A 43,102-nucleotide genomic window follows, 5' to 3' on the forward strand; every position below is an offset into this window, starting at 1 on the left:
CCGGGCCGGCGCGGGCGGCGACACGCGGCGCAACGTGGCGCAATGCGTGTCGCCGCGGCGGCATCAGAAGCGGTCGGCGAGCCCCATCGCCGGGTCGCTGATCGAGTGGCGGCCGGTTTCCACGCGGCCGGCGACGCGGCGCGAGAAACCCGGGTCGCTGTCCGCGGTGACGATGAAGTCGTACCAGTGGCCGGTCGAGTCGAGCTTCCAGTCCAGTTCGGCCTGGTCGCCGGCGCGCACCGTGACCGTCCAGGTGGTACCGGTGCCGCGACCCTGGCCGTTGCCGTCCTCGATGCCATGGCCGCGACCGTCGTGTGCGCCGCGGCCCGGGAGCGGCCCGTAGACCTGGTTCGACTTCACGGTGAAGCGCACCGTGCCGCCGCCGTGGTTGCGTAGCCGCAGGTGGAGGTTGCCGCTAGCGCCCGCATAGCCGACGCGGACTTCCGGATGGGGCGCGCGGGCACCGGCCAGGCGGCTCAGGTCGCCGGTGAAGCGGCGGTGATAGCCGTTCGGGCCCAGCACCCACAGGTCATATTTGCCGTCGTCGTCGGCGCGCGCCGCCCAGTCGCCGTGCAGCGTCTTGCCCGGTTCGACGACGTAGCGCCGCGGCAGGCGGTCGAGGTGCAGCTTGTCATAGACGTGGAACACGGCGGCGGCGCGGCCCGTATTCGCGAACTTCAGCGTGAGCGTGCCGTTGCCGGCGTCGGCACGCGCGCTCGCATGCAGTTCGTAAGGCAGCGCGCGCGACGGGCGCACGCCGGTCGCCTGCGCCGGCAGCGACGGCGCGGCCGGCGGCACGATCTTCGGCGCGGCCTGCTGCGCGGCGCTCAGCGCGTCGACCTGGCTTTTCGTCGTATGGCCCGCGAGCGTCGGCAGCGGTTCGTTGTTCGGCGAGCGGAAGTTGAACGCGCTCGTCAGGTCGCCGCACACCGCGCGGCGGTACGCACTGATCTGCGGCTCTGCGACGCCGAAGCGCTTTTCGAGGAAGAGCAACGTCGACGTATGGTCGAACACCTGCGAGTTGACCCAGCCGCCGCGGCTCCACGGCGACACGACCCACATCGGCACGCGCGGGCCCGGGCCGTACGGGCGGCCGTCGATCGCCGGCTGGCTCGACGTCGCCGGCGTGAAGTCGTGGTACTCGACCGCGACGTCGGCGTCCCGCAGCGTATGCCCGCCCGCGAGCGTGCCGTCGGCGTTGCGCGACGGCACGGCCGGCGACGGCATGTGGTCGAAGAAGCCGTCGTTCTCGTCGTAGTTGACCAGCAGCACCGTCTTGCTCCACACCTCCGGGTTCGCCGTCAGCGCATCGAGCACCGCCTGCACGTACCAGCCGCCCTGCGCGGGGCTCGACGGCCCCGGGTGTTCGCTGTAGGCGGACGGCGGGATGATCCACGACACTTCCGGCAGCTTGCCGTTGCGGATGTCGTCGCGGAACGTTTCGAGAAAGCCGTACGGCATCGTGTTGCCGAAGCCCTTCGCGAGCGGGCTCAGCGGATCGTCGATCGCCGGGTCGTAGAACGCGCCGGCCGCCGTCACCGGCTGCGTGATGTCGGTCGACGCGACGTACGCGGGCCGGCGCGCGGCCGGCATCTGCTCGATCGCCGCGCGCCAGTGGCGGAAGCTCATCATCTCGTTGCAGCCGAAGTTGTCGATCAGGCTCTGGTAGACCTTCCAGTTCACGCCGGCCTGTTGCAGCCGGTCGGCATAGGTCGTCCAGGTCCAGCCCTGGCTCGACGGGCCGATGTCGTTGCCGCCGTTGAACTGGTTGTTCAGCGCGGCGAGCTTCACGCGGCTGCCGTCGGCCGGGCTGATGCCGTTCGGGCCGTTGGTGCCGCTCCAGTAGAACAGGCGGTTCGCGATCGTGCCCGTGTGCATCCCGCAGTGATAGTGGTCGCACAGCGTGAACGCATCGGCGAGCGCACGCTGGAACGGGACTTCCGCCGCGTCGTAGTAGCCCATCGACAGCGGCGTCTTCGCGTCGGGCCAGCGGTTCATCCGGCCATGGTCCCAGGCGGCCTGCGCATCGGCCCACGTGTGCGGCGTGCCGCCCGCGCGCTGGGCGTTGCCCTGGCTCGCGTCGAGGTGATACGGCGTGACGGTGGCGGCGGGCGTCGGCTTCGTGTACGTCTGGTAGAACACGTTGCGGCCGTTCGGCGACGGCACCGCAAAGCGGTCGCCGTAGCCGCGCACACCCTTGAACGTGCCGAAGTAGCTGTCGAATGCGCGGTTCTCCATCATCAGCAGCACGACGTGCTTGACGTCCTGGATGGTCCCCGTTTCGTGAAACGCGGGAATCGCGAGCGCGCGGCGGATGCTCGGCGGAAACGCGGCGAGCGCGGCGGCGGCGAGGCCGGAAGTGGCGGTCTGCTGGAGGAATGTGCGGCGTGACGTCATGGCGTTCGGGTCCTGTGATGATGGGAGCGTTCGTGACTTCGTCTGGCGGTGCCCGTGCGTCGCCCGCCGGGGCGATGCGAGCGGCATGGGCGGTCGGGTGCGGCGGCCGCGCGTGGCGGACCTGCGCGCATCGCGCGCGATCCGTGGTGCCGCGCGGATGCCTGGGCCGGTGCCGCGATCCTGCGCGACGCGCGCTCGTGATGCGCGGGGCAGGACGTCGGCACGCACCGGCCCGGTACGTGCCGGATTGGGCGGCGCCCAGTCTAGGGAGCCGACGTGACGTCGACGTGATGAAGGCATGACATCGCGTGTCGCGCGCGTGACGTTGCGTGCGCAACGATCGATCGGGAAGCATCGGGAAGCGATTCGTGACGGAAGCGGGTAAGAAATTACCGGTATCCAGTCGTCGGGCCGGTCAGATTTTCCCTGCGCGTGGAGGCGTGGCTTGAGCGCCGGTCGTTGCGGGTGCAACGGCATCGCATGACGCCGATGTTTCAAATGCGTGAAATCGGATAAGCTCGATCCGTTGCTGCGCATGTGCGCAGCCCGCGCCGCGGGCGCGACTTTTCGGAACCGGCCCACCCATGACCGACATCAAGATCCGGCACAGCGAGACGCACGACGTCGACGCGATCCGGCAGATCGCCGCGCACCCCGCGGTGTACATGTATACGCTGCAGTATCCGTTTCCATCGTTCGAAAAATGGCAGAAACGGCTCGCCAACGCGCACGAGCGCGGCGCGAGCCTCGTCGCCGAAATCGACGGCGCGGTGGTCGGCCATCTCGGCCTCGAGTTCGAACCGAATCCGCGTCGGCGCCATGCGGCAGGGCTCGGCATGATGGTCGACGCGACCCGGCACGGGCGCGGCATCGGCAGCCGGCTGCTCGCGGCCGCGATCGATCTCGCGGAAAACTGGCTGAACCTCACGCGCCTCGAGCTGACCGTGTTCACCGACAACCGCGCGGCGATCGCGCTCTACGAGAAGCACGGCTTCCGGATCGAGGGCGAATCGCCGGGCTACGCGTTGCGCGACGGCGTGCACATGTCCGTGTATCACATGGCGCGGATCAAGGGCCGAGAGTGAACACGCGGCGACGATGCCGCGCGTCATATTCATTCAAGAATTCGTTCGTTTCCCGCCGGCTGCGCGGATCGTATCGTTGAAGGATTTGCCGGCCGCTTCGGGCGGTGTTGGCGGTCGCCGCATCGATGCGCGCGGCTTGCGTCGACGCACGCCGGCTTGCGCCACGCCGCACGCCGGTGCGCTTCATCGCTTCATGAATCTCGCTGCATGGGCGTCGCTTCAGGTCGTCGCTTCCCGTCGTCGCCTGGCGCGCCACTCCTTTCCGCAACCTTCTTTTTCAACGGACCCGCTTCGATGAAAACCGCTCTCCGGAATCTGACTGCCGCCTGCCTGCTCGCTGCCGCCGCGGGTGCGGCGTTTGCCGCCGCCGCGCCCACGGGCACCCCGGTCGCGAGCGCATCGCCCGACGGCGCGCACCTGCCGCCCGGCATCGCGTGGCAGCACGGCGACGTCGACGCCGCTTTCGCGTTGGCGAAGCGCACCGGCAAGCCGCTGCTGCTCTACTGGGGCGCGGTGTGGTGCCCGTCGTGCAACCAGGTGAAATCGACGATCTTCAGCCAGCAGGCATTCAAGACCCGCTCGTCGTTCTTCGTGCCCGTGTATCTCGACGGCGATACCGAAAGCGCGCAGAAGCTCGGCGAGCGCTTCAAGGTGCACGGCTACCCGACGATGATCCTGTTCCGTCCCGACGGCACCGAAGTGACGCGGCTGCCGGGCGAAGCCGATCTCGACCGCTACATGCAGGCGCTGTCGCTCGGGATGACGGCCGCGCATCCGGTGCGGCAGACGCTCGCGACCGCGCTGAAGAACGGTGCGTCGCTGACGCCGGACGAATGGCGCCTGCTGGCCGACTATTCGTGGGATACCGACGGCGCGCTGCCGGTGCCGGCCGATCGCGTGGCCGAGACGCTGCAGTCGCTCGCGCAACGCGCGCGGGCGGCCGGCGCGAAGGCCGAATCGGCGCGCTTTGCGCTGAAGTCGGCCGTGGTCGCCGCGTCCGACGATCCGGCGCAGGCCGGCGCGCTGGACAAGTCGGCGCTGGCCGATTCGCTGCGCGCGGTGCTGCAGGATCCCGCCTTGTCGCGGGCCGATTCGGACGTGCTGGTCGCCGCGCCCGCGCGTGTGGTCGCGTATCTCGGTGGCGGCGACGCGCAGCGCGCGAAATTGCGCGGCGCGTACGACACGGCGCTTGCGCGCCTGTCGACCGACACCACGCTGTCGTCGATCGACCGGCTGATGGCGCTGCACGGCCGCGTGCTGCTCGCGCGCGGCGATGCACGCAAGGGCGCACCGCTCGCTGTGCCGGCGCTGGCCGACACGGCGCGCAAACAGATCCTGGCGTCGGTGCAGGGTGCCGCGAACGCATACGAGCGGCAGGCGCTCGTCAGCGAAGGCGCGGACACGCTGACCGACGCGGGGCTGTACGACGAGTCGGATGCCTTGCTGAAGGCCGAGTTGCCGCGCTCGTCCACGCCGTACTACTTCATGTCCGGGCTGGCCGCGAATGCGAAGGCGCGCGGCGACAAGGCCGCGGCGCTCGACTGGTACCGCAAGGCATACGATGCGGCGAGCGGGCCGGCGACGAAGCTGCGCTGGGGCGCGACCTATTTCGCGAATGCGGTCGAACTGGCGCCGGACGATTCGGCGCGCATCGAAGGGATCGCCGCGAGCGTGCTCGCGCAGGCCGACAAGACGCGGGACGCGTTCTACGGCGCGAACCTGCGCGCGTTGACCAAGGTCGTCACGCAGTTGAACCGCTGGCGCGGCAGCGGTGCGCACGACGCATCGGTCAGGTCGATCGCGAAGCAGTTCGACGGCATCTGTGGGAAACTGCCCGCCGGCGATCCGCAGGCAAGCGCCTGCGAGCGCCTGATCCAGCCGGTCAAGGCATAGATCCGGTAGCACTGCGTGGGCTTTCGGGATGCCGGCCGGCGCATTTCCCGATACCGACGAGGCCACCGACCCCATGCCCCACCTGACGCTCGAATATTCCGCGAACCTCGACGGGTTCGACGCCGGCGCGACACTGCGCGCGCTCAATGTTGCGCTTGCCGCGTCCGGCCATTTCGACGAGCGCGATATCAAGAGCCGCGCGCTGCGGCTCGATACATTTGCGGTCGGCACGTCGCCGGCGCCTCGCGCGTTCGTCCACGCGAAGCTCGCGGTGCTGAGCGGCCGGCCGACTGACGTCAAGCGGGAATTCTCGGAGCGGGTGCTGGCGGAACTGAAGCGGCACGTCGTCGCGCCGCCCGGCATGCACCTGCAGCTGTCCGCGGAAATACTGGAACTGGAACGCGAGTCCTACGCGAAAGCGGGCATCGAGCCGCGCTGACCGTGCAGCGCGGTGCGCGCTGCACGCGCCGGCAACGTGGCGCTGACGCGAGCGCAGCCCGCTGGCTTGAAACCGGACTATTGGCCCGTGGCGGACGCGCCGCGATTGCCGTAGCCGGCGCCCGCGGCCCGCGGCGCACCTTGCTGCCGGGCGATCTTCGCTTCGGCGGCCTGGATGCTGGCAGGGTAGAACCAGTCGCTCGGCTGGAAGCCGGCTTTTCTCAGTGCAACCACTTCGGAATGCACTTCGGCGCGCGTGAGCGGCTGGGTGGCTTGCGCCTGCGCGGCGACGGGAGCGGCGAATGCGGCGGCGAGGGCGAGTGTGCGGAGCAGCGGGTTCATGAGCGGATACCTCCATGTTTTCGACGGCGCCGATCACGTACGGTGACCGTCGAAAGCAGTGTAGGCCTCGCCTGACGCGCGAAAAATGCCGCTGCGCCCAACGTAGTGTTCTCCGGAAGACAACAATGAGCGGCCGGCGCGCGCACCTCGACGGTGCCCGGCAAAAAGGGGAGGAGCGGGGGAGAAGCCGGCCGCAGCGACATGGCCGGCGGCCGGCGGGCAGCGGCCCGGAGACGGGCCGCCGCATGCGGGGGTATTACACGAGGCCCGTCGTGTAGTACACGGCGATCACGAAGAACACCGCGAGCGTCTTGATGATCGTGACCGCGAAGATGTCGCGATACGACTCGCGGTGCGTGAGGCCCGTGACCGCGAGCAGCGTGATCACCGCGCCGTTGTGCGGCAGCGTGTCCATGCCGCCGCTCGCCATCGCGACGACCCGGTGCAGCACGTCCAGCGGGATATTGGCGGCCTGCGCGCCCTTGATGAACAGGTCCGACATCGCGGCGAGCGCGATGCTCATGCCGCCCGACGCCGAGCCCGTGATGCCGGCGAGCGAGCTGACCGACACGGCCGCGTTGACGAGCGGGTTCGGGATGCTCTTCAGCGCATCGCTGACGACGAGGAAGCCCGGCAGCGCCGCGATCACGCCGCCGAAGCCATACTCCGACGCGGTGTTCATCGCGGCGAGCAGTGCACCGGCGACGGCGGCCTTCGAGCCGTCCGCGAAGCGCCCGCTGACGCGTTTGAACGCGGTCAGCACGACCAGCACGATGCCGAGCAGCAGTGCAGCCTCGACCGACCAGATCGCGACGACGGTCTTGATCGACGTCGTGACCGGCGCGTGCACGCCGGGCAGCACTTCCGGCGCGACCGTGTACGACGCGGCGCCGTACCACTGCGGAATCAGCTTCGTGAATGCGAAGTTCGATACGCCGACGAGGATCAGCGGCAGGATCGCGAGCGCGGGATTCGGCAGCGACTTCGCCTCGACGCGCTCCGGTTCGTTGACGAGCGACGTGCCGTAGCCTTCACCCTTTGCCATCGCCGAACGGCGGCGCCATTCGAGATACGTGAGGCCGACGACGATGATGAACAGCGAGCCGATCGTGCCGAGCGCGGGCGCGGCCCAGGCGGTCGTCTTGAAGAACGTGGTCGGGATGATGTTCTGGATCTGCGGCGTGCCGGGCAGCGAATCCATCGTGAACGAGAACGCGCCGAGCGCGATCGCGCCGGGCATCAGCCGTTTCGGGATGTTGCTCTGGCGATAGAGTTCGGCCGCGAACGGATACACCGCGAACACCACGACGAACAGCGACACGCCGCCATAGGTGAGCAGTGCGCACACCGCGACGATCACCGCATTTGCGCGCGAGCGGCCGATGTAGCGGATCGCCGCGTGGACGATCGACTCGGAGAACCCGGAGAGTTCGATCACCTTGCCGAACACCGCGCCGAGCATGAACACCGGGAAATACAGTTTGACGAAACCGACCATCTTCTCCATGAAGATGCCGGAGAAGACCGGTGCGACGGCGGCGGGTTCGGTCAGGAGCACCGCGCCGAGCGCGGCGATCGGCGCGAACAGGATCACGCTGTAGCCGCGATACGCGGCGAACATCAGGAACGCCAGCGCGGCGAGGACGATCACGAAAGACAAGGGAGTCTCCTAAAAGCTTGGAATGGCTTTGGTTGTTGTTCGATCGCGCGATGCGCCGCGGACCAGCTCAGGTTCGTGCAGGTTTCGTGCCATCGGCCGGATAGCGCCGCCGGACATGGGTCCGCCGGGGACCGGCGGGCCCGCGCCGGTCGTTGTCTGACGATTCTACATAAAACGTCTCCATCTGGAGACGTTTTGGCTATCCGGCCAAGCCTCGACATCGTGCAGGGCTTTACCCGACAACGTATTGCAGCGTGTCTCCGGAGTGAGATAATCCGTCTCGTTCCGGAGACAGCCGGTCGACGATACACGGAGACGAAGACACGATGATGAACGACTGGGCCCGCCTGCCCGTCAACTACGGCGACGTGCTGCGGCGCGCCGCCGAGTCGCTGTTCCGGACCTTCGAGGATTCGAGCGCGGGCACGGTGGTCGTCGATCGCGATGCACGCGTCGTGTGGATGAACGAGCGGTATGCGGCGCGCTTCGGTTTCGCCGATCCGCAGCAAGCCGTCGGCCTCGACTGCGAGGCCGTGATCCCGAACAGCCTGATGCGCGAGGTCGTGTCGACCGGCCAGCCGATCCTGCTCGACATCATGGAGACGGGCCGCGAGCCGCTCGTCGTCACGCGCCTGCCGCTGAAGAACGAGGCCGGCGAGACGGTCGGCGCGATCGGCTTCGCGCTGTTCGACCAGTTGAAGACGCTCACGCCGATCTTTTCCCGCTACGCCCAGCTTCAGCAGCAACTGATCGCGACGCAGCGTTCGCTCGCGCAGGCGCGCCGCGCGAAATACACGTTCGCGAGTTTCGTCGGCACGAGTGCGGCGAGTCTCGAAACCAAGCGCCAGGCGCGCCGCGCCGCGCAGGTCGATTCGCCGGTGCTGCTGCTCGGCGAGACGGGCACCGGCAAGGAACTGCTCGCGCATGCGATCCACGCGGCGTCGGCGCGCGCACTCCAGCCGCTCGTGACCGTCAACGTTGCCGCGATTCCCGACACGCTGCTCGAAACCGAATTCTTCGGCGCCGCGCCCGGTGCTTACACGGGCGCCGACCGCAAGGGGCGCGTCGGCAAGTTCGAGCTGGCCGATCGCGGGACGCTGTTTCTCGACGAGATCGGCGACATGCCGCTGCCGCTGCAGGGCAAGCTGCTGCGCGTGCTGCAGGACAAGGAGTTCGAGCCGGTCGGCTCGAACCGGATCGTGCGCGCGGACGTCCGGATCATCGCGGCCACGAGCGCCGACCTGCCGGCGCTGGTCGCGGCCGGGCGTTTTCGCGCGGATCTCTATTACCGCCTGAACGTGCTGACGATCCACGCGCCGCCGCTGCGCGAGCGCGCCTCCGACATCGCGGCGCTCGTCTACGCAACCCTCGAGGAACTGGCCGCGCAACACGGGCGCGCGGCCCATTGCGAGCTGACCGACGATGCGCTGCGGATGCTGTGTGCGTATCCGTGGCCGGGCAACGTGCGCGAGTTGCGCAATACGCTCGAGCGCGCGCTGATGCTGTCGGACCGGTCGGTGATCGATGCGCGTGCGCTCGCGCCGTTCCTTGGGCCGGTGCGTGTATCGACGGACGGTGCAGTACCGGCGCAGCCGGTGGCTGTGCAGACGGTCGAGCGGCGCGCGGGCGAAGTGCGGGCCGCGCCGACAGCGTCGTATGCCGATGCATTGGCGGCGTGGGAGCGCCAGTTCCTGACCGATGCGCTCGCGGCTTGCGACGGCAAGGTGGTGGAAGCGGCCGCGCGCATCGGGATCGGCCGCGCGACACTGTACAAGAAGCTGGCGGCGCTGGGCATCGACCGGTAGGCCGATCGGCAAGGCCGATGCGGCCGGACGTGCGGCATCGAACAGGAGATCACGATGAAACGGATCGGCATCGCAGGATGGCTGACGCTGTTGCTGGCGAGCGCCGCGCTCGCGCAGTCCGGCGACGCCGACGCCCCCGAGGCACGGCGCAACTGGTACAACGATCCGTTCATCGCGCTGTCGCGGGACGTAGCCGAATGCCCGCTGCCGCTCGGCCCGTGGATGACCCGGGCAGAGATGACGGACGACGCGCATTACCGTGCCGAACGCGGCACCACGTGCTGGCTCGCGCACCGCTGCACGAAGCCGAACTCCTACATGTATGACGCACCGATCGCCGACGCCGTGAAGGCACACTTCGCCGGCTCCGATCGACTGCATGGCACGAGCCTGTGGATCACGGTGCAGCGGCGTTTCATCTACGTCGAAGGATGTGCCGATACGGCGTTCGACCGGCAGGCATTGCAACGTGAGCTCGAGGCGATTCCGGACGTCGAGCAGGTGTTCGTTCGCATCACCGACGATCCGCGCAAGCGCTTGCCGTACAAGGCGCGAGGGCAACCCGGGCGCACGCCGGACTGACGGAGAAAGGGCCGCGCATGGCATACTCGCGACATTCAAAAAAAGGTTGACGGGAAGAACAATGAAACACATGCTTGCGTCGGTCTGTCGGTGGCCTCGGGCGGCCGTTGTGCTGGGTCTGGTTGCAGGGCTCGGCGGGTGTGGCGGCAGCGCGCCGCTGTTCACTTCGGACGGGCGTCCGACTACTCAGGTGCAATGCACCGGCAGCGACTGGAGCAATTGCACGGACAACGCCCGGGCGATCTGCAACGGGGATTTCGAAGTGCTTCAGCAATCGAGCGATGACGCCACGCGAAATCTTCTCTTCGCGTGCAAGAAAAAGAGCGGTTATTGACCTCGAAATAACCGGCTGAGGAGACCACGATCGGGCGAAGCGCTTTTCTGTTTGCTGAGAGTCACCTATTTTTCACGAATAACACTCACGGAGTCCCATCCATATGGCGACCTACAGGCAACTGACCGCGCAGCTCGAACGGCTTCAGCAAAAGATCGACAAGGAACGCGAAAAGGCGATTGCCGATGCGATTGCCGATATCCGCGCGAAAATCGAGGAATACGACATTACGCCGGAAGAGCTCGGGTTCCGTGCGGCAGGGACGGCCGCTGCCGCCGCGAAGCCGAAGCGTACGTCGCCGCCGAAGTACCTGAACCCGAAGACGGGTGAAACGTGGAGTGGCCGTGGACGCTCGCCGACGTGGCTCGGCAAGAATCGCGCGCGTTTCCTGATCAAGGACTGACTCCCGAAAATTCTCACCTTTCGCGTGCCGACCGACGGTGCGAACGGCCATGAGGCCGTCGGACCGTTTTGTTTTTGTGCATTCCGGCGCGATTCCCGACGGCGTATTGAACTGCGATGCCGCGCAATTAACGGATCCCGTTTTGCGAATTCGCTGCGATTCGGCTGCATATCGCGGCGATTTTCGGTAAACAGCGCCGCAATTTCACGGTATATCCGCATTGGCCCGCGCCATTCTCGCGGTGCACGCGCGCCGCGAATTCCGATCACCTTTCGCGTGTTTGCGCGTCGCGCCGTGCAATTCCCGAATTCGCTCACCATAGCTCCTGTAAATCCTCACCTCTGACGAAGCGGACACAGCGCTGCGCCGAATGCGAACGCCGCCCGCGTCGAGCGAATGTGGACGCCCGGCGTGCGGCGACGGCTTTCGTGCTCGTGTCACAGGCCCATGGTGCGTGCGTTGACGTCTGTCGAATAGTCGGCCGTCCGGCATATAGGCAGCCGCATGCGCTTCGCCTATGCTTGGGGTTCGCGTCGATCGGTGTACGGCCTGTCCGTGCCGCATGCCGATCGGGTCGTCTTTCGTTACCGCAGGGAGCCGATGTGACCGTTCGCCATCTCGATGCGTTGTTCCAGCCCAAGTCCGTTGCGGTCGTCGGCGCGTCGTCGCGCGCGGGCAGTATCGGCGCGATGGTGTGGTCGCGCGTGCTCGACGGCGCGTTCCAGGGGCCCGTGTGGCCCGTCAATCCGAAGTATCGTGACCTGCACGGGCATGCGGTCGTTGCCGATGTCGACCGGTTGCCCGCACCGCCGTCGGTTGCCGTGATCTGCACGCCGCCCGCGACCTGGGCCGGCATCGTGCGCAAGCTCGGCGAGCTCGGCACGCGCGTGGCGGTGATCGTCGGCGAGGCACGCACGGATGCCGATCGCGCCGCGCTCGATCGCACACTGAAGGCGGCGAAGCCGTTCGTGCTCCGTATCGTCGGGCCGGGCAGCCTCGGCGTGCTGTCGCCCGCACGGCATGCCCATTTTGGCGCGCCGGCCTATACGGCGCGATCGGGCGGTGTCGCGTGGGTGTCGCAATCGAACGCACTGACGAACGCGGTGCTCGGCTGGGCCGACGCACGGGGCCTCGGGTTTTCACATGTCGTCGCGCTCGGCGGCGAGTCCGACGTCGATGCGGGCGACGTGCTCGACTATCTCGCGAGCGACCCCGGCACGCGCGCGATCCTGCTCGAACTCGATACCGTGCGCGCGGCGCGCAAATTCATGTCTGCCGCCCGCGCGGCCGCGCGCAACAAGCCGGTGCTCGCATTGCGCACCGGGCGTGCCGATCCCGGCGACGCGCTCTATACGGCGGCGTTCCAGCGTGCGGGGATGGTGCGGGTCGATGCGCTCGACGATCTGCTCGACGAGATCGAGACGCTCGGCGTCGGCCGCGTCACGGCGCGCGGCGCGGCCACGCTCGTGACGAGCGATGCGGGGGTCGCGAAACTCGCGGTCGACGCGGTGTCCGACGTGCGCGACGTACTGGCCGCCTGGCCGCCCGCCGCCACGTCGGCCGTCTCGGCCGCGCTGCCGCATCTCGCGTCGCCCGGCAATCCGCTGACGCTGGGCGACGATGCGCGGCCCGAGCATTTTGCCGCGGCGGTCAAGGCGCTCGCGCCGTTCCCGCAAACGGGCACGCTGTTCGTCGTCCATTCGACTTCCCACAGCGCGCCGGCCGATGCGGTCGCGCACACGCTGATCGAAGCGCGGCAGCACGCGCATCGCGGCATCCTCGCGTGTTTCTTCGGCGCGGTCGACGCGGCGACGCGCGATGCATTGCATGCGAACGGCATTCCCGTGCACACCACGCCGCAGCGGCTCGCACGCGCGTATGCGCGTCTCGTCGACTACAACCTCGGGCGGCAACTGCTGATGCAAACGCCCGAGGGCACGCCGCTGCAGCCGGCCGAGTGCGTTGCATCGGCACAGGCCGACGCGCGCCGGATGGTCGAAGCCGGCGAGCATGAGCTGACCGGCGAAGCCGCGCTGGGCTGGCTGTCCCGTTTCGGCCTGCAGGGCGAGCAGGCCGCCGAGCCGGCCGGCACGAAAGTCGTCGATGTCACGGTCAACATGTACGACGATGCGAACTTCGGCCCGGTGTTTCGCTATGCCGTGCCGCCCGCGGACGGCGTATCGGCGCCGTTCGTCGTCTATGGCCTGCCGCCGCTGAACACCGTGCTTGCCCGCGCGGTGATGGAGCGCTCGCCGTATGCCCGCAGCACACCCGTCGAGCCGACGCTCGACGCATTGACGGCGCTGTCGCAGGTCGTCTGCGACGTGCGTGAAGTCGTTGCGATGTCGGTCACGCTGCGCGTGCTATCCGACCGTGCGCAAGTGATTGCACCGCGTATCACGCTGGCCACGGGCCGCAGCCGGCTCGCGATCATGCCGTATCCGCGCCACCTCGAACAGACGCTCGAGTGGCGCGGCGAGACGGTGACGATCCGCCCGATCCGTCCGGAAGACGAGGCCGCGCATAACGAGCTGCTCGGCGCGATGACACCGGACGATCTGCGGATGCGATTCTTCGGTGCGGTGCGCAGCTTCGATCATTCGCAGGTGGCGCGCATGACGCAGATCGATTACGACCGTGAGATGGCCTTCATCGTGTCGTTCACCGACGTGTCCGGACGCGACCACACGCTCGCGGTGGCGCGCGCCGTGGCCGATCCCGACAACGAGACGGCGGAGTTCGCGATCGCGGTACGACCCGACCAGAAGGGCAAGGGGCTTGGCCGGCTGATGATGAACCGGATCATCGACTACGCGCGTTCGCGCGGAACCGCATGGATGATCGGCGAGGCGCTGCGCGAGAACTCGGCGATGATCGCGCTTGCGAAGTCGTGCGGTTTCGCCGTGTCGACGACGGAGGAGCCCGGCGTCGTCGGCTTCAGGATGAAGCTGCAGCCGTAGCGTCCGTCGGCGGCTCGGCGCGTACGGACGCCATAAGCCGTCGATGTCCCCGGCTTCCCGGCACGCTGCGGATGTTTCCGGTCACGAATGCCGGGCATTCGAACCGGTCTCGCGAGCGAAACGACGGCGAACGTGTCGCTGTCTGTTCGCGATGGAAACAACGACGCGCATACGGCAGGTATCGCGAGACGCGTTTCGTTTACCGCGATATCGGTCCCGCAGCGCAGTTTTCCGCGAGGTACCCACACGTATTTGCCGCCGTATTTCAGCCTCGAAAATTCGAGCCTGCCCAAAAGGTGAGATTTTTCGGGAGCCGCCGGTGAGCTTCTCCGGGATGGTCGAGGTGAGCCGATACGGGAGCATTCGGTGAGCCTTCCCGGGAGTGGCCGGTGAGTACCTGCGGGAGGTGTCGGTGAGCCTTTCCGGGGCGCATCGGTGAGGGGCTGCGGGACGTGCCGGTGAGCACATCCGGGAGACTTCGGTGAGGGTTTCCGGGAGCCTTGGTGAGCTTTTTCGGGAGGGGTGGGTGAGCGCTTGCGGGACGCCAAGGTGAGGCTTTTCGGGAGTGTCCGGACGCACGGCTAGCGCAAGCGCAACGCCGGCCAAGGTCGGCGTCATGCAGGGCGCGGGCACGCATGAACCGTGCCCGCACTTACATTCAGGCAGCGAGTTTCGCCGCCGCGTCGTTCACCTGGTCACGCGAAATCGCGAGTTCCTCGAGGTGCGGATCGGCATAGACGGCGCCGGTTTCGCGCTCGAGGCGGGCGATCGTCAGCGCGCAGCGCGCGATGTCCTTCGGCATCGCGATGAAGCGCTTGACCGATTCGCCGGACGTGAATGCTTCGAACAGCGCGCCGCGCACGTCGTCCGGAAGCGTCTTGGTCCATTGGTACGGCTTGCCGTTGAACGTGATCGTCGGCGGCAGCGTGCGTTCCTTCTTGGTCGCCGTGATGAGCCCGTAGGTGCGGGCCGCGTCGCCGATCTGCTCGGGCGAGAAGAGCTCGTCGGGCGTGATGTCGAACTGCTCGATGTAGTTCTCGATCGCCTGCATCGCGGCGGCACGATCGTCGCGCTTCTTCTGCGCGCGCGCGACGATATCGCGCAGTTCGTCCGCCTCCTCGGGCGTGATCGTGAAGCTTGCCTGCTTCTGCTGAAGTTCGGAGAAACGCTGGAATTCTTGATCGTTCAGAAGTTTGGCCATGACATCCATCGGACACGACGGCCGCGACAACCGGCCGCCGTAGTTTTTGAGAGGGCCGCTATTCTAGCGTAGCGCCGTGGACGCACGATATGGCACCGTCCGTCGCGCCTCGCGCTTCGCACCGGCGTGATCGCGGGCGGCCGGGATCGGCGCGATCGCGCCGTACCCGGTGCGTTCCGACGAGCCTGCGTGTCGGCAGGGTCGGCTATGTCAGCAGGTTTCGGCGCGGCACATCGACAGATGGGCGGCCGTTTCGCGCAACCCTTCGACGACCGCGTCGACCGATGGCGCCATGTGCGCATCGATCCGGCGCATGTACGGGCAGGTCAGCACCGCGATCGCATGGCCGGACGGCCCGAGGATCGGCGCGGTCAGGTCGGTCACGCCGTACGCCTGGCGGCTGTCCTGGCGCAGGTAGCCGGCCTGCCGGATGGACTGGCACGCGTACGCGAGTTCCTGCTCGTTCAGCGGCGCTTCGCCCTTGACCTTGCGGTGCTCCGCGAGCATGTGCGCGCGCTGCTCGGCGCCCTGGAACGACAGCATGACCCGCCCCGATGCCGTATCGGCGAGCCCGATGCGCGAGCCGAGCCGGACCGACACCCCCCACGGGCCGGGCCCGTCGACTTGCGCGATCACGAGCAGGTTGCCGCGATCGTAGACGGACAGGTGGCACGATTGTTCGGAGGAATCGGCGAAGCGCTGCATCGGCGGCAGCGCCTCGGCGATCAGCCGGCTCATCGGCGGATGCCGGTGCGCGAGCGAGAACAGCTTGAGGCTGAGCGTATAGCGGTCGCCGCCGGTCGAGCGCATCACGTAGCGGCGCGCGACGAGGCGTTCGAGCATCCGGTAGATCTCGCTCGCATTGCGGCCGAGTTCCTTCGTGATTTCGGTGCGGGTGAGGCCTTCTTTCTGCTCCGACAGGAGTTCGAGGATGTCGAGACCCTTGTCGAGCGCGGGTGCGCGATAACGGTCGATTGCGCCCATCGATTCCCGTGCGTCGCAGCCGGGAAGCAGGTCGTTGGTTGTTTGCATTGTCGGTGTGAGGTTGGGGGATGACTGTCGATCGATTGGCGACGCACGCTGACCGATTCTGCACTTCGCCTGTGTCGGGCTCGCGTGTGGCGACGCACGCCATCCGTTCGAGCTTAACAACAAACAATTAGTGTGCAATGCAGCGTCTTTTTACCGATCGTTACCTGACAAGAACGGATCAATTCGTTTTGAGGATGACAGGGAAGCCCCGAATACCCGGTATTCATGACAGGTGGCACCGGTTCAAGGTATTCGAAAGGAACTCGGGCGGCGGCGCCGTCCGCGATGCTGCGCCGCAGCGCCCGCGGGGGCACCAATAGTCGGTATCCGTCGCGCGTCATTTCATCGCGCGCGGCCGATGGTACAAAGACTGGCGGGCCAGCGATGGTGCGGCCGCGCGTGACGCCGGCCGGTACGGGCCGGGCCATGTCGCGGGTGCCGGGCCGTCGTCGCCGATGCGCAGACCGGCGGCCGCCCGTTCGATGCGCGCCATACTTCCGTGTGGTGCCACGATCGCTGCGCCCGCGCGACCCTCGCGCGTCGAACGGCATGCCGGATGCGGCGCCGACGCGCGCAATCGACGATCGACAATCAGTCCGGCACGTGGCCGCGAAGGGCCGCGTTGGCCGGTATCCTGTCCCATTCGACAACAGAGGTTGAGCACGATGAAACTGCTTCGCTATGGCCCGTCCGGCCAGGAAAAGCCCGGTATTCTCGACGCGGACGGCCGGATTCGCGACCTGTCGGCGCATGTGCCGGATCTGTCCGGCGATGTGCTGTCCGACGCGGGTCTTGCGCGTCTGCGTGCAATCGATCCGGCCACGCTGCCGCTCGTGTCGGGCGAGCCGCGCATCGGCGCGTGCGTCGGCCACGTCGGCAAGTTCATCGGCATCGGCCTGAACTACGCCGATCACGCGGCCGAAGCCGGCATGCCGGTGCCGAAGGAGCCCGTCGTGTTCGGCAAGTGGACGAGCTCGATCTGCGGCCCGAACGACGGCATCGACATCCCGAAGGGTTCGGTCAAGACGGACTGGGAAGTCGAGCTCGGCGTCGTGATCGGCGCGACCTGCAAGGACCTCGACGAAGCGCGCGCGCTCGATTACGTCGCGGGCTACTGCGTCGTCAACGACGTGTCGGAGCGCGAATGGCAGATCGAGCGCGGCGGCCAGTGGGACAAAGGCAAGGGCTTCGACACGTTCGGCCCGATTGGTCCGTGGCTCGTCACGCGTGACGAGGTGCCCGATCCGCAGCGTCTCGACCTGTGGCTCGAGGTCGACGGCCACCGCTATCAGAACGGCAACACGCGCACGATGGTGTTCACCGTCGCGCAGCTGATCGCGTATCTGTCGAGCTGCATGACGCTGCAGCCGGGCGACGTGATCACGACGGGCACGCCGCCGGGCGTCGGGATGGGCATCAAGCCGTCGCCGGTGTTCCTGAAGGCCGGCCAGAAGGTACGCCTCGGGATCGACGGGCTCGGCGAGCAGTTGCAGAGCACGCGCAACGCGCAGTAAGTGCGTGCCCGGCGCGGCCGGATCGCGGGGCAATCAGCCGCGAGCCGGCCGCGCCGCCCGGCATCGGCGTGTTTGCCCGCGGCGAGCGTCGCGACCGAACCTCGATGCAGCATAAACAAGGACAAGGGCCCGATTCCGCGCGATGCGGAATCGGGCCCTTGTCGTTCACCCGCGTCGGTGCGAACCGGATCAGACGACGTTGTCCAGCTCGCAATGGGCTTCGAGCCGATATCCGTCGGGATCGACGACGAACGCCGCGTAATAGCCGGGGCCGTAGTGCTCGCGCTTGCCAGGCCCGCCGTTGTCCTGGCCGCCGTGCTCGAGCGCGGCGCGGTAGAACGCGTCGACCTCGACGGGCGACGCAGCCTTGAACGACAGGTGCAGCCCGGAGTCGGGATCGGCGGCGATGGGGCGAGCCGCATGCTGCAGCCACAGCACCGGCTCGGTCTCGCCGTACCCGATCGAACCGTCGTCGCTATACAGCCGCTTGTAGCCGAGCGCGCCGAGCGTGCTGTCGTAGAACGTGCGGCTGCGGCCGATGTGGGCGACGCCGAAGGAAAGGTGATCGATCATCTGTGGGCTCCTTGAACTGAAGAGGGGACGTCAGTACGGCAAACCAGCCTACAAGCACCATGCCAGCCGCTTGTAGCGGAGCGCGCCGGGTGCGCTGTCGTCGAACACCCGGCTGCGGTCGTTGTGGATAACGCTGAAGAAAAGGCGATCGATCATCTGTGTCTCCTTGAACTGAAAGGGCGCAGTGCGGCCAACCGGTTTTTTAACCACCATGCCGGTTATGTTAGAAAGCGTCCGGATGCTTGTCAACCGGCATGCTGGTTAGATACGATCGCGTCATGAGCAAAACGCAACCTTCCGTCACGACGGACTGCCTGATTCCGGCGCCGCCGGAAACGCTGAGCATCGATTTCGCGAATACGCTGTATTGGCGCGGTGCCGACACGCCGACGGAGACCTTCGGGACGCTGGACGACCTGTTGACGTGGTGCCGCGAGCAGGCGGGCGTACCGTCCGGCCTGGCCGACGCGTGTCGGGTGCGGGACAAGGATGACGAGCCGGCGATGCTCGCGCGCGCGCTCGCACTGCGCGAGGCGCTTTATCGGTTGTTTCATGCGCAGGCCGAGCAGCGCGAGCCGCACGCAGACGATCTGGCGCTGCTCGGCGGCTTCCTGGCGGAAGCGGCGCCGCGCGTCGCGCTGGCGCGCATCGACGGCGCCTATGCGTGGCGGATCGGCGGCGCGGGCGCCACGCTCGCGGCGCTGCTGAGCCCGGTACTGTGGTCGGCGATCGACCTGCTTGGCGGCGCGCGGCTCGCGAAGGTCAAGCGTTGCGCGAACGACGCCTGCCAGTGGCTGTTCATCGACGACAGCAAGAACGGCAGCCGCCGCTGGTGTTCGATGTCGTCGTGCGGCAATCGCGCGAAGGCGTATCGCCACTATCACAAGGTCGACTGACGTTCCTCGTTACGCAGGCGCGCGCCGGCGCGCCGCATCCGGCCTGCCTATTTCACCGACAACTTCCGCCACAGCGTCGTCTTGCTGATGCCGAGCATCGCGCATGCGCGATCGCGGTCGCCGCCGCACGCGTCGAGTACCGCGCGGATCTCGTCGGCTTCCGCGCGACGGCGGCGTGCGTGCAGCGTCTGCGCATCGTCGGCGTCGGCCGCGTCGGGCGGGGCCGCGAACAGCTCGGGCGCGATCGCCTGCAGCGCGTCGGGATCGAGCGTGCCGCAGGCGGCGGCCGGGTCGTTTTCGTCGGCTTCCTCGGCCAGCTCCACCGCGATCCGCTCGATCACGTTCTGCAGTTCGCGTACGTTGCCGGGCCACCGGTAGCGCGCGAGCACAGCCTGCGTCGCGCCGAGCACGCGTGCGGCATCGTCGGCGTCGCGCAGGCGCTCGGCGAGCCGCGGTTCGCGTCGTGCGGCCTGCACGAGCAGCGTGGCCGCGAGCGCCGGGATGTCGGCGGCGCGCTCGCGCAGCGGCGGCAGGCCGACGTTCAGGATGTTGAGCCGGTAATAGAGATCCGCACGGAACGTGCCGGCCTCGACGGCGGCGAGCAGCGGACGGTGCGTCGCGGCGATCACGCGCACGTCGATGCGGATCGGCTCGGTCGAGCCGAGGCGGATCACCTCGCGCTCCTGCAGCACGCGCAGCAGCCGGCTCTGCAGCGACGGCGGCATCTCGCCGATCTCGTCGAGAAACAGCGTGCCGCGGTGTGCGGCTTCGAACAGGCCGGTCTTGCCGCCGCGCCGCGCACCGGTGAACGCGCCTTCCTCATAGCCGAACAGCTCGCTTTCGAGCAGCGCTTCCGGAAACGCGCCGCAATTGACCGCGACGAACGGGTAGCTGCGCCGCGCGGACAGCGCGTGCAGGCTCTGCGCGATCATTTCCTTGCCGGTGCCGCTTTCGCCGAGCACGAGCACGGTCGCGTCGGATTTCGCGTAGCGGCGCACGAGATCGCGCACGCGCGCCATCGGCGCCGATGCGCCGACCACGTCGTCGAGCGCGTAGCGCGCCGCGAACTGCTGCGTGGTGGGCTGCGAACGCAGTGCGCGGTCGAGGCGTTCGACCGCGCGCGATTCCTGGAACGTCAGCACGCTGCCCGACGTGACGCCGCGATCGACCAGCGGCCCGCGATGCACGACGTAGCGCACGCCGCGCACGGTCGCGAGCGCGTCGCCGTCCTCGCCGCGCAGCGTGCGCAACTCGGGGCGCAGGTCGACGAGCGCGCGGCCGACGGCCGCCGCGGGTTCGACCCCGAGCGCCGACGCGAGCCGCTCGTTGATCGCCTCCACGCGGCCGCGCGCGTCGAGCGCGACCACGCCGTCGCGCAGGTGCTGGAGCAGGTTGTCGAGCCGCTGGCGGCGGAACGCCTCGGCATGCGTCGCGTACGCGACTTCGAGCGCCGTATCGACGGCCTTGCGCACCGACGCGTGCGAATACAGGAACACCGCGCCCATGCCGGCGCTGGCGGCGAGATCGGTGACGAGGCCGGGGCCGACGATCGTCTCGATGCCGCGGTCGCGCAGCTCGTGCACGCAGGCTTCCGCTTCCTGCGCGGTCTGATATGACGCAAACTGCACGTCGAGGCCGTATGCGGCGACGAAACGGCGCACTTCGGGCGGCGTTTCGCCGGCGCTGACGAGCGCGATCCGCGACGCGTCGCGCCGGGCGCGCGCGAGCGCCTGCATCACGTCGAAGCCGGTCGGCGACACGACCACCACGGGCACCTGCGCACGCGTCTTCAGGAAGCCGCCGTTCGAGCCGGCCGCGACGATCACGTCGGGCCGCGCGGTGCCGGCCTCGGCGATCGCGCTGAGCGCATCCTCATAGGCGCGCGTCACGATGCGCACGTCGGCGCGTTCGTCGAATTCGCCGGCGATCTCGCGAAAGAGTTCGCGCAGGCGGCTGATGCCCATCGCCCAGATGCGCGGGCGTGCCGCGCGATCCGCCGGGCCGACGGGCTTGGTCGAGGAGAGGTCCATGACGGTCGATTATGCGCGAGCGATTTCATTTTTGAAACTTGAAATTGCTGAATTGAAATCGCCGGGTGCCGCATCGCCCGTGCCGGTTGCTTAAGAATCAGTGGGTTAGCGACATTCCGCGAGCTGGCCCGGTCCTTGCTGTTATCAGGCATTCCATCAGGAGGCCGTTCATGAGCAACACGCATCTTCAGAGCGCCGGCGCGAAATTCCGCGCGGCAGTCGCGGCCGAGCAGCCGCTGCAGGTGGTCGGCGCGATCACCGCGTACGCGGCCAAGATGGCGCAGGCCGTCGGCTTCAAGGCCGTGTACCTGTCGGGTGGCGGCGTCGCCGCGAACTCGCTCGGGATCCCCGACCTCGGCATCAGCACGATGGAAGACGTGCTGATCGACGCGAACCGGATCACCAACGCGACCGACCTGCCGCTGCTGGTCGACATCGATACGGGCTGGGGCGGCGCGTTCAACATCGCGCGCACGGTGCGCTCGTTCATCAAGGCCGGCGTCGCGGCCGTGCACATGGAAGACCAGGTCGGCCAGAAGCGCTGCGGCCACCGTCCGGGCAAGGAAGTCGTGCCGACCGACGAAATGGCCGACCGCATCAAGGCCGCGGTCGATGCCCGCACCGACGACCAGTTCGTGATCATGGCGCGCACCGACGCGGCCGCGGCCGAAGGGATCGACTCGGCGATCGAGCGCGCGGTGGCTTACGTCGAAGCCGGCGCGGACATGATCTTCCCGGAAGCGATGAAGACGCTCGACGACTATCGCCGCTTCAAGGCGGCCGTGAAGGTGCCGATCCTCGCGAACCTGACCGAGTTCGGTTCGACGCCGTTCTTCACCACCGACGAACTGCGCGAGGCGAACGTCGACATCGCGCTGTACTGCTGCGGCGCGTATCGCGCGATGAACAAGGCCGCGCTGAATTTCTACGAGACGGTGCGTCGCGACGGCACGCAGAAGGCGGCCGTGCCGACCATGCAGACGCGCGCCGAGCTGTACGACTTCCTCGGTTATCACGAATACGAGCGCAAGCTCGACGAGCTGTTCGCGCAGGGCAAGAAGTAACGCGGCCCGCGTGCCGGGCACGATTCCCGGAACGACTTGCATGAAACCGGGCCGCGCGCACCTGTGCCGCGCCCGGCGGACATGACACCCCCGATACATATTGGAGAACGGAAAGATGAGCGAGACGAAAGACGCAGCAGCACCGGCCGCCGCAGGCGCATTCAAGCCGAAGAAGTCGGTGGCGCTGTCGGGCGTGACGGCCGGCAACACGGCGCTGTGCACGGTCGGCAAGACCGGCAACGACCTGCACTATCGCGGCTACGACATTCTCGACGTCGCCGAGTCGTGCGAATTCGAGGAAATCGCGCACCTGCTCGTTCACGGCACGCTGCCGAACCTGACCGAACTGGCCGCGTACAAGACCAAGCTGCGCGCGCTGCGCGGCCTGCCGAACGCGCTGAAGGCCGCGCTCGAGCAGATCCCGGCGTCCGCGCACCCGATGGACGTGATGCGCACGGGCGTGTCGGTGCTCGGCACCGTGCTGCCGGAGAAGGACGACCACAACCTGCCGGGCGCGCGCGACATCGCCGACCGCCTGATGGCATCGCTCGGTTCGATGCTGCTGTACTGGTATCACTTCTCGCATAACGGCAAGCGCATCGAGACGGAAACCGACGACGACTCGATCGGCGGCCACTTCCTGCACCTGCTGCACGGCAAGACGCCGTCGAAGTCGTGGGTCGAGGCGATGCACACGTCGCTGATCCTGTACGCGGAGCACGAATTCAACGCGTCGACGTTCACCGGCCGCGTGATCGCGGGCACGGGCTCGGACATCTACTCGGCGATCACCGGCGCGATCGGCGCGCTGCGCGGGCCGAAGCACGGCGGCGCGAACGAAGTCGCGTATGAAATCCAGAGCCGCTACAGCTCGCCGGACGACGCCGAAGCCGACATCCGCCGCCGCGTCGAGAACAAGGAAGTCGTGATCGGCTTCGGCCACCCGGTCTACACGATCTCCGATCCGCGCAACAAGGTGATCAAGGGCGTCGCGCACAAGCTGTCGAAGGAAGCGGGCGACCTGAAGCTGTACAACATCGCCGAGCGCCTCGAATCGGTGATGTGGGAAGCGAAGAAGATGTTCCCGAACCTCGACTGGTTCAGCGCGGTGTCGTATCACATGATGGGCGTGCCGACCGCGATGTTCACGCCGCTGTTCGTGATTTCGCGCACGTCGGGCTGGAGCGCGCACATCATCGAGCAGCGCATCGACAACAAGATCATCCGCCCGAGCGCGAACTACACCGGTCCGGAAGACCTGCAGTTCGTGCCGATCGAGAAGCGCTGAAACGCCCGCCGCGCGCGCCGGCGCCCGTGATGCGGGCTGCCGGCGCGCGCGGAACGTCTTACCCCGAATTCCGCCCCACATCATGAATACCGCCAACCGCAAACCCCTGCCCGGCACGTCGCTGGACTATTTCGACGCGCGCGCCGCGGTCGACGCGATCGCGCCCGGCGCCTACGACACGCTGCCGTACACGTCGCGCGTGCTCGCCGAAAACCTCGTGCGCCGTTGCGATCCGGCGATCCTCGCCGATTCGCTGAAGCAGATCATCGAGCGCAAGCGCGAACGCGATTTCCCGTGGTTCCCGGCGCGGGTCGTGTGCCACGACATCCTCGGGCAGACGGCGCTCGTCGACCTCGCGGGCCTGCGCGACGCGATCGCCGATGGCGGCGGCGACCCGGCGAAGGTGAACCCGGTCGTGCCCGTGCAGCTGATCGTCGACCACTCGCTCGCCGTCGAGTGCGGCGGCTTCGATCCGGACGCGTTCGCGAAGAACCGCGCGATCGAGGATCGCCGCAACGAGGATCGCTTCCACTTCATCGAGTGGACGAAGAAGGCGTTCGAGAACGTCGACGTGATCCCGCCGGGCAACGGCATCATGCACCAGATCAACCTCGAGAAGATGTCGCCGGTGATCCAGGCGCAGGACGGCGTCGCGTACCCGGACACCTGCGTCGGCACCGACAGCCACACGCCGCACGTCGACGCGCTCGGCGTGATCGCGATCGGCGTCGGCGGGCTCGAAGCGGAGAACGTGATGCTGGGCCGCGCGTCGTGGATGCGCCTGCCCGACATCGTCGGCGTCGAGCTGACCGGCAAGCGCCAGCCCGGCATCACAGCGACCGACATCGTGCTCGCGCTGACCGAGTTCCTGCGCAAGGAAAAGGTGGTCGGCGCGTATCTGGAATTCCGTGGCGAAGGCGCGGCGAGCCTCACGCTCGGCGATCGCGCGACGATCTCGAACATGGCGCCCGAGTACGGCGCGACGGCCGCGATGTTCTTCATCGACGGCCAGACGACCGACTACCTGCGCCTCACCGGCCGCAGCGACGAGCAGGTGAAGCTCGTCGAGACCTACGCGAAGGCGGCGGGCCTGTGGGCCGATACGCTCGCGAACGCGCAATACGAACGCACGCTGACGTTCGACCTGTCGAGCGTCGTGCGCAACATGGCCGGCCCGTCGAACCCGCACAAGCGGCTGCCGACGTCCGACCTCGCCGCGCGCGGGATCGCCGGCCAGTGGGAAGAGAAGGCAGGCGAGATGCCCGACGGCGCGGTGATCATCGCCGCGATCACGAGCTGCACGAACACCAGCAACCCGCGCAACGTGATTGCGGCGGCCCTGCTCGCGCGCAACGCGAATGCGCGCGGCCTCACGCGCAAGCCGTGGGTGAAGAGCTCGCTCGCGCCCGGCTCGAAGGCGGTCGAGCTGTACCTGGAAGAAGCGAACCTGCTGCCCGAACTCGAGAAGCTCGGCTTCGGCATCGTCGCGTTCGCGTGCACGACCTGCAACGGGATGTCGGGTGCGCTCGACCCGAAGATCCAGCAGGAGATCGTCGATCGCGACCTGTACGCGACGGCCGTGTTGTCCGGCAACCGCAACTTCGACGGCCGCATCCACCCGTATGCGAAGCAGGCGTTCCTCGCGTCGCCGCCGCTCGTCGTCGCGTATGCGATCGCCGGCACGATCCGCTTCGACATCGAGAAGGACGTGCTCGGCCACGATCAGGACGGCAAGCCCGTCACGCTGAAGGACATCTGGCCGACCGACGAGGAGATCGACGCGATCGTCGCGTCGAGCGTGAAGCCCGAGCAGTTCCGCAAGGTCTACGAGCCGATGTTCGCGCGCAGCGCCGATGCGGGCGAGCGCGCGGCGCCGCTGTACGACTGGCGCCCGCAGAGCACGTACATCCGCCGCCCGCCGTACTGGGAAGGCGCGCTGGCCGGCGAACGCACGCTGCAGGGCATGCGCCCGCTCGCGGTGCTCGGCGACAACATCACGACCGACCACCTGTCGCCGTCGAACGCGATCCTGCTGGACAGCGCGGCCGGCGAATACCTCGCGAAGATGGGCCTGCCGGAAGAAGACTTCAACTCGTACGCGACGCACCGGGGAGACCACCTGACCGCCCAGCGCGCGACCTTCGCGAACCCGACGCTGATCAACGAGATGGCGGTGGTCGACGGCGCGGTGAAGAAGGGTTCGCTCGCGCGCGTCGAGCCGGAAGGCAAGGTCATGCGGATGTGGGAAGCGATCGAGACGTACATGAATCGCAAGCAGCCGCTGATCGTCGTGGCCGGCGCCGACTACGGCCAGGGCTCGTCGCGCGACTGGGCCGCGAAGGGCGTGCGGCTCGCGGGCGTCGAGGCGATCGCCGCCGAAGGCTTCGAGCGGATCCACCGCACGAACCTGATCGGGATGGGCGTGCTGCCGCTCGAGTTCAAGCCGGGCACGAACCGGACGACGCTCGGCATCGACGGCACCGAAACCTTCGACGTGATCGGCGAGCGCACGCCGCGCGCCGACCTGACGCTCGTGATTCACCGCAAGAACGGCGAGCGCGTCGAGGTGCCGATGACGTGCCGGCTCGATACGGCGGAGGAAGTGTCGATCTACGAGGCGGGCGGCGTGCTGCAGCGTTTCGCGCAGGACTTCCTCGAATCGTCGCAGGCAGCCTGACCGGCGCACACAGGGATAACGCAAACATGGCTCACATTCCTCAAATCAGGATTCCCGCGACCTATATCCGCGGCGGCACCAGCAAGGGTGTGTTCTTCAGGCTGCAGGACCTGCCGGATGCCGCGCAGGCGCCGGGCGCCGCGCGCGACGCGCTGCTGCTGCGCGTGATCGGCAGCCCCGATCCGTACGGCAAGCAGATCGACGGGATGGGCGGCGCGACGTCGTCCACCAGCAAGACCGTGATCGTGTCGAAGAGCACGCGGCCCGGCCACGACGTCGACTACCTGTTCGGGCAGGTCGCGATCGACCGCGCGTTCGTCGACTGGACCGGCAACTGCGGCAACCTGTCGGCGGCCGTCGGCCCGTTCGCGATCAGCGGCGGGCTCGTCGATCCGTCGCGCGTGCCGCGCGACGGCGTCGCGACCGTGCGGATCTGGCAGGCGAACATCGGCAAGACGATCGTGGCGCACGTGCCGATCGTGAACGGCGCGGTGCAGGAGACGGGCGACTTCGAGCTGGACGGCGTCACGTTCCCGGCCGCCGAAGTGCAGCTCGAATTCATGGACCCGGCCGCCGAGGAGGAGGGCGCGGGCGGGTCGATGTTCCCGACCGGCAATCTTGTCGACGATCTCGCGGTGCCGGGTGTCGGCACACTGAAGGCGACGATGATCAACGCGGGCATCCCGACGATCTTCGTCGACGCGGAAGCGATCGGCTATACGGGCACCGAGCTGCAGGACGCGATCAACGGCGATGCGAAGGCGCTCGAGAAGTTCGAGACGATCCGCGCGCACGGCGCGCTGCGCATGGGCCTGATCGACACGCTCGATGAAATCGCGACGCGGCAGCACACGCCGAAGATCGCGTTCGTCGCGAAGCCGGCCGATTACGTCGCGTCGAGCGGCAAGCACGTGAACGCGGGTGACGTCGACCTGCTGGTGCGCGCGATGTCGATGGGCAAGCTGCACCACGCGATGATGGGCACGGCGGCGGTTGCGATCGGCACGGCCGCGGCGATCCCCGGCACGCTCGTCAACCTGGCGGCGGGCGGCGGCGAACGTAACGCGGTGCGCTTCGGGCATCCGTCGGGCACGCTGCGCGTCGGCGCGGAAGCGCAGCAGCAGGAGAACGGCGAGTGGACCGTCACCAAGGCGATCATGAGCCGCAGCGCGCGCGTGTTGATGGAAGGCTGGGTGCGGGTGCCGGGCGACGCGTTCTGATCGTTGCCGGTGGTATCGGCGCAGATGCGGGCGGCTTCGGCCGCCCGCGTCGTTTTCGTCAGCCGTGCAGGAAGCGGCGCAGTGCGTCGTGGCTCAGGCGGCGCGCCGTTTCGGCGATGCGCGCGCCGGGCACGATGTCGAAACCGTGCACGCCGCCGGGCAGCACGTGCAGTTCGGTCGGCACGCCCGCGCGGAGCAGGCGCTGCGCATAGTCGAGGTTTTCGTCGAGGAACAGGTCGAGCGAGCCGACCGAAAGGAACGCGGGCGGCAGGCCGTCGAGCCGCGTGGCGCGCGCGGCGGCCGCGTAGGGCGACACGCCGTCGATGCCCGGCGCGTGACCGAGCAGCGAGGTCCAGCCGAACCGGTTGTTGGCCGCGTGCCAGACGAACTCGCCGGCATGCGGGTGCGGCGTGCGCGTGCAGGTGCGATCGTCGAGCATCGGGTAGATCAGATGCTGGAACGCGAGCCGGTATTCGCCGCGGTCGCGGGCCAGCAGCGCCAGCGACGCGGCGAGTCCGCCGCCCGCGCTCTCGCCCGCCACGCCGATCCGCGACGCATCGATGCCGAGCGTATCGGCGTGGCGGAAGACCCATGCGAGCGCCGCGTAGCAATCCTCGATCGCGCCGGGAAACGCGGTTTCCGGCGCGAGCCGGTAGTCGACCGAGATCAGCGCGCAGCCGAGTTGCGTCACGAGCGACCGGTGCACCGCCTCGAGATCCTTCGCCTTGCCGCGCACGAAGCCGCCGCCGTGCAGGTGAACGATCGCCGGAAGTGGCCGCACGTGATGGTCGGGCAGGTAGACGAGAACCGGCACGTCCGGCGCACCGGCGGGGCCGGGCACCGTGCGGCGTTCGAGCGTGCTGCCTGCCAGGTCGGGCGGCGGCAGCGGCAGCACGCGTTCGCGCGACTGCGCGAGGTTGTCGATGCCGAGCGTGACGGTCGGCCAGGTCTCGAGCAGCGGGCGGATTTCAGGGTCGACGAGATGCAGGGTGTCCAACGCATGGCTCCATCGTGAAGGTGGGCGGTGCACGGCGGTCAGAGCACGCTGCGCGCGATGACCCAACGGTGCACCTCGGTCGGGCCTTCGAAGATGCGCATCAGCCGCGCTTCGCTGGCCATCTGCTGCAACGGCATTTCCTTCGTCATGCCCATCGCGCCGAGCGCCTGCATCGCATGATCGATGACGCTCGACGCCATTTCGGTGGCGAACACCTTGACCATCGAGATCTGCGTGCGTGCATCCTGCCCGGCATCCACGCGCGCGGCCGCTTCGTAGGTCATGAGGCGGCATGCGTGGATCTGCGTGAGCGCGTCGGCGACCCACCACTGGATCGCCTGGCGTTCCGCGAGCGGCACGCCGAAGGTCTTGCGCTGTTTCGCATGGTCGCACAGCATCGCGACCGCGCGCTCGGCGCGGCCGATGCACCATGCGGCCATCTCCAGACGTCGGTTCGCGAGCCGTGCCTGCATCGGCGCGAAGCCGGCACCTTCCTGGCCCAGCAGTTGCGCGGCGGGAATGCGGCAGTCGTCCAGCACGATTTCGTAGGTCGACAGCCCGCCGATCATCGGGATCCGCCGTTCGATGATGAAACCGGGCGTGCCGCGATCGACGATGAACGCCGACATGCCGCCGCGCTTGCCCTTGCTTCGATCGGTGAGCGCCATCACGATCGTCCAGTCGGCTTCGGGCGCGTGGCTGATCCAGATCTTCCGTCCGTTCAGCACCCAGCTGTCACCGTCGCGCACGGCCGTCGTCGACAGCGCGCCCGGGTCCGAGCCGGCGCCCGGCTCGGAGATCGCCATCGCGGCACGCGTGATGCCGCGTGCGTACGGGTCGAGATAACGCGCGCGCTGCGCGTCGTCGGCCACGTCGCACAGCATCCGCAGGTTCGGCGAATCGGGCGGCAGGATGTACGGCGTCACGGTCGTGCCGATCGCTTCGTTGACGCCGACCATCGCGACGGCCGGCAGGTCCGAGCCGCCGGCGTCGAGCGGCGCGTCGAGGCCCCACAGGCCGAGTTGCCGGGAACGCTCGTCGAGATGTGCGCGTTCTTCGTCGAGCAGCCCGAAGCGCTGGCCATCGGCCTCGCGGGCCATGACCGCTGCTTCGAGCGGGATCAGCTCGTCCTGCACGAAACGTGCGACGAGGTCGCGGATCATCCGGTGTTCGAGTTCAAGGTCGAAATTCATGGGAGTCGATGAGGGTGGGTAAAGGGAGGTCGATGCCGTCAGCCGGCGTTCGTGCGCGACACCGCGCGGGTGCGCAGCGTGCCGAGCAAGGCGACGGCGCCGGCCGCGAGCAGCGCGGCGTTGAAATAGAGGCCGCCGCGCATCGACCCGGTGGCCGTGTTGAGCACGCCCATCAGGAACGGGCTCGCGAACCCGCCGATCGCGCCGGACATCGTGATCGCCGCGATCGCGACCGCCATCGAGCGCTTCGGCAGCGCGAGCCCCGGCAGCACCCAGAACGCGGGCAGCGCCGCGGCGTGCGTGGCGACCGCGACGCAGAGCGCGATCATCAGGTGCGAAGTGCCGGTGGTGCTTGCCAGCCCGGCGAGCGCGGCCGCGCATGCGAGCATCGCCACTGCGCCGTGCCCGCGCCATTCGCGCCGCCGCTCGGTGCGCCAGCCCATCGCGAGCATGCCGACGATGCCGCACAGGTAGGGCAGCGCGGACAGCACCCCGATCCGCATCGCGCCATGCAGGCCGCCGCGATGCAGGATCACGGGCATCCAGAACACGAGTGCGTAGCCGGCGGCCGCGATCGCGAAATTGGCCGCGCACAACAGCCAGAAATCGCGGTGCGCAAGCAGCGGCCGTGCCGCGTTCGCGTCCGGCGTGCCGGCTTCGGCGTGCGCGTGCGCGGCGCGCAGCGCGGCCTTGTCGGCGTCCGACAGCCAGCGCGCGTCGTCCGGCCGGTCGTCGAGAAAGCGCAGCGCGACGAGGCCGAGCACGCTGCTCGGCAGCCCTTCGACGAGGAACAGCCACTGCCAGCCGCTCAGGCCGGCGGCGCCGTCGAAGAACGAGAGGATGGCGCCCGACACGGGGCCGGCGATCAGCCCGGCGAGGTACAGCGCGGTCATGAACAACGCGAACGCCTTCGCGCGCTGCCGCGGCGGATACCACGCGCCGAGATGGAACAGGATGCCGGGGAAGAAGCCGGCCTCGAACACGCCGAGCAGGAAGCGGCACGCGTAGAACTGCGCGGGTGTCGTGACGAACATCGTCGCGGCCGAGCCGAGCCCCCACAGCACCATGATCCGGGCAATCGTCTTGCGTGCGCCGATCCGCGCCAGCAGCGCGTTGCTCGGAATCTCGAACGCCATGTAGCCGATGAAGAAGATGCCCGCGCCGAGCCCGTAGACGGCGTCGGAGAAGTGCAGTTCGGCGGCCATTTGCGCGTGCGCGAAACCGATGTTGATCCGGTCGATGAACGACAGCGTGTAGCAGAGGATCAGGAACGGCAGCAGCCGGCGCGAGATCCGGCGGTAGAGCGCCTGCGTCGCGCGATCGCCGGCGGCGGCCGCGTGAGTGGAAAGGGTCGGGGTCATGGGCACTCCGTCAGAAGCGGTGGGCGATGCCGAGCGCGAACACCTGCCCGGTGCCGCCCGGTTGCGGCTGCAGGCCGACGACGACCGTGTTGCGGGCGTCGCCGCCGTTCTTCACGTACAGATAGCGGGCATAGAGCGACGTGCGCTTCGACAGCGGATGGTCGTAGCCGACGCCGAGCGCGGTCGCGTCGTTCGCCGAGCCTTTCACGTCGCGACGCACGACCGAGACGAGCACGCGATCGAGCGCGCCGACGTTGATCGACGCGCCGGCGCTCGCGGTCGAGAACGCCGGCAGGTGCGGCGCCGTGCCGACGCCGTACAGGAACGCGGCGTACAGCTTGACGCGCGCGAACGCGTAGTTGGCCGCGAACACGTAGTGGCGCGTCGTCGACGGCGAGACGACGGGCGCCAGGTTGCCGGCCGACGTGTCGCCCTGGAAGCCGGCGCCGAGATAGAGCCCGCCGACCCGGTACTGGAGCCCGGCGCCGTAGTTGCGCCCGGCCTGCGTGGACAGCGCGTTGGGCGTCGGAAAGCCGTACGTGGCCATCACGCGCAGGCCGTTCCAGTCGGGGCTCAGATACGACGCCGCCTGGTTGAAGCGCGGAATCGGCGGCGTCGTGTTGCTCGTGATCGTGTCCGTCGACGTCGCGAGCAGCGCGAGCGGCGACAGCCGTTCGTTGAGCCCGAACGGATCGCCGTCGTACACGATGTAGAACGCGGGCGTGTATTGGCGGCCGAGCCGAAGGTCGCCGTAGCGCGTGTTCTGCAGCGATACGTAGGCCTGCCGGTAAAACAGCGTGCCGCCCTGGAACGATCCGTCGGCCGGCGAGAAGCCGCTTTCCAGCACGAACTTCGTCGACGTGCCGCCGCCGAGATCCTCGACGCCCGTCAGTCCGACGCGGCTCGTCGACGATCCGCCGCCGCTTTGCCGCAGGCTCGACAGGCTGCCGATGCGGTCGAATTCGACGTAGCTGTCGACGATCCCGTACAGCGTGACCGACGATGCGTGCGCCGGCGTGGCGCTCAGCACGCACGCGCCGATCAGGAATGCTTTCCGTTGCATGAAGGTGTCTCCGTTCCATGTCTTGTTGTGGCGCGCCCGCGTTCTGGGAGCGGTTGCGCGCGGGGTGCTGCCGTTCGCGTCGGTTCAGCGCCCCTTGAATGCCGGCTTGCGTTTCTCGAGAAACGCGCGGGCGCCCTCGATCCGGTCCTCGCTCGCGTAGACGTCGGGGCCGACGTCCAGCCGCAGCGCGGCGGCCACCGGCAGCCCCTGGCTGCGTGTCGCGGTTTCCTTGATGCGGCGGATCGTGAGCGGCGCGTTTTCGGAGATCGTCTGCGCCAGTTCGCGCACGGTGTCGTCGAGTGCGGCGGCGGGGACGACGCGGTTCAGCAAGCCGATGCGCTGCGCCTCGTCCGCGTCGAAGCGGCGGCCCGTGAACAGCAGCTCCATCGCGATCGCGCGCGGCAGCAGGCTCGGCAGCAGCACGCTCGCGAAGTTCGCGCCCATCCCGACGCGCGCCTCGGGCAGCGCGAAGGTCGCGTGATCGGCGGCGATCCGCAGGTCGCACGCGAGCGCGATTTCAAAGCCGCCGCCGACGGCGAAGCCGTTGATGGCCGCGATGGTCGGCTTGCGCAGTTCCAGGATCAGCTCGTGCACGTTGCGGGCGAGCCCGCGCATCGGCCGCATCCCGCGTATTTCGGGATCGCCGAGGTCGATCCCGGCGCTGAAGGCCCGTTCGCCGGCACCCCGGATCACGATCGCGCGTATCGCCGGGTTGTCGTCGAGCGTGACCAGTTCGTCGCACAGGCGCCGGATCGCGTCGGCGGACAGCGCGTTGGCGACGTGCGGGCGATGGATCGTCAGCCACGCGATGCCGTCGTGGTCGTTGCGCAGGATCGACGGGGCGTCGTCGCCCGTCAGCGAGGAAAATGCGCCCGGCGTGGTCATGACGCGCTCCCGGCAGCATTCGCGCGCGTGTCGTGGAGCACGCCCGCCCGCCGCAACGCATCCCGACGGGCCGCGTCGATACCGAACGCGTCGAGCACGGCGTCGGTATCGGCGGCGAACGGCTGCGGCGGCCGGCGTATCGATCCGGGCGTACGGGAAAGCTTGGCGGGGATGCCCGCGCCGGTGTACGTGTCGGTGTCGACGAACATCGCGTTGCGCGCCGCCTGCGGATGGCCGAACGCGTCGGCGACGGTGTTCACCGGCCCCGTCGCGACGCCGGCCTGCATCAGCCGCTCGACGACCTCGTCGGCGCGGAGTTCGGCGGTCAGTTGCCCGAGCAGCGTGTCGAGCGCATCGCGATGCGCGACGCGCTGCGCGTTGGTCGCGAACCGTGGATCGTGCGCCAGCTCGGGCACGCCGAGCGCTTCGACGAGGCGCGCAAACGTGCGATTGTTGCCGGCGCCGGTCGCGACCGGCTTGTCCTTGCACGGATAGACGCCGTACGGCGCGATCGCGCCGTACACGTTGCCGGTCGCGACGGGAACCTCGCCCGTCGCCATCCAGCTCGTGCTGACCGGATGCAGCATCGACAGCGCCGTGCTGAACAGGTCGATGTCGACGTGCTGGCCGAGGCCGGAGCGCGTCCGTTCGACCAGCGCAAGCAGGACGCTCGATACGGCGCTCATGCCGGCCGCGAAGTCGACGACCGGAAACGGCACCTTGAGCGGCATGCCGCCCGGCTCGCCGTTGATCGACATGAAGCCGGCGAGGCCTTGCGCGACGGCGTCGTAGCCCGGAAACCGCGCGAGCGGGCCGTCGGTGCCGTATCCGGAGATCGAGCAGTGGACGAGGCGCGGAAAGCGCTCGCGTAGGCAGTCTGCGTAGCCGATGCCCCAGCGTTCGAGCGTGCCCTGCTTGAAGTTGTCGACCAGCACGTCGGCTGTCTCGAGCAGGCGGAACAGCACGTCGCGTCCGTCGGGATGCGACAGGTCGAGCGCGAGATTGAGCTTGTTGCGGTTGAGCCCCCAGTAGTAGCTGGAGAGGCCGTTCGGCATCGCGGGCCCCCAGTCGCGCGTTTCGTCGCCCTGCGGCGGTTCGATCTTGATGACGTCCGCGCCGTGGTCCGCGAGCGTCTGCGCGCAGAACGGCCCCGCATAGACGCGGCTCAGGTCCACCACACGCACGCCTGCAAGCGCGCCTTCGTTACTGCTGGTCATGACGATGTCTCCTTCGATGGGGATGCGATGCGCCGGCAGACCGGCACGCGCCGGCTGCACGGCCGTGATGCGTCGGGGTTCAGCCGCGTGCGGCAAAGAGTGCGTCGACCGCCGCGCGATGTTCCGGGGTCGCGTGCGCGAACGCCTGGTACGACGCCGACAGGTCGAGCACCGTGTCGAGGCTTGCATGGCGGCTTTCGCGCAGCAGGCGCTTGGTCAGGCGCAGCGCGGTGCCCGAGTGGCGGGCGATGCGGCCGGCCAGTTCGTGGGCGTGCGTGAGGAGGTCGGCGTCGGGCACGACACGCGACACGAGCCCGCAGCGCAGCGCGGCCTGCGCGTCCAGTGCATCGCCCGTGAACGACATTTCCGCGGCGACGGCGGCGCCGACGATCTGCGGCAGGAACCACGCGCCGCCGTCGCCGGGCACGAGGCCGAGGGCGATGAAGCTCTCGGCGAAGCGCGCGCGGTCGGCGGCGATGCGGATGTCGCACATGCACGCGAGGTCGGTGCCGGCGCCGATCGCCGGGCCGTTGACCGCCGCGATGGCCGGCACCTCGAGTTGCTGGAACGCCCGTGCAAGGCGCTGAATGCCGCGGCGGTAGCTGGACCGGATCGCGGCAGGATCGTGCGACTCCGATTCCATGAAGGCGCGCATCGCCTTCACGTTGCCGCCCGACGAGAACGTCGTGCCGGCGCCGGTCAGGACCAGCACGCGGATCGACTCGTCGCGGTTCGCGTCGTCGCAGCATTCGGTCAGCGCGTCGATCGCATCGGTGTCCGAAATGGCGTTGCGGGTTTCGGGACGGTTCATCGTGACGGTCAGGATCGGGCCCTGCCGTTCACGGATCAGAAAGGCTGCCATGATGTCTCCGTGTGTTCTGTGCCGCGGGGCTTCACGCCGCGGGCCGAAGCCTAGTATCGTCACGACGGTTGGCGGCGGGAAATTCCGTTCCACATATGTGGAAGGCCCGTCCCGGTTGCAGCGGAGAGGGCGGGATGAGCGGAAACGTGGTCAAGAGCGCGGCGCGCGTGTTCGAGGTGCTGGAACTCTTCAGCGCATTGCAGCGGCCGCTGAGCGTGCGCGAGATCGCCACGCGTTGCGGGTATCCGGGGTCGAGCGCGGCGGCGTTGCTGACCAGCATGAAGGCGCTCGGCTATCTTTCGTACGACGACGCAACCCACGCGTATGCGCCGACCGCACGGCTCGTCAACCTCGGCGAAGCGCTCGTCGATTCGGCGGCCGGCAGCCGGCGGCACTGGCATGCCGTCGCGAAACGGCTGGCGCTGCGCACGCACGAGGCGGTGGTGATCGCGGTGCAGAGCGACCTGTACGTGCAGTACATCGACGCGGTCGAGGGCTCGCATACGATTCCGATCCAGTTCTACGCGCCGATCGGCACGCGTCGCGAGATCTGCATGTCGGGGCTCGGCTGGGCGCTGCTGAGCCTTCAGCCGGACAGCACGATCCGCCGGCTCGTATCGCGCAGCATTCGCCGGATCGGGAAATCGGGCAGGACGATCGACGAGGACGTCGTGCTCGACAAGGTCGAACAGACGCGCCGGCTCGGTTATTCCTATTCGGCGCATACGGTCACGCAGGGCGCCGCGATGATCTCGATGGTGATCGCGGACGGCTGGAACGGCCTGCCGCTGGCCATGGGGGTGGCCGGGCCCGTCGAGCGGATCGGCGCGCGTCGCGACGCGATCGTGCGGGCGATGCGCGAGGCGCTGGACGCGCAGCGTCCGGATGCGGCGTCCGGCTAGCCGGACGAGGCCGGCGCACGCAGGCATTCGCATAGAATCGGGCGGTTTCGCCGCTCTTGTCCCGACTGCATTTCAGCGAGGCTGTCATGTCATTGAACGCGCCGCTTTCCGGCATCCACATCATCGAATTCGAAGGTCTCGGCCCCGGCCCGCTCGCGGGCTGGATGCTTGCCGGGATGGGCGCACGCATCACGCTGATCGCGCGCCCGGCCGGCCGCACGAGCGCGCCGGACGCATTGAAGGCCCGCGACGGCGACCTGCTGCGCGAAGGCAAGACGATCGTCGAACTCGACCTGAAGTCGCCGGCCGGCCGCGAGGCCGCGCTCGACCTGATCGCGCAGGCCGATGCGCTGATCGAGGGCCTGCGGCCCGGCGTGATGGAGCGGCTCGGCCTCGGGCCCGAAGATTGCGCGCGCCGCAATCCGAAGCTCGTGTACGGCCGGATGACCGGCTGGGGCCAGCACGGCCCGCTCGCGGCCGCGGCCGGGCACGACCTGAACTACGTCGCGCTGACGGGGCTGCTGTCGCTGTCCGCGCCGCGCGACGGCCGGCCTGGGTTGCCGCCGACCGTCGTCGGCGATGCGGGCGGCGCGCTCGGGCTCGCGTTCGGGATCGTCTGCGCGCTGTTCGACGTGCGCGGCGGCGGGCCGGGGCGGGTGGTCGACGGCGCGATCGTCGACATCGTGTCGATGCTCGGTTCGCTCGCGCTGTGGGCGCGCGCGAACGGGCAGCTCGACGGCGCGCAGCCGAGCCTGTTCCACGATGCGCCGTTCTACGACGTGTATCGCTGCGCGGACGGCGAGTGCGTGACGATCGGCGCGCTCGAGCCCCCGTTCTACGCGTTGCTGGTCGAACGGCTCGGGCTGACCGACGTCGATCCGGCGTCGCAGTACGACCGCGCACGCTGGCCTGCGCTGAAGGCGCGTTTCGCCGACGTGTTCGCGCAGCAGCCGTCCGCGTACTGGCGCGCGCTGCTCGAAGGCACCGACGTGTGTTTCGCGCCGGTGCTGAGCGTGGCCGACGCGGTCGCGCATCCGCATAACGTCGCACGCGGGATCTATCGAACGGACGAGAACGGCAACGTGCGCGCGCGGGTGGCGCCGCGGTTTTTGCCGCTGGCGGGGGATGAGGCCGAGTAGCGCGTCGAAGCGCGCGGTGAGGGAGCAAACCCGGCGTTATCTCGAGGGCATTCAGGACGGAGCCAAATCGGGTACCGAATAAGGTCTGGCGAAATTTCGATCGAATCAGGAGCGGACATGCCTCACACCATTCTGGCCAGCGTGACGGCGAGCGTTTCGGAGCTGAAGCGGAACCCGATGGGAACCGTGGCGGCGGGCGAGGGCTTCCCGGTCGCGATCCTGAACCACAACGAACCGGCGTTTTACTGCATCCCGGCGAAGACATGGGAGGCGATGGTCGAACGTCTCGAGGATATCGAAGACAACGCGCTCGTCGATTCGCGCGCCAACGGGAACATCGTCAAGGTCAAGCTGGTTGACCTTTGAGTTCGCGTTGCTCGAACCTGCGTTGAAGGCGTGGAAGAAGCTCGACCGCACCGTTCGCGATCGGTTCGAGGCGCGACTTGCCGAACGGCTCGAAAATCCTCGCATTCCTTCGGCCAGGCCGCGCGGTCAACTGGACCGCGACAAGATCGGGCTGCGCAGTGTCCGCTATTGCCTCGTGTACGACGTGCGCGAGGCGGAGGTCGTCGTGCGGGTGGTCGCGATGTGGCGTCGCGAACGCGATGCGGTCTGTCTCGCCGCGATGAAATGCCCGTGCGACACGCGCTGTGGCCTCGGCGTTTCGCGGCTTGTCTCGTCGAACCGGCCGGTGCCGCCCGTCAGGCCGTCTCTTCCGGCGCATCTGGCATCTTCCCGTCGCCGACGCGGTTGATCGTGCCTTGCGCGATCGCGACGAGCCGTTCGTGATCGCCGTCGATGACGAACACGTGACACTGGCAGGTCGCCTGGTGCCGGCCCGCGTACACGAGCTTCGCGCGCGCGACGAGCGTGCCGTTCACGGCCGGCCGCAGGTAGTTGATCTTGTATTCGGCCGTAATCACGCGCGGGCCCAGCACGAGCGCGCCGGCGAACGTCAGCGCGTTGTCCGCCAGGTAGCTGACGACGCCGCCGTGCACGAACCCGTGTTGCTGCCGCAGTTCGTCGCGCACGGGCAGGCACAGCGACACTTCGTTGTCGCCGATATGCATCAGCTCCGTGCCCAGCAGCATGCTGAACGGTTGCGCGCGCAATGCGCCGCGCGCGTGATCCGTGATGTCGGTCATCGAACTTCCTTCGCAATGAGTGCCCGCTTGCGCTGAACTCTAGGAAGGGGGCTGCGGATAAGCAAGGAAATTCGTCCGCATTTCGTGCAAATTCCGGCGCGATGCGACGCGATTATTGCGTCGAATATCGAAGATCCCCCGGTTTGCCGGCGATTCCGCGGGAATGCACGAGCAACGTGAACTTTGCCGTCTCCCGGTCCTAAAGTCCGACGAAGAAATGCCGCTAATGCCGGGGCATTGCCTCATCGTCCGCTTTCCAGGAATCTCCCCCATGTTCGGAAAAATCAAGCTCGCGTCGGGTCTGCTCGGCGTGTTGACCGTGTTCTGCCTTTTCCTGTTCGCGATCGAGGCGCTCGGCTTCTGGGCGCTCACGTCGACGCGCAGCGGCGTCGACGACCTGTCGAACGTCGCGATCACACAGGTCGGCGCGGCGAGCCAGGCCACCCAGCAGCTGCTCGACGCGCGCATCAACCTGTCGCGCGCCGGCACGCGGATGGTGCGCGGCGGCCCGAAGCCGGACGACATCATCCGCCATGCCGGCGCTTCGCTCGCGGAAGCCGACAAGGCGTTCGCCGCGCTGACGGCCGTGCAGCCGGTTGACGAGACCAACCGCGCGCGCGTCGCGGCGCTCACCGAGCGCTATCGCGCGCTGCGCGGCGCGCTGGGCGAACTCGTGCAGTTCCTCGACGCCGACAACATCCAGGCATTCCTCGACCAGCCGACGCAGAGCATCCAGGACGCCTATATCGCCGAGCTGCGCCGCTTCACCGACTACGGCGGCACATCGAGCCGCTCGGCGCTCGATACGATCGACGGCGGCATGCTGTGGTTCAAGTCGGTCGGCATCGTGCTGCTGGTGGCGATGCTCGTGGCGAGCGCGGCGATCTACGCGGCCGCGCGGCGCGCGGTCGTCGCGCCGCTGGAAGAAGCCGGCCGCCATTTCGAGCGGATCGCGCAGGGCCGGCTCGATGAAGTCGTGCGGGCAGACGGCGTGTTCGAGATCGACCGGATGCTGCGCGGCCTCGCGACGATGCAGACGAGCATCGCGGGCACCGTGCGCACGGTGCGCCAGGCATCCGATGCGATCCACCTGGGCGCGGGCGAGATCGCGGGCGGCAACGCCGACCTGTCGGCGCGCACCGGCACCCAGGCCGCGTCGCTCGAGGAAACGGCCGCGAGCATGGAGGAGCTGACGGCAACCGTCCGTCAGAACACCGACAGCGCACGCGCGGCGAGCGCGCTGGCCGATGCGGCGCTCGAGGCGACGAGCCACGGCGGCGGCGTGGTCGACAGCGTGATCGACCGGATGCGCGGCATCGCGCAGAGCTCGGGGCGGATCGCGGAGATCATCTCGGTGATCGACGGCATCGCGTTCCAGACCAACATCCTGGCGCTGAACGCGGCCGTGGAAGCCGCGCGGGCCGGCGAACAGGGCCGCGGCTTCGCGGTCGTCGCGGGCGAAGTGCGCTCGCTCGCGCAGCGCAGCGCGCAATCGGCGAAGGAGATCAAGGCGCTGATCGAGGATTCGGTCGCGCAGATCAACGGCGGCGCGGAGCTCGTCGAGCGCGCCGGCGAAGCGATGCGGACGGTGTCGACGTCGATCACGCGCGTCGTGCAGACGATGTCGGAGATCACCTCGGCGTCGGTCGAGCAGAGCGTCGGGATCGAGCAGGTGAACCAGGCCGTCACGCAGATGGATCAGCTCACGCAGCAGAACGCGGCGCTGGTCGAGGAAGTCGCGGCGGCGGCCGCGTCGCTGAACGACCAGACCGCGCACCTGATGCAGGCCGTGTCGGTATTCGAACTGGGCGATGGCCGTGCCGCGCGCGATGAACGCGCGGCGGCGTCGTTCGCCGGGACGGGTTACGAACCGGCCGGCAGCGCCGCGTAGGCGGTCGCGAGGTGGTAGGGCGTCGTCGACGGCATGTCGGCACGCGACACCTGCCCGTCGGCCGTCTTGCACTCGAACCAGCCGCGCGGATGCAGGAAGCGCGCGGCGAAGCGTTCGATCTGCCGCGCGAGCGGCGCGGAGGCCGGCGTGCCGCCGTGCGTCGCGAGCGCGCGCAGGTACTCCGTCTGCGCCCAGATCCGCTGCGTGCCGTCGACGCACGCACCTTGCGCACCGAGCGCCGCGCAGACGCCGCCCGTCTGCGGATCGACACCGTATTGCTCCGCAAAGCCGAACGCACGCGACAGCGCAGCGGGGAGCCCCGTTTGCGCGAGCCGCGCGCCGGCCGCATCGACCAGGTAGAACCACTCGAACTGATGACCGGGCTCGAAACGGTTGTCTGCCGCGCCGAGCGGCAGCTCGGCCACGCAGCCGGTCGCCGCGTCGACGAACGTGCGCTCGACGGCCTGCGCGGTGTGCGCGAGCGCGTCGTCGAACGCCGCGTCGCCGAAGGCATCGGCAGCTGCAAGCCACGCTTCGGTCAGGTGCATCAGCGGATTCTGCAGCGCCCCGCTGCCGGATGACGAGAAATCGGCGTGGCGCGCCGCATCGAGCAGCGCGTCGCCGGGATGCGGCGCGAAACGGTCGCGGATCAGCGCGGCGGTCTCCTCGGCCGTCGTGCGCGCGGCGGCGTCGCCCGACGCCGCATACCAGGCGGCACACGCGAACACGATGAATGCGTGCGTATAGAGATCCTTGGTCGTGTCGAGGGGCGCGCCCTGCGCGTCGACGCTGTAGATCCAGCCGCCGTGGCGCGTGTCGCGAAAGCGCCGGCCCAGCGCGTCGAACAGCGTGGCGGCGTGCGCGGTGTCGCCGGCCTGCGCGAACACGAACAGTTGCCGTGCGCACGCCATTGCGCGATAACGGGTCACGGGCAGCGGCGCGTGGGTGGCCGGATCGACGGCTTCGAACGGCAACTGCAATGTCTGGTCGAACCCTGAACCCCGCCAGATCGGCAAGACGACGTGCGCGAAATGGTGGCGCAGCTGGGCGGCCTGGGCGGAAGCGGAGTCGGAAACGGACATGACGGGGTTGAGCGCTGGGTTCGAAACGTGTCGGCGCGGCCCGGAGGATCGGCGCGGCCGGGGCCAAGGATAAAACATTCCGCGCGGCCGGCACCAAAAAAAGGAGATAAATCGCATGCTGAGCAACCTGGAACTCGTGATGCGGCTCGTACTCGCGGCGGCGCTCGGCAGCGTCATCGGCTTCGAGCGCGAGCGCCTGTCGTGGGCCGCCGGCCTGCGCACGCACATGCTCGTCTGTGTCGGTTCGACGCTGATCATGATCGTGTCGGCATTCGGTTTCGCCGACGTGCTCGGCAGCAGCGAGCACATCGTGCTCGATCCGTCGCGGATCGCCGCGCAGGTCGTGTCGGGCATCGGCTTCCTCGGCGCGGGTTCGATCCTGCTGCGCGGCGAGATCGTGCGCGGGCTGACGACCGCCGCGAGCCTGTGGTCAGTCGCCGCGATCGGCCTTGCGGTGGGGGGCGGGCTGTACGTCGCGTCGATTTCGGCGACGATCATCATCCTGATCATCCTGGCCGGCATCAAGCCGCTGGAGCGGCGCTATTTCACGGTGCGGCAGCGCCGCCAGGTCGCGCTGACGGTCGTGAGCGGCGCGCTGAACTTCGATTCGCTGCACGCGGCGCTCGGCCCGGACAGTGCGCGCGTGAAGCAGTTCATCGTGCAGCGTGCCGACGACACGGGCGAGCACGACGAGGTGCGCATCGCGCTCGCGCGGGTGTCGGCGCTCGAATACCAGGCGATCTGCGACAAGCTGCGCGCGCTGAAGGGCGTGACGCGTTTTGAAGAGGGCAACGGGCTACCGGGCGACGAATAGGCTGAATCGGCAACGGGGCATGCGACAATGGCCGACCACCGATTCCGTTCGACATCCGGTTCCGTGTTCGCGGGCCCCGCTATCCGATCTCCATGACCGAATCCGTTTCCTCGCCTCGCTCCCGTTCCCGTTCCAATCGTTCATCGGCCCGTTCCCGCCAGCGCTCGGCTGCTGCCGCGGGGAGTACGTCCGCGAGGGCGACGGCGCGGTCCGGCAGTGCGCCGGCCGCCGACGCGTCGCGGGACGAGCGCACGCTCGACCTGTTCGGCGATCCGGTGTTCGAGCCGGGCGAGCGCGCGCCGGTTGCGGTTCGCGACGAAGCGGGTGCGCAGGCCGATGCAGCGGCCGATATCGCGGACGATGTGGCCTCCGGGCGGCAGCCCGCGCTGGACGGGTTCGGTGCGCGGGAAGGGGCGGGCGCGGCGGCACATGCGGAAGCGGTAGAGGGCGCGGTGATGCCGGAACTCGCGACGGTGGCCCATGGCGTTTCGGTGCCGCAAGGGGAGGAGGTTGCAGATGCCGACATCGTGCCGGCGTCCGGGGCGGTTGCGATGAAGGCGGTCGATATTCCGCTGGCCGGTGGTGTTGCGATGACGGCGGTCGATGTTGCCGTGGCCGGTGGTGTTGCAACGAAGGCCGCCGATGTGCCCGCGGCCGACGCCGTCACGATGGTGGCGACCAGGCTGCAAGCGGCCGATGGTGCGGCGCCGAAGGTGACCGAAACGCAAGCAGCTGGCGGTGAAGGCGAGAAGGCTGTTGTCGCTGCCGCCGCCGTCAAATCCCGCGAAGGGCGATCTTCCGGCGACGCCGTGAAGGAGCGTCGCGCGTCGTCGGGCGGCAAACGTCGGGCGGCTGCCGGTGCAAGCGACGCGACAGCAGAGCAATCTGCGCCAGTCGTGACGAGCGTCGACACGGCGCGAGCGGCGGCCGGGGCGAGCCCGGCACCGGACGCGGTGTCGATCGTCGAGCCGCAGGCGTCGGCGGAGCCGACCAAGCCGGCAATTGCCGCGAACCCGGCGAACCCTGGGAACCCGGCGAACCCGGCGAACCCGGCGAACCCGGCGAACCCGGCGAACCCGGCGAACCCGGCGAACCCGGCGAACCCGGCGAACCCGGCGAACCCGGCGAACCCGGCGAACACGGCGAACACGGCGAAC

The 43,102-nt window shown here is 68.5% G+C and carries 38 protein-coding genes; 21 read left to right on the forward strand and 17 right to left on the reverse strand.

Annotated features, from left to right (window positions below; genetic code table 11):
- Positions 1-63: 63 nt before the first annotated feature.
- A complete protein-coding gene (locus tag L810_RS17620) occupies positions 64-2,397 on the reverse strand; it encodes a phosphocholine-specific phospholipase C (protein WP_021159637.1) in 2,334 nt (777 codons plus the stop codon).
- 584 nt (positions 2,398-2,981) lie between these two features.
- Here L810_RS17620 and L810_RS17625 point away from each other — a divergent pair.
- Positions 2,982-3,482, forward strand: a complete 501-nt coding sequence (locus L810_RS17625; protein WP_021159639.1) for a GNAT family N-acetyltransferase — start codon at positions 2,982-2,984, stop codon at positions 3,480-3,482.
- On the opposite strand, the gene L810_RS17630 is transcribed toward L810_RS17625, so the two are convergent.
- Entirely contained in the window at positions 3,466-3,738 is a 273-nt protein-coding gene (locus L810_RS17630; RefSeq protein WP_021159640.1) for a hypothetical protein, read from the reverse strand. The two genes, L810_RS17625 and L810_RS17630, sit on opposite strands and share 17 nt — an antisense overlap.
- Before the next feature lie 38 nt (positions 3,739-3,776).
- Between L810_RS17630 and L810_RS17635 the strand changes: the two genes are divergently transcribed.
- Both L810_RS17635 and L810_RS17640 read left to right on the forward strand, forming a co-directional pair.
- Positions 3,777-5,375 carry a thioredoxin family protein gene (locus L810_RS17635; protein ID WP_021159641.1) on the forward strand — a complete coding sequence of 533 codons (1,599 nt, stop codon included), beginning with the start codon at positions 3,777-3,779 and terminating at the stop codon, positions 5,373-5,375.
- 73 nt (positions 5,376-5,448) lie between these two features.
- Complete coding sequence (locus L810_RS17640; protein ID WP_042975155.1) at positions 5,449-5,814, forward strand: 5-carboxymethyl-2-hydroxymuconate Delta-isomerase; 366 nt, start codon at positions 5,449-5,451, stop codon at positions 5,812-5,814.
- Positions 5,815-5,891: 77 nt separating this feature from the next.
- On the opposite strand, the gene L810_RS17645 is transcribed toward L810_RS17640, so the two are convergent.
- A complete protein-coding gene (locus tag L810_RS17645; protein WP_021159643.1) occupies positions 5,892-6,155 on the reverse strand; it encodes a DUF4148 domain-containing protein in 264 nt (87 codons plus the stop codon).
- A 256-nt stretch (positions 6,156-6,411) separates the two neighbouring features.
- Positions 6,412-7,815, reverse strand: coding sequence for a GntP family permease (locus L810_RS17650; protein WP_021159644.1), 1,404 nt, complete (start codon positions 7,813-7,815; stop codon positions 6,412-6,414).
- Between the two features lie 326 nt (positions 7,816-8,141).
- Between L810_RS17650 and L810_RS17655 the strand changes: the two genes are divergently transcribed.
- The 5 genes from L810_RS17655 to L810_RS17670 all read left to right on the forward strand — a co-directional run bounded on the left by L810_RS17655 (position 8,142) and on the right by L810_RS17670 (position 13,899).
- The gene (locus L810_RS17655) at positions 8,142-9,620 is read left to right on the forward strand and encodes a sigma-54 interaction domain-containing protein (RefSeq protein WP_021159647.1); all 1,479 of its coding nucleotides are present in this window, start codon (positions 8,142-8,144) and stop codon (positions 9,618-9,620) included.
- 54 nt (positions 9,621-9,674) lie between these two features.
- Positions 9,675-10,202 (forward strand): BON domain-containing protein, encoded by a 528-nt coding sequence (locus L810_RS17660; RefSeq protein ID WP_021159648.1) that lies wholly within the window; start codon positions 9,675-9,677, stop codon positions 10,200-10,202.
- 61 nt (positions 10,203-10,263) lie between these two features.
- Positions 10,264-10,536, forward strand: a complete 273-nt coding sequence (locus L810_RS45310; RefSeq protein ID WP_048023821.1) for a hypothetical protein — start codon at positions 10,264-10,266, stop codon at positions 10,534-10,536.
- Between the two features lie 103 nt (positions 10,537-10,639).
- Entirely contained in the window at positions 10,640-10,939 is a 300-nt protein-coding gene (locus L810_RS17665) for an H-NS histone family protein (RefSeq protein ID WP_021159650.1), read from the forward strand.
- Positions 10,940-11,541: 602 nt separating this feature from the next.
- A complete protein-coding gene (locus L810_RS17670; protein ID WP_021159652.1) occupies positions 11,542-13,899 on the forward strand; it encodes a GNAT family N-acetyltransferase in 2,358 nt (785 codons plus the stop codon).
- 658 nt (positions 13,900-14,557) lie between these two features.
- Here L810_RS17670 and L810_RS17675 read toward each other — a convergent pair.
- Both L810_RS17675 and L810_RS17680 read right to left on the reverse strand, forming a co-directional pair.
- Positions 14,558-15,109 (reverse strand): hypothetical protein, encoded by a 552-nt coding sequence (locus tag L810_RS17675; protein WP_042975149.1) that lies wholly within the window; start codon positions 15,107-15,109, stop codon positions 14,558-14,560.
- A gap of 201 nt (positions 15,110-15,310) precedes the next feature.
- Positions 15,311-16,132 carry an IclR family transcriptional regulator gene (locus L810_RS17680; RefSeq protein WP_042975150.1) on the reverse strand — a complete coding sequence of 274 codons (822 nt, stop codon included), beginning with the start codon at positions 16,130-16,132 and terminating at the stop codon, positions 15,311-15,313.
- Positions 16,133-16,797: 665 nt separating this feature from the next.
- Here L810_RS17680 and L810_RS17690 point away from each other — a divergent pair.
- The gene (locus tag L810_RS17690; RefSeq protein ID WP_021159658.1) at positions 16,798-17,646 is read left to right on the forward strand and encodes an ureidoglycolate lyase; all 849 of its coding nucleotides are present in this window, start codon (positions 16,798-16,800) and stop codon (positions 17,644-17,646) included.
- 189 nt (positions 17,647-17,835) lie between these two features.
- On the opposite strand, the gene L810_RS17695 is transcribed toward L810_RS17690, so the two are convergent.
- Positions 17,836-18,219 (reverse strand): VOC family protein, encoded by a 384-nt coding sequence (locus L810_RS17695; protein ID WP_021159659.1) that lies wholly within the window; start codon positions 18,217-18,219, stop codon positions 17,836-17,838.
- Between the two features lie 254 nt (positions 18,220-18,473).
- Here L810_RS17695 and L810_RS17700 point away from each other — a divergent pair, with 254 nt between their 5' ends.
- On the forward strand, positions 18,474-19,115 hold the full coding sequence (locus tag L810_RS17700; protein ID WP_042975152.1) for a CGNR zinc finger domain-containing protein: 642 nt from the start codon (positions 18,474-18,476) through the stop codon (positions 19,113-19,115).
- A gap of 47 nt (positions 19,116-19,162) precedes the next feature.
- On the opposite strand, the gene prpR is transcribed toward L810_RS17700, so the two are convergent.
- On the reverse strand, positions 19,163-21,145 hold the full coding sequence (gene prpR / locus L810_RS17705; protein ID WP_021159662.1) for a propionate catabolism operon regulatory protein PrpR: 1,983 nt from the start codon (positions 21,143-21,145) through the stop codon (positions 19,163-19,165).
- 170 nt (positions 21,146-21,315) lie between these two features.
- On the opposite strand from prpR, the gene prpB reads away from it, so the two are divergent.
- From prpB to prpF, 4 genes are all read left to right on the forward strand, one after another.
- Positions 21,316-22,209: a methylisocitrate lyase gene (prpB, locus tag L810_RS17710; protein ID WP_021159664.1), complete on the forward strand. Its 894-nt coding sequence runs from the start codon at positions 21,316-21,318 to the stop codon at positions 22,207-22,209.
- A 115-nt stretch (positions 22,210-22,324) separates the two neighbouring features.
- On the forward strand, positions 22,325-23,497 hold the full coding sequence (gene prpC, locus L810_RS17715; RefSeq protein WP_031400290.1) for a bifunctional 2-methylcitrate synthase/citrate synthase: 1,173 nt from the start codon (positions 22,325-22,327) through the stop codon (positions 23,495-23,497).
- Between the two features lie 82 nt (positions 23,498-23,579).
- Positions 23,580-26,174: a Fe/S-dependent 2-methylisocitrate dehydratase AcnD gene (gene acnD, locus L810_RS17720; RefSeq protein ID WP_021159666.1), complete on the forward strand. Its 2,595-nt coding sequence runs from the start codon at positions 23,580-23,582 to the stop codon at positions 26,172-26,174.
- Positions 26,175-26,200: 26 nt separating this feature from the next.
- Positions 26,201-27,394 carry a 2-methylaconitate cis-trans isomerase PrpF gene (gene prpF, locus L810_RS17725; RefSeq protein ID WP_021159667.1) on the forward strand — a complete coding sequence of 398 codons (1,194 nt, stop codon included), beginning with the start codon at positions 26,201-26,203 and terminating at the stop codon, positions 27,392-27,394.
- Between the two features lie 58 nt (positions 27,395-27,452).
- Here the strand turns inward: prpF and L810_RS17730 are convergent, their stop codons facing one another.
- The 7 genes from L810_RS17730 to L810_RS17760 all read right to left on the reverse strand — a co-directional run bounded on the left by L810_RS17730 (position 27,453) and on the right by L810_RS17760 (position 34,972).
- Positions 27,453-28,391 carry an alpha/beta hydrolase gene (locus L810_RS17730; protein WP_021159668.1) on the reverse strand — a complete coding sequence of 313 codons (939 nt, stop codon included), beginning with the start codon at positions 28,389-28,391 and terminating at the stop codon, positions 27,453-27,455.
- Between the two features lie 38 nt (positions 28,392-28,429).
- Positions 28,430-29,584 (reverse strand): acyl-CoA dehydrogenase family protein, encoded by a 1,155-nt coding sequence (locus L810_RS17735; RefSeq protein WP_021159669.1) that lies wholly within the window; start codon positions 29,582-29,584, stop codon positions 28,430-28,432.
- Positions 29,585-29,622: 38 nt separating this feature from the next.
- Positions 29,623-30,945, reverse strand: a complete 1,323-nt coding sequence (locus L810_RS17740; protein WP_021159670.1) for an MFS transporter — start codon at positions 30,943-30,945, stop codon at positions 29,623-29,625.
- 10 nt (positions 30,946-30,955) lie between these two features.
- Complete coding sequence (locus L810_RS17745; protein ID WP_021159671.1) at positions 30,956-32,008, reverse strand: porin; 1,053 nt, start codon at positions 32,006-32,008, stop codon at positions 30,956-30,958.
- 84 nt (positions 32,009-32,092) lie between these two features.
- Positions 32,093-32,893, reverse strand: coding sequence for an enoyl-CoA hydratase/isomerase family protein (locus L810_RS17750; protein ID WP_021159672.1), 801 nt, complete (start codon positions 32,891-32,893; stop codon positions 32,093-32,095).
- Positions 32,890-34,110, reverse strand: a complete 1,221-nt coding sequence (locus tag L810_RS17755) for a CaiB/BaiF CoA transferase family protein (protein ID WP_021159673.1) — start codon at positions 34,108-34,110, stop codon at positions 32,890-32,892. Before L810_RS17755 ends, L810_RS17750 begins: the two co-directional genes overlap by 4 nt.
- Positions 34,111-34,189: 79 nt before the next feature.
- Positions 34,190-34,972, reverse strand: a complete 783-nt coding sequence (locus tag L810_RS17760) for a crotonase/enoyl-CoA hydratase family protein (protein ID WP_021159674.1) — start codon at positions 34,970-34,972, stop codon at positions 34,190-34,192.
- A 134-nt stretch (positions 34,973-35,106) separates the two neighbouring features.
- Between L810_RS17760 and L810_RS17765 the strand changes: the two genes are divergently transcribed.
- The 4 genes from L810_RS17765 (at position 35,107) to L810_RS17780 (ending at position 37,767) form a co-directional block, all read left to right on the forward strand.
- On the forward strand, positions 35,107-35,874 hold the full coding sequence (locus tag L810_RS17765; protein WP_021159675.1) for an IclR family transcriptional regulator: 768 nt from the start codon (positions 35,107-35,109) through the stop codon (positions 35,872-35,874).
- A gap of 86 nt (positions 35,875-35,960) precedes the next feature.
- Complete coding sequence (locus L810_RS17770) at positions 35,961-37,013, forward strand: CaiB/BaiF CoA transferase family protein (protein WP_021159676.1); 1,053 nt, start codon at positions 35,961-35,963, stop codon at positions 37,011-37,013.
- A gap of 117 nt (positions 37,014-37,130) precedes the next feature.
- Entirely contained in the window at positions 37,131-37,379 is a 249-nt protein-coding gene (locus L810_RS17775; RefSeq protein WP_042975153.1) for a type II toxin-antitoxin system Phd/YefM family antitoxin, read from the forward strand.
- A 22-nt stretch (positions 37,380-37,401) separates the two neighbouring features.
- Positions 37,402-37,767: a type II toxin-antitoxin system RelE family toxin gene (locus L810_RS17780; RefSeq protein WP_373453101.1), complete on the forward strand. Its 366-nt coding sequence runs from the start codon at positions 37,402-37,404 to the stop codon at positions 37,765-37,767.
- Here L810_RS17780 and L810_RS17785 read toward each other — a convergent pair.
- Entirely contained in the window at positions 37,715-38,158 is a 444-nt protein-coding gene (locus L810_RS17785) for a PaaI family thioesterase (RefSeq protein WP_021159678.1), read from the reverse strand. The genes L810_RS17780 and L810_RS17785 overlap by 53 nt on opposite strands.
- A gap of 271 nt (positions 38,159-38,429) precedes the next feature.
- Between L810_RS17785 and L810_RS17790 the strand changes: the two genes are divergently transcribed.
- Positions 38,430-40,049: a methyl-accepting chemotaxis protein gene (locus L810_RS17790; RefSeq protein WP_021159679.1), complete on the forward strand. Its 1,620-nt coding sequence runs from the start codon at positions 38,430-38,432 to the stop codon at positions 40,047-40,049.
- Here the strand turns inward: L810_RS17790 and L810_RS17795 are convergent.
- Entirely contained in the window at positions 40,022-41,131 is a 1,110-nt protein-coding gene (locus L810_RS17795) for an AGE family epimerase/isomerase (protein WP_021159680.1), read from the reverse strand. The two genes, L810_RS17790 and L810_RS17795, sit on opposite strands and share 28 nt — an antisense overlap.
- A 115-nt stretch (positions 41,132-41,246) precedes the next feature.
- On the opposite strand from L810_RS17795, the gene L810_RS17800 reads away from it, so the two are divergent.
- Both L810_RS17800 and L810_RS48700 read left to right on the forward strand, forming a co-directional pair.
- Positions 41,247-41,945: an MgtC/SapB family protein gene (locus L810_RS17800; RefSeq protein ID WP_021159681.1), complete on the forward strand. Its 699-nt coding sequence runs from the start codon at positions 41,247-41,249 to the stop codon at positions 41,943-41,945.
- A gap of 92 nt (positions 41,946-42,037) precedes the next feature.
- The coding region (locus L810_RS48700; protein ID WP_218921735.1) for a flagellar hook-length control protein FliK at positions 42,038-43,102 on the forward strand (1,065 nt) is incomplete at its 3' end.

The sequence above is a fragment of the Burkholderia sp. AU4i genome (assembly GCF_000466765.1).
Taxonomy (GTDB): domain Bacteria; phylum Pseudomonadota; class Gammaproteobacteria; order Burkholderiales; family Burkholderiaceae; genus Burkholderia; species Burkholderia cepacia.

Bases quoted from the DNA above. Each gene is read 5' to 3' on its own strand.
- L810_RS17620 (WP_021159637.1), bottom strand. From the start codon at position 2,397: ATGACGTCACGCCGCACATTCCTCCAGCAGACCGCCACTTCCGGCCTC.
- L810_RS17625 (WP_021159639.1), top strand. From the start codon at position 2,982: ATGACCGACATCAAGATCCGGCACAGCGAGACGCACGACGTCGACGCG.
- L810_RS17635 (WP_021159641.1), top strand. From the start codon at position 3,777: ATGAAAACCGCTCTCCGGAATCTGACTGCCGCCTGCCTGCTCGCTGCC.
- L810_RS17640 (WP_042975155.1), top strand. From the start codon at position 5,449: ATGCCCCACCTGACGCTCGAATATTCCGCGAACCTCGACGGGTTCGAC.
- L810_RS17645 (WP_021159643.1), bottom strand. From the start codon at position 6,155: ATGAACCCGCTGCTCCGCACACTCGCCCTCGCCGCCGCATTCGCCGCT.
- L810_RS17655 (WP_021159647.1), top strand. From the start codon at position 8,142: ATGATGAACGACTGGGCCCGCCTGCCCGTCAACTACGGCGACGTGCTG.
- L810_RS17660 (WP_021159648.1), top strand. From the start codon at position 9,675: ATGAAACGGATCGGCATCGCAGGATGGCTGACGCTGTTGCTGGCGAGC.
- L810_RS45310 (WP_048023821.1), top strand. From the start codon at position 10,264: ATGAAACACATGCTTGCGTCGGTCTGTCGGTGGCCTCGGGCGGCCGTT.
- L810_RS17665 (WP_021159650.1), top strand. From the start codon at position 10,640: ATGGCGACCTACAGGCAACTGACCGCGCAGCTCGAACGGCTTCAGCAA.
- L810_RS17675 (WP_042975149.1), bottom strand. From the start codon at position 15,109: ATGGATGTCATGGCCAAACTTCTGAACGATCAAGAATTCCAGCGTTTC.
- L810_RS17680 (WP_042975150.1), bottom strand. From the start codon at position 16,132: ATGCAAACAACCAACGACCTGCTTCCCGGCTGCGACGCACGGGAATCG.
- L810_RS17690 (WP_021159658.1), top strand. From the start codon at position 16,798: ATGAAACTGCTTCGCTATGGCCCGTCCGGCCAGGAAAAGCCCGGTATT.
- L810_RS17695 (WP_021159659.1), bottom strand. From the start codon at position 18,219: ATGATCGATCACCTTTCCTTCGGCGTCGCCCACATCGGCCGCAGCCGC.
- L810_RS17700 (WP_042975152.1), top strand. From the start codon at position 18,474: ATGCTGGTTAGATACGATCGCGTCATGAGCAAAACGCAACCTTCCGTC.
- prpR (WP_021159662.1), bottom strand. From the start codon at position 21,145: ATGGACCTCTCCTCGACCAAGCCCGTCGGCCCGGCGGATCGCGCGGCA.
- prpB (WP_021159664.1), top strand. From the start codon at position 21,316: ATGAGCAACACGCATCTTCAGAGCGCCGGCGCGAAATTCCGCGCGGCA.
- prpC (WP_031400290.1), top strand. From the start codon at position 22,325: ATGAGCGAGACGAAAGACGCAGCAGCACCGGCCGCCGCAGGCGCATTC.
- acnD (WP_021159666.1), top strand. From the start codon at position 23,580: ATGAATACCGCCAACCGCAAACCCCTGCCCGGCACGTCGCTGGACTAT.
- prpF (WP_021159667.1), top strand. From the start codon at position 26,201: ATGGCTCACATTCCTCAAATCAGGATTCCCGCGACCTATATCCGCGGC.
- L810_RS17735 (WP_021159669.1), bottom strand. From the start codon at position 29,584: ATGAATTTCGACCTTGAACTCGAACACCGGATGATCCGCGACCTCGTC.
- L810_RS17740 (WP_021159670.1), bottom strand. From the start codon at position 30,945: ATGACCCCGACCCTTTCCACTCACGCGGCCGCCGCCGGCGATCGCGCG.
- L810_RS17745 (WP_021159671.1), bottom strand. From the start codon at position 32,008: ATGCAACGGAAAGCATTCCTGATCGGCGCGTGCGTGCTGAGCGCCACG.
- L810_RS17750 (WP_021159672.1), bottom strand. From the start codon at position 32,893: ATGACCACGCCGGGCGCATTTTCCTCGCTGACGGGCGACGACGCCCCG.
- L810_RS17755 (WP_021159673.1), bottom strand. From the start codon at position 34,110: ATGACCAGCAGTAACGAAGGCGCGCTTGCAGGCGTGCGTGTGGTGGAC.
- L810_RS17760 (WP_021159674.1), bottom strand. From the start codon at position 34,972: ATGGCAGCCTTTCTGATCCGTGAACGGCAGGGCCCGATCCTGACCGTC.
- L810_RS17765 (WP_021159675.1), top strand. From the start codon at position 35,107: ATGAGCGGAAACGTGGTCAAGAGCGCGGCGCGCGTGTTCGAGGTGCTG.
- L810_RS17770 (WP_021159676.1), top strand. From the start codon at position 35,961: ATGTCATTGAACGCGCCGCTTTCCGGCATCCACATCATCGAATTCGAA.
- L810_RS17775 (WP_042975153.1), top strand. From the start codon at position 37,131: ATGCCTCACACCATTCTGGCCAGCGTGACGGCGAGCGTTTCGGAGCTG.
- L810_RS17785 (WP_021159678.1), bottom strand. From the start codon at position 38,158: ATGACCGACATCACGGATCACGCGCGCGGCGCATTGCGCGCGCAACCG.
- L810_RS17790 (WP_021159679.1), top strand. From the start codon at position 38,430: ATGTTCGGAAAAATCAAGCTCGCGTCGGGTCTGCTCGGCGTGTTGACC.
- L810_RS17795 (WP_021159680.1), bottom strand. From the start codon at position 41,131: ATGTCCGTTTCCGACTCCGCTTCCGCCCAGGCCGCCCAGCTGCGCCAC.
- L810_RS17800 (WP_021159681.1), top strand. From the start codon at position 41,247: ATGCTGAGCAACCTGGAACTCGTGATGCGGCTCGTACTCGCGGCGGCG.